This window comes from Iodidimonas sp. MBR-22 (assembly GCF_029946565.1).
Lineage (GTDB): Bacteria > Pseudomonadota > Alphaproteobacteria > Sphingomonadales > Rhodothalassiaceae > Iodidimonas > Iodidimonas nitroreducens.
This window is the reverse complement of the sequence record NZ_JARKVQ010000010.1, coordinates 57,672-115,342: the sequence shown is the minus strand read 5'-3', so window position 1 is coordinate 115,342 and position 57,671 is coordinate 57,672. Positions and strand designations below refer to the sequence as shown.

The window sequence follows — 57,671 nt, the reverse complement described above, 5'->3', positions numbered from 1 at the left end:
CGGCGGTGGTGTGGTGGCTTTGCGGACCAAGGGCCTGCCGGATGAAAATTTCATCAGTTTTGGCGGTTCTTTAGGCTTCGATCTGGCCAGCAGCTTTGATAAGGGCCTTTCGGTTGAAGGTAGCGGATTTGATATTTCAGGCGTTGATACGGGCGGACGCAAGCTTCCCACTATCCTGCGCGATCTGCCCATTGGGGCGCTTAATTCCCTTGGTGGTGCCCAATTGGAAGCGGCGAGTGAATCCCTGCCGCAAAATCGCTATTCCATCGATAGCGAGCCGAATGCCCCCAATGTGGCGGTTAATTTCTCCTTGGGGCGGCGTTATGAAATTGGCGATGAGGCGGAATTGGGCATCATCGCGGCGGCAAATTATGATAGTGAATTTCAAAATAAATTTGGCATTCGGCGCAGTGTAACGGTGCAGGGCGCTGATGGCAGCCTTGGCTTCAATGATAATTTTTCGCCGGAAGTGTGCGAGCGTCAGGAATTTGAAGGCGGCGGCGATGATTGCGGTTTTCGTTCCACGGAATGGGAAATCAAGCTCAATGGTTTGCTCAGCGTTGGGCTGAAGCTCAATGATCAACACAGCTTCAAATATGATAATCTGATTTTGCGGAAAACAACGCGGGAAGCGGCCATCGAAAAAGGCGAGGCGGCGGATGATCCGGGCACCCTTGTGGCCGATAACCGGACCGAGTGGGTCGAAGAGCAGCTTTGGATGAATATGCTGTCTGGCGAGCATTTTTTCGAGCTTTTCGATACGCCCCTTTTGCAGGATACCAAAATCGATTGGCGACTTGCCTATTCCGAAGGTCGCCGGATCGCCCCCCTGCGCCGGACTTTCCGCTTTGAATTTACGGAATTTGATCAAACGTTCCGCCTGCCCACGGGGGCTTCATCGAATGTCACCAGCTTTGGGGCTTTGGATGATGAGGTTTTTGATGTGGGTTTTGATGGTCGGCAAAGCATGACCCTTTGGGGACGTGCGGTGGATCTCAATTTCGGGATGAGCTATTTCGATCAGGAGCGCTCATCCGTGTTTCGCAGGTTCAGCTTCAATCTCGGCGGCTTGGGGCCTTTGCTTGAACTGCGCTCGCTTATCCCCGAATTGATCTTTGCACCGGAAAATATCGGCCCCGGTCAGATACGCTTGATCGAAACCACGCGGCAATCCGATGTTTCAGGGGGCAGCTTTGAAAACTGGCAGGGCTTTGCCGGATTTGACGCGCAAATTCTGGATACGGTGCGCATTGCCGCCGGTGTGCGGGTGGAAAATTCCCTGCAAATCACCCAAACGGTGTTCACGCCCATTCCCGGCAGCCCGGTGAGCCTGCCCAATGGGACCCCTATCGAAACCCGGCTGGATAATGATTCGCTGCTGCCTTCGGCAACGGTGACATGGGAATTTGCCAATAATATGCAGCTTCGTGGGGCCTTCAGCCAAACATTGGGCCGCCCTTCTTTGCGTGAATTGTCGTCTTCAGCCTTTCTTGATCCCGAACGCGATCGTGATGTGATTGGCAATCCTTTTCTGGGGATCACGGAATTCGATAATTATGATCTGCGCTGGGAATGGTATTTTGGTAATGGCGAACAGATCACTTTGGGTGGTTTTTACAAAAACCTTGATAATCCCATCGAACGGACCTTCGTCTTTTTGGGAGATGGCCCGGTCCGCACCTTTATCAATGCCGATAGTGCCGATTTATGGGGCATTGAACTGGAAGTGGAAAAGCTGATCCCGCTGGGGCAATGGCTATCTGGCGATTTTTTCCAGAACAGGGATTTCTTTTTCAAGGGGAATGCCACCTTTATCGATGCGGAAAGCAAGCTTGATCCCAATTTTGCGACCGGGGCGCAAACCAATCTCGAACGCCGCCTGACCGGTCAATCCAAATGGCTGGGCAATGCTCAATTGGGCTGGCAGACAACGGATCTTGATGAACGTTTGGCCATCAATATCAATTATACCGGCAAGCGGATCACCGATATCGGGATTTCCGGTGCCCCTGATTTGTTTGAAGATCCGCCGATCATGGTCAATATGACCTATGCCCGGGATGTTGAACTTTTTGGTGGTTTGTGGACCTTCAGCCTCCAAGCGGATAATCTTTTGGGTGAAGATTTCCGGCTGGTGCAGGGGGGGCTCGATATTGAAGCTTATCGCCTTGGGCGCGAGATTTCCATCGGTGCTTCGGTGCGCTTTTGATGGCAGCGTTTGCCTTCATGGATAAGCCCGGGATCAGGGCCGAAGGGGCCGTGCGGGCAGCCATCATGGCTTTGCAGATCGCGTCTGTGATCATGCTGGCCTGGCTGTTCGTGCGGCTTTTTTGGGCTGTGGTCGCCCCGCTTTCCATCAGCCCTTCGGCCCCCGTTTCGGCGCTTTTGCCCATGCGGGCGCCGCCGCCTTTGGCCCGGCCTTTAAAGCTTGAAATCCTGCACAGCTATGATCCATTTGAACGTCGGCAAAGCCAGCTTCCGCAGGCCGAAAGCCCGGCGGATTTGCCCCAAACCAGCCTTGATCTGAAGCTTTATGGGGTCAGGGTCGCCCTTGATCCCCGTGATGTTGAACAGCGGGCCACGGCGATCATCCGCACCCCCGATCATCGCCAGCAGGTTTATCGTCAGGGTGATAGGCTGATTAATGGGGTGCACCTTGACAAGATTCTTCCTGACCATGTGATCATCGACCGTGGAGGCGCCCGGGAAAGCCTTTATCTGACCGATAGAAAACGCCCTGCGGCAGAAAAGTTTTCTGCGCCAGACATCAGCGATCAGCCGCCCAAAGCTTTGGATCAGACGGCTGAGATGCTTGATTTGGAAGGGCTTTTGCAATCGGTTCAGATCAGCCCCCGGATCGAGAATGGAGCGATCACCGGATTGATCGTGAAAGAACGAGGCACTGCAACAATCCTGCAATCAAATGGTCTTATTTCAGGGGATGTGCTGCTCTTTGTTGATGGCGTGCCGATGACCTCGGTCGCCAATCTGCAAAAGCTGGCGCAATCGACAAGCGGCACACAAACCGTGACCCTTGAAATCGAGCGCGAAGGGGAGCGGCAAACCATCAGCATGCGCTCGGTGAGTAAGCCACGAGAATGACATCAAGACCACAGAGCGGGGAGACAAGGCGCAGGTCCGGGCGCGTTGGCCTGGCTGCCGGAATTTTGGCCTATGCGGTCACTTTATCCGGTTTTGGCACCAGTTTACCGGGCGTGGCTTTTCTTGTTGCGTTCGGCCTTCCTGATTTGGCCATGGCGCAGGATAATCCCCAAGGTCTGGCTGCGGGGCAGGTGCTCAATTTCCGCGATGCCGATATCCGCGCCTTTATCGAAGATGTGTCGATGATGACCGGTCGGGCCTTTATCGTGGGGCCACGGGTCACGGGAAAGGTCACGGTGATTTCTGAAGAACCGGTGAGCCCCGCTGCGGTTTTTGATGTGTTTTTATCCACCTTGCAGGTGCATGGCTTTACCGTGACCCCCACCGCATCCGGGGCCTATAAGATTATCGAAGAAAGCCGCGCCGCCCAGCAGGCCCAGCCGCTTGGGCCTGAAGCTCAAGGGAAAGAAGACCGTTTCGTAACCGAAATTTTCCGCCTTCGCCGGGTGGATGGCCCCATGGCCATGCGTTCGGTGCAGCCGATCATCAGTGCGGATGGCCGGGCGATTGCCCAAGCGGGCAGCGATTTTTTGATCCTGGTGGATTATGCCTCGAATATGGATCGTTTGCGCCAGATCATCGCGCAGATCGATGCCGATCAATCGATCACCCGCACGATGGAATTGAAAAATATCTCTTCCACTGAAATGGCCGGGATTTTGAATGAGCTTTTGGGTAAAAGCCGCAATGCGGAACCCGGCAGCGGCGGGGCGGTGCCCCGGGTGGTGCCGGTGGTGGCCAGCAATACATTGGTTTTGCGCGGTGAACCAAAGGCGCTGGCAGAATTGATGGAAACCATCGAGGATATCGACAGCAAAAGTGCGGCGCGCAGTTCGATCCGGGTTTTTTATCTGAAACATGCCGAAGCCGCCGAGCTTGTGAGCCTGCTGCAAGAGGTTTCGCAATCGCTGGCGACCTCAGGGGGAGAGGCGGCCGCGGGGCCACGGCGTGCCAGCATTGCCATGCATGAAGAAACCAATGCCCTGATCATCAGCGCTGAACCCGATATGCTGCTGGCTTTGGAACAGGTGATCAATCAGCTTGATATTCGCCGGGCACAGGTGCTGGTCGAGGCGATTATTGTTGAAGTGTCGGATAATGCCGCCCGGGATTTGGGCCTGCAATATGTTCTGGGGGGTGGTTCGGGTAGCAATATCCCCTTCACTGCAACCAATTTTTCCAATACCGCGCCCGATATTCTGGCCGCCACCGGGGCGATTGCCGTAGGCGAGCAAACCAGCGGTGATAGTGCGCTCCTCGATGGTCTGCAACAGGCGGCGATCAGCTCTTTGCTGGGGGTTGGCGGCTTTGCCGCAGGCATTGGCGGGCTGACCAATAATGGCACTTTATTCGGGGTTATTCTTACGGCGCTGGCCGAAGATGTGCAATCCAATGTGCTCTCGACCCCGCATATCATGACCATGGATAATGAACTGGCCAATATTTCGGTGGGTCAGGAAGTGCCGATCACCACGGGCGAAGTGGTGGGGGCGGATCTGGTCAATCCCTTTCGCACGGTTGAGCGCAAGGATGTGGGGGTGCAATTGGAAGTGCGCCCGCAGATCACCGAAGGGGATACGGTGCGGCTGGTCATCCGCCAAGAGGTATCAAGTATTTTGGGGCCGGTGAGCGCGGCCTCATCGGAACTGATCTTTAATAAGCGCGAGATTACCACCACGGTGATGGTGGATGATGGCGAGATCATCGTGCTGGGTGGCTTGATCGAGGATGATGAGCGGATATCCCTGCAAAAAGTGCCTTTTTTGGGAGACATCCCCGGCATCGGACGCTTGTTTCGCTCGGAAAGTCGATCACGCGCCAAAACCAATCTGATGGTGTTTATCCGGCCCACCATCGTGCGCGATAAAAAGACCGCCGCCAGCGTAACGGATCGCAAATATGATTATATCCGCGCGGAACAGATGCTGCGGTCGAATGATGGCGAAGCCCGGCTTGATAGCTATCTGAATAAGGTTTTGGGAGCAGGCTCCGATGACCAACCCCAACCCTGAGATCAAAACGCCGGATGCCTTTGATGCGGCGGCGGAGGGCCGGGAGGAACAGGCCCCGCGCCTGAGCTATGGTTTTGCCCGGGCCCATGATGTGGTGCTGCTCGATTATGGCACAAAGGCGGTTTTGGGGGCCCGCCAACCGCTGGACGGCCATGCTTTGCTGGAAGCCCGGCGGGTTTTGCGGCGTCCGTTGCGGGTGGATAGTCTGGACGGGGCGGATTTTGATCGGCTGCTGTCGGAACGCTATTCCCTAGAGGGCATGGCCGGGGATGATCTGGCATCCGGGGAAGGGGATCATGATCTTGATAGCCTGATCGATGATATTCCCCAAAGCGCCGATCTTTTGGATAGCGCCGATGATGCCCCGATCATTCGGCTGATCAATGGGTTGATCGCGCAGGCTGTGCGGCGGCGGGCCTCGGATATTCATATAGCCCCCTTCGAGCCGGCGCTTTTGATCAGCTTTCGGATCGATGGCATTTTGCATGAGGCCCTGCGCCTGCCGCCGCGTTTGGCGCCACGGCTGATTTCGCGGATCAAGGTGATGGCCCGGCTTGATATTACCGAAAAGCGCATTCCTCTCGATGGTCGGGTGTCTTTGAGTTTGGGCGGCAAAAGCATCGATGTGCGGGTGTCGACTTTGCCCTCGCGCCATGGGGAGCGGGTGGTGATGCGCTTGCTTGATAAGGATCAGGCGCATTTCCATCTTGATGCTTTGGGCATGAGCCGCCGAGCCCTTGCCGATTTGCAGCAGGCATTAGCCCAGCCCAATGGCATCATTTTGGTGACCGGGCCCACCGGTTCGGGCAAAACCACCACCCTTTATGCGGGCCTGAGCCAGTTGAATGATGGCAGCCGCAATATCCTCACCATTGAAGATCCGGTGGAATATGCCCTTGATGGGGTGGGGCAAACACAGGTGAACAGCCGCGTGGGGATGAGCTTTGCCGCTGGTCTCAGGGCGATTTTGCGCCAGGACCCCGATGTGGTGATGGTGGGTGAAATCCGCGATGTGGAAACGGCCCAGATTGCGGTTCAGGCCAGCCTTACCGGGCATCTGGTGCTTTCAACCGTGCATACCAATTCGGCGGTGGCGGCCATCACCCGCCTGCGCGATATGGGGGTGGAGCCTTTTTTGCTGGCCTCGACCGTGAAGGCGATCATCGCCCAAAGGCTGGTGCGGCGTTTATGCAGCCATTGCAAAGAGGCTTATGCCCCCGATCCGGCGGAACGGCGGATTTTGGGCCTTGATGCGGCAGCCCCTGCGCCGCTGCTCTATCGCCCCACGGGCTGCGACAGATGCAATCACAGCGGCCATGAGGGGCGGATCGGGCTTTATGAACTGGTCACCATTGAAGATCAGCTTCGGCAGATGATCCATGACAATGCGACCGAAGATGCGCTGGCCGAGGTGGCCTTCATGAAGCGCCAGACATTGCTGCAAAGCGGGCTTGATCATTGTCTCGATGGGGCCTGCAGCCTTACCGAGCTTATGCGGGTGTGTCAGCCAAAAGGAGCAGCGGATGCCAGCCTTTGATTATGAAGCGCTGGATGCCAGGGGCAAAAGCCGAAAGGGCATCATCACCGCCGATAGCCCCCGGCAGGCGCGGCTTGATCTGCGTGCCAGAAAGCTGATGCCGGTGGCCCTTGGTCTGGCCCAGGGGGGAACGGGCAGCGCCGGGCAGGGAACCGAGGCACATGGGCAAGTCGGGCGGAAAGCTGCGACCGGGATTGGCAACAGGCTTGGGCGGAAAACCGGGCAAAAGCGCCCGATCAATCATAAGCAATTAAGCCTTGTGACCCGCCAATTGGCAACCCTGCTTGATGCCGGTGCGCCGGTGGATGAAGCCCTGCAATCCATTGCAATGCAGGCCGATCATCGGGCGGTGCGGCGGATTTTGCTGGCGGTGCGGGCCGATGTGATGGAAGGCCGCCGCTTATCGCAGGCGATGGCCCGGCATCCCGGCAGTTTCAATCCGCTTTATCGGGCTTTGGTCGATGCCGGGGAAACATCGGGGGCTTTGGGCACGGTTTTGCTTAGGCTTTCGGTGCATCTTGAAAAATCCCGGGCGATGCGCACCAAAATCGTCACCGCCCTGATCTATCCCATCATGCTCGCGATCACGGCAGTGGTCGTGATCATCGCCCTGATGACCTTTGTGGTGCCCAAGGTTGTGGATCAATTCGATCATCTGGGCCAAAGCCTGCCGGCCCTGACGCTTTTCATGATCAGCCTGTCGGATGCCATCCGGGATCATGGGCTTATGATTTTGCTTGGTCTTGGCGGGGTTGGGGGGGTGGTGCGCCTATCCTTGCGCCGGGAAGCCGTGGCGCGCCGGGTGAGCAGCTGGCTTTTGGCGATGCCCATCCTGGGGCGGCTGATCCGCGCCGTGGAGGGGGCGCGCTTGGCCCGCACCTTGGCCACTCTGGTGGCTTCGGGGGTGCCGGTGGTGGAATCCCTTGAAAGTGCGCGGCCGGTTCTGCGGTCGATGCCATTGCAAGAGGCTTTGGGGCAGGTGATCACGCAGGTGCGCGAGGGCAGCGCATTGGCGCAGGCATTGCGGCGGCTGGCGGTTTTCCCGCCTTTGATCGTTTATATGTCGGCGGTGGGGGAGCGTTCGGGGCAATTGCCGCAGATGCTGGAAAAGGCGGCGGATTATCTGGAAAGCGAATTTGAACAGGCAACCCAGATCACGCTGGGCCTTTTGGAACCGGCGATCATTATCATCATGGGGGCGATGGTGGCGCTGATCGTGCTGTCGATCCTGCTGCCGATTTTGCAATTGAACAGTTTAAGCCTGTTATAAGGAGATGACCATGACCGCTCATGCTGCACAGTCCCGCCATCCGCGTGCGGATCATCAGGCGGGCTTCACCCTTGTCGAACTGATGGTGGTGATCGTGATCATCGGCCTTTTGGCAACGGTGGTGGTGATCAATGTTTTGCCAAGCCAGGATCGGGCGATGGTGGATAAGGCGCGCACGGATATCGCCACCCTTGAGCAGGCGATTGAAATGTACCGATTGGATAATCTCGCCTACCCCAGCACGGAACAGGGGCTGGAAGCCCTGCTCAGCGCCCCCGGGGGGCTAAATCGCCCGGAACGCTATCGCACCGGCGGCTATATCAAACGCCTGCCCGCCGATCCCTGGGGCAATCCCTATCTGTATCTTTATCCCGGGGAGCGATCCACATTTGATGTGTTTTCCCATGGTGCCGATGGTCGGCCGGGCGGCGAGGGGCAGAATGCGGATCTGGGCAACTGGAATTGAGCCATGGCCGATTGTCGCCCCTTTGGCCCGCAATGCGGCCTCAGCCTGATTGAATTGATGCTGGTCCTTTTCGTGGTGGGATTGTCATCGGTCGTGGTCGTGTTCAGCCTTCCCCCCGCCACCCCCGATGTGGAGAAGAATGCGCGGGCTTTGACCCGCTCCTTGGAGATGGCCGGGCAGATGGCGATTTTAGGCGGGCAAAGCATCGGCATTTTGATCGATCCCGATGGCTATGGTTTTTATCGCCGCCACGAAGGCCGCTGGCAGGCTTTTGAAAGCCGATCTTTGGGCGGCGGAGCGCATCGCCCCTGGCCCCGTAAACAGGCGGAGGATGTCACCCTTTTTATCGAACGCAATGGCCAGCCCCTTGCCCCTGATAGCCGGGAACCGCAGATATTTTTCGATAGCACCGGGCAGGCAAGCCAGGCCCGGATCATGCTGGCGAGCCAAAATATGCAGGCAGAGATCGGGATAAAGGCCAATGGCCATATCGCCCTTGATCTGCAAAGGCGCAATCCATGAACGGGAAAGGCGGCATGGCGGGCTTCACCCTGATCGAGGTGATGGTGGCTTTGGGGGTCTTTGCCCTTGCGGTGCTGGCGCTTTTATCGTCGCAAACCCAAAGCCTCGTTACATCCGGGGGGGTACGGGATCGGGCTTTGGCCCAGATCGTGGCGGAAAATCAGATGGTTTTATGGATGAGCCAGCCGCAATTATCCGGCCCGGGGATTGATCAGGGCCGGATCGAGGAAGCCGGGATGGTCTGGATCTGGACCGGGCGGATCATCGCCACCGCCGATCCTGCCATCAGCCGGATCGAGATCGATGTGCGGCGCTTTGAGGAAAGCGGTGTCGCCCCGGATCAGGGTGGCGGGGATGTTCTGGCCAGCCTCACGGCATTTCGCAGGGCAAGCCCATGATCAAGGCGAGCCCCATAAAAATGCGGGCCGATGACCAAGGGCGGCGGGCAACCGGCGGCTTTACCCTTGTTGAGGTGCTGCTGGCACTGGCGATATTCGCGGTGATTGCCGCCGCAGGGGCCGGGGTGCTGGCGGTGGCTGTGGATGGCCGGGGGCAAATGGCCGATCTGGCGGATGATCTTGATCGCCTCAATAAAGCCCGGGCCTTGATGAAATCGGATTTCGCACAAATCGCCCGTCGCCCGGTGCGCGATGCCATGGGCAATCGCCAGCCTTTTGTTTTTTATGGCAATGATCAAAGCGGCGCAGATCAACCCCTGCTCATCCTGACCCGGCATGGCTGGGATAATCCCGATGCCCTTTTGCCGCGCGGCGGATTGCAATGGGTGGATTATCGGCTGCAGGATGGGGTGCTGATCCGCCGGGCCTGCCTTTATCCGGATCGGGTGCCCGAAACCCCCTGTTTTGATCAGCCCCTGCTTTTGGGTATTGAAAGCCTGTCCTTGCGCTTTCGGGTGGGGGATCAATGGCTTGATCGCTATGAACTGCGCAGCGGGGGCAATGCCACCATCGCCGGCGGCAATCTGGCGATGCTGCCCCGGGCATTGGAGATCATCACCAAAAGCCAAAGCCTTGGGTCTTTGCGGCAGCTTTTCCTGCTTCCCGGGGGGCCGTGAGGATGAGGGTGCGCGATCCCGATCGCCGCCAAAAGGGGGCGGCTTTGCTCAGCGTTCTGGTGCTGGTGGCGTTATTATCGGCCATGGCGGTGGTGATGCTGGCGGATGGGCGCGCGGCCATAGAAAAGCTGGCTTTGCTACGGCAATCCGATCAGGCCTTCTGGTATGCCCTGGGGGCCGAGGAACTGGCCGCAGCGGTGATCACCCAAAGTCATCGGATCAGCCCGGATCGCGATAGCCTTCAAAGCCCCTGGGCGCAGGGCGAACAGATCTTTCCCATCACCGGCGGGCATATCAGGGGGGGGATCATCGATGGCGGGAATTGTTTTAATATCAATGGATTGGTCAGCGATATGGGGGGGCGGCTGGTGATCGACTCCCTAGCTGCCGAAGAATTGGCCCGGCTTTTGGATCACCTTGATGTGGATGAGGCACAGGCCGCCCGGCTGATTGCCCGCTTTGGCGATTGGATCGATAGCGATCAGCGTGTTTCCCCGCGCGGGGCCGAAGATTTTGCCTATGGGGGTAAGGATATCGGCTATAGAACCGCCGATAGCCTGATGGTGGAGGGCATGGAAATGCGGGCTGTGGAGGGGATGGATGCGGGGCTTTATCGGGCCCTGCGCGATTGGCTCTGTGTTTTGCCCATGGCCGGGCCATCGGTGATCAATATCAATACCCTGAGCCTGAGCCAATGGCCGCTGTTGGCGATGATTTTCGGGGATCGCTTCACCGAAAGCCAGCTTCGCGGGCTGATCCTTGATCGCCCCGAAGGCGGCTATCGCGGGCAGGGCAGCTTTTGGGCGCAGCCCCTGTTCGGATCGATGGTTATCCCCACCGAGATGCAGCAGCGCATCGGGGTAAAAACCCGGTTTTTCCTGATCAGATCAACCATTTTACTGGATAGCCGCAGCCTTGCTCTTCAAACGCTTTTTGAAAAGGCAGCCAATGGGCGGCTGATCCGCCATCGTCGGCAGATCGGACAGGATCTATGACCAGCACGCTTTTGATCCGCCTTCCCGCATCGCCGGATGATCCTGTGGATTGGATCGTCATGTCTGATGCGCCCCCGCCTGAGAGTCTGGCATGCGATGATCTGGCAAAAGCGGCGGCCGCGGCAGATCGGATCATCGCGCTGGTGCCGGGCAGTGATGTGGCCTCACGGTTCATGGCTTTGCCCCCGGCCCGGTTTTCGCAGATGCAGGCCGCAGCGGCCATCGCCCTTGATGATGATCTGGCCCATGATCATGAACGGCTGCATGTGGCGCTGGCCCCCGCCGATCAGCCCGCGATGGCGGGCGATGGGCCATCCCGGCGTCTGGTTCTGGCGCTTTCGGATCGGCTGATGGCGGGGTGGATCGCGCGCCTGCATGATTGCGGCGTGACCCCGCATCTGATGCTGCCCGATTATCTGGCGCTGGCATCGGGGCAATCGGAAAAAGAAGTGCAGATTTTTGCCGATGGTCAGATGATGATCGTCGCCTTGGGGCCCGATGATGGCTTTGCGATTGAAGCCGAGCATCTGATCCCGGTGTTAAAAACGCATCCCTGGCGGGCGGCGATGCTGGCCCAAGGGGGCGGCGGCCATCTGCATCTTTATGGGGATGATCGGGCAGGCGAGCAGGCGGGTGCGGGGGCGAAACTGGCCCGGGATCTCGCCGATTTATTGCCAGATGGCTGGGAAATCGATCATGCGCCTACGCCGCTATCTTTCCTTGATCATCTGCGAAAACGCGGTGTTGAGGGGGCGGCGGCCAATTTATTGCAGGGGCCTTATCGGCGGGCTTCGGCCTTTCTGCCTGATATGCGGGCCTTGCGGCTTTTGGCGGGGCTTTTGGCGCTGGTATTTTTCGGCCATGGGCTGTGGCTTTATCTGGATGGCCAGCGCTATGCGGCGGAAGCCGATGCCGCCTTTGTGCGGGCCGAGGCGGTTTTTTCCCATGCCATGCCCGATCAGAAGCGGATCATCAATCCCCGGGCGCAATTGGATCAGGAACGAAGCCGCCTGATGGCGGCGGGGGGTGGGGCCGGTTTCCTGCGTCTTGCGGGTCTTTTGGTGGATGCCCTAGCCCAAAAGCCAGGCCTGCAATTGGTGATGATGCGCTATGATCATGAAAGCGAAAGCCTTCATTGCGATCTGGTTTATCAGGGCTTTGATGATCTGGAAGCCTTGAAGGCCAGCATCGAGGCGGGCGGCGGGGTGCTCGAAGATGGCGGGGTGCGCCAATCGGGGGATCGGATCGAGGGCAGCGTGGTGATAAGGATGGCCTTATGAAAAGCTGGTGGATGGATCTGAGCGGTCGGGAACGCAGGCTCTTGCAGGGCGCGGCTTTGATCCTCCTGATCCTTGGGGGCTGGCAATTTATCCTGCGGCCTTTGCTGGATTATCGGGCCGAGCAGATGGCGGTGCGCCAGAACGCTTTAGCCACTCTTGATGAGATCGAAGGGCTGGCCGCCGATGTGCTGGCCTTGCGCGCCCGTCAAAAATCCATGGCCCCTTTGGCGGGCAAGGGCAATGCGATGGCGGATCCGGTGCGCAGCATCATCAGCCGCACGGCCAGCGAAAAGGGCCTGTCGATGACCCGCCTGATGCCTGAAGAGGATGGCGGGGTTACGATCTGGTTCGATCAGATTTCAGCGCCGCAGCTTTTTAGCTGGATTGCCGATTTGCAAACGGAACATGGGATCAGGGTGATGCGGGCCAGCCTGTCTGATAATCGCGAACAAGCAGGCATCCGGGCGCAGATCCGCTTGCAAAAAGGGGCGTTTTGATGAAAGGACGCCTGATCCTTTTGTTCGTTCTGGCCGCATTGGTTTTATGGATTGCCACGCTGCCCGCATCGCTTGTTTGGCGGAGCTTTGGGGATCGGATGATGGCCACCAATGGGGTGGGGGTGAGGCTGGTTGACGGCACGCTTTGGTCGGGCACATTGGATGGGCTGAGCCTTGATGGCCGCCTTTTGGGGGATTTTGGCTATCGCCTTGATGGCTGGGCTTTATGGCGGGGCAAGGCGGATATGGGCTGGCAGCTTACGGGCGGTGATCTGACGGGCCAGGGGCGCGCGGTGATGGGCCTGTTTGGGTCTGCTTTGGATATTAAGGGGGCGCTGGAGGGCGATCTGGCCGGATTGCCCCTGCGCCTGCCGCTTTTGGGGCGGTTTACCGCTGAAATTGATGATCTGCGGTTCGTCCCCGGGGAAGGCTGCCGTGCGGCTTCCGGCACATTATGGAGTGATGCCCTCAGCCGCAGCCAATCGCTGCTCGGCTGGGTGGGGCCTGAATTGGACGGACGCCTTTTATGTCGCGATAAGATTGTGCATCTGCCCCTCAGCGGGCAGGATGCGCAGATCAGGATCGAGGCTTTGATGCGGATATTCCCCGATCAGCATTGGCAGGTGGATATGGTGGTTGAATGGCGCGACGAAGCGCCCAATGAGGCTTTGGCCGGACTTTTGCCGATGCTCGGTTTTCGCGCCGATGGCCGCCGCTATCTCTTTCAGCAGGCAAGCCCCGGTGCTCCATTGGTGCCGCTTTCCCTTGGCAGAAAGGACGGCTGATGATTATGGGCCATTATATTGTTGGTCTTATGTTGCGGCTGGGGCGGGTGGTGTTTGTGTTGCTGGGGGCGGGGCTTTTATTGGCCGCCTGCACAACGGGTTCGCCATCCGCGCCTTTATCCCCCACAGCATCAAACCCGGCATCGTCTATCTGGGATGATGAGGGCCTGCACAGAATCGGGCGGCTGCCCTCCCAGGACCTGCCGGCGGGCACCTGCGGGCTGTTTCTCTTTTCCAAAACCCCCGAACCGGCGCTGGTTTTTTATGAAAATTCTGCAGCTGCCGCGGCCTTGATGCGGATCGATGGGGCACTGATGACGATCCCCCGGATTGCGGCCGAAGGGGATGTGGAGGCCGGATATTTCACCCGTCAGATTTTTGCTACGGAGGATGGCGCTTTGCGGCTGCAACTGAGCTTTGAAACCCAGATCAGCGAGGGGATTATCGGCGGTGCGCTCGTTCCTAAAGGCACGCTGCGCCTCAGTAGCCCCGATGGCTGGGATCAGATGCGGCCAGTGGGCGGGTTGATCGCTTGCCGACAGGCGGATGTGCCTGCTAAGAATCGGAAACGAGAATGAAGGACGATTGTCTTTCAATGAAAGTGAATAATGTAAGGATTTTTATGATGCGCCTGAAAATGGGATTCGCCCTTCTTTTTTGCCTGTTTGCGATGCCATTGGCGGCGCAGGATCTGGATAAATCTTCGGCTGCGCGGTTCATTGAAAGCCTGCCCGAGGTGATCCTTTTGGGGGAAGACTTGCAGGAAAGCGGCTTGGCTGAAGGGTTTCAAAATGCCCTGAAGCCCAGCGTGGAGCATGGCTTTTCCCCCTATCAGCGGGGCACGGATTGGATGAAGACGGCAGCCCCCGAAAGCTATCAGAAGATGAAGGATGTGGCCGCCGACCATGGCTTTTCCGATGTGGATGAATGGGCACGCGTGGGCGATCAGGTGATGGGCGCTTTCATGGCCATGGAAATGCAAAATATTCCTGATGAAAGCCGGGCCATGGCCGAACAGATGACCCCGGACATGCTGGCGCAGATGCCCCAAGCGGTGCGCGAACAGATCGAAGGCATGAAGATCATGCTGGCCGCGATCAAGGATGTGCCGGAACAAAATATCGAAACGGTGCGGCCCCTGGTGCCGGATTTGAAGGCGGTTCTGGGCGGGCAATAAGCCAAAGCATGATGGCGGGGGGTGAAGCGGAGCATAGCGCGACAATAGACCGCTCTTTTCGATTTCCTTATTCATGCCATATCTGTCCCACAAACTGTTATGGACGATTTTTCGTGTTCGTTAGGAACATTGGGCCGCAATCATGGCCAATCAGTTATGAAGATCAATGAGCTATAAAAGGAGAGTGGATGTGCCAAGGATGCGTTTATTATCGGCGATCTTACCGATTTTAGGCTTTGGGGCTTTGGGCGCGGGCGTGTCTGCCTTGCCTGTGATGGCTCAGGAAGCAGGCAATGCCGATGAGGGGGCGAAGATTTTCCGCCGTTGCCAGGCCTGCCATACGGTTACCGAAGGCCAGCATCGCGTGGGCCCTTCGCTTTATAATGTGGTGGGGCGCGCAGCCGCTACGGTTGAGGGCTTTCCCCGCTATTCCGATGCCATGAAAGCATCCGACATCACCTGGACCGAAGACAATATCTCAAGCTATCTAGAAAATCCCCGGGCTTTCATTCCCGGCAATAGCATGGCTTTTCCCGGCCTTCGGAAGGAACAGGATCGCTTGGATGTTATTGCTTATTTAAAGCGCGCCGCCCAAGCCGACTAAGCGGCCGGACCGAGCAACCGGCTTATGCTTTGGCCGCGCGCCGTCTTCTGACTGTGTGAAGAAAGACGGCAAGTGCCCAGGCTTTTGAGGGCCCAAAGATCACCGCCATTCGGCGCGTCGGTCTTTGGGCCTTTTTCATTTTCGACTGAAAATTGTTTATTTACAATAATTTACAAATACAACCCTTATAAAGCGTAAGATGCTGGAAGGGGCATGAGCTGGCTTGACTAAAGATATTTAATATCATAAGTCATATAAATAAACGGGTGAAGACGATTGCCCGTTCGATCAGGGCTCGGCGGCACCTGTGCACCAAAAAGCACAATAAAAAAAAGCACCCGGGCTCATTTGGATTTTTTGGGAGGGAGATTAAGATGACACAGAAGGCCACGGATGCGCCCCGTTCCCGGCGTTTCTTCACATCCATGACCAGCCGCTTTGCGCTGCTGTCTATGCTGGCTTCAGCCCCCGCTATGGCGCAGGGGTCAGGCACATCAGCCGAAGATGAACCTTTTGAAATCGATGAGATCGTCGTTACCGGGATTCGTGGCAGTTTGAACCGGGCGATGGATATCAAGCGCAATTCTGATCGGATCGTCGATTCCATTTCATCAGAAAATCTTGGTAAATTCCCGGATTCGAATGTCGCCGAATCCCTTCAGCGGATTTCCGGGGTTTCCATTGATCGGTCCGGCGGCGAAGGCCAGTTTGTCACCGTGCGCGGCTTTGGGCCGTCGTTCAATACGGTGCTGGTGAATGGCCGCAGCTTTGCCACCGAAAATCAGGGCCGCGAATTCAGCTTCGATCTTTTGGCTGCCGATCTGATCACCGGCGCCGATGTTTATAAAAGTTCGGTCGCCACCACCCAAACCGGGGCTTTGGGGGCCACCATCAATGTGAAAACGGCCCGGCCCCTTGATATTGGCGGCTTCAAATTTGTGGCCAGTGCCAAAGGCATGTACGAAGACTTATCGGAAAGGGTGCAGCCTCAGGGCTTTGCCTTCATCAGCGATACCTTCATGGATGATCGTCTGGGTCTTTTGCTTTCGATTTCCCATCAATCGCGCGATGCCCAGATCGATTCTGTGGAAACCCGTGGCTTCAACCCCAATAGCAGCCTGCCACAGGCCGGGCTTGAAGGGGTGTTTGTGCCGCAGAATTTCGATCAGATCACCAATTTTGAAAATCGGGATCGCACCGGGGTGACCGGGGTGATTGAATATAAGGCAACGGACCGGCTGCATTTCACGGTGGATGCCTTGTGGAATCGCTTCAAGGTGAAAAGCAATGCGGCCTCTATCGGCCATTGGTTCACCGCCGATCAGATTCTGGATGCCGAGATTGATAGCAATCGCACGGTGACCAATCTCACGCATTCTGAAAATGGCGCCACCGATTTTATCAGCCGCACCTTTAATCGGCCCACCAAGATCAAGGCTCTTGGCTTCAATGCCGATTGGCAGTTGAATGATATGATCAATCTGGTGTTTGATAGTTCATGGTCGCGCGCCACGTCCAATAATGGCGGCAATGACAGCTTTGCGGTGATCGGCTTCAATAATGGTGTCAGCTTCAGCAATGATGGCACAACCGATCTGCCTTCAGTGACCGGTCTGCCCGCCAATCTGCAGGATCCATCCATTGGCCGGGCCCATATCGCCATTCGCGAGGGATGGGATGTGACCGATGAGATTTTTGAAAACCGCCTCGATAGCGCCTGGGAAGTGGATGGCGAGCATCTCAAGCGTTTGAAGATCGGCGCCTATTATGCGGATCGCACCAAAACCAATGAGCTTGTGCGGACTGATCCCAATACCCTGTGCCTGTTTTGCGGCTATTTCGTGGATGTGCCGGATTCGATCCTTCGGCCTTTTGAAAATAGCGGCTTTCTGGCCGGATTTTCTGGCGATATTCCCCGCGCGTTTCAAACCTTCGATCCTGATGATCTTTTTGCCTTCCTCGAATCCCCCGAGGCCGCCACCGCCCGGGATACGCTGTTGAATCTGGCGCCCGGGACCACCGCATCTTTGATCGGACCCAATGGATTTTCCGCACAGGTGCAGCCCGATAGCTTTCGGGTGAATGAAATCGTCGCCGATGCCTATATCGAAGCGGATATCGAGGGCGAAGTGGCGGGCCTGCCATGGTTTGTGAATTTGGGCGCGCGCTATACCCACACCAATCTGACTGCGACCGGTTCGCAGCTCACTTTGAATGATCTGCGCACGGTTTTTGGCGATGAAACAATTTTCCAAGGGGTGTTTGCAGGCGGGGTGGAAACGGTTCGGCAGTCCAATTCCTATGATAAATTCCTGCCCAGTCTGAATGCCAAGATCGAATTCACCGACGAGATCATCGGGCGCTTTGCGGCTTCGAAAACCGTGACCCGGCCGCAATTAACCGATCTGGCCCCCCGGGTGAATTTCGATGTGCTGCGCCCGGGCAATCTGATTGCCAGCGGCGGCAATCCCGATCTGAAGCCCTTTACATCGGATAATTTCGATCTGTCTTTTGAATATTATTATGCGCCGGGCGGCTATTTCACCGTGGCCCTGTATTATAAGCAGATCGATGATTTCATCGTCTCGACTTTGGCGGTGGAAGATTTCCCGGTGGATAATGCCGATAATATCTTCCCCGGTGGCCTGGCTCCGTTCAATGTGCGGCGGCCACGCAATTTTGAAAGCGCGAATGTGCGGGGTGTTGAAATTGCTTTCCAGCATCTGTTCGATTATCTGCCCGGGGTTCTCAGCGGCTTTGGGGTGACGGCGAACGCCACTTTCGTTGCCAGCAATGCCGATGTGGATCAGGGCAGCATCAACCAGACCTTTGCCCTTGAAGGGCTAGGCAATTCGCAGAATTTCATTCTGTTCTATGATAAGGGCGGCTTTGAAAGCCGGATTGCCTATAATCGCCGGGGCGAATTCCTCCAAACCGTTTCCAATCCGGTGGGGGGTGATCCGATTTTCGTCAAAACCTTCGATCAGATCGATGCCCGGGCAAGCTTTGCCATCACGCCCAATGTTTCGGTTTTTGTGGAAGGCATCAATATCACCAATGAAAAAGTCTTTAAAACCGGACGTTTTGACAATCAGCTTTTGCAGGTGGTGAATACCGGTGCGCGCTATGCCTTTGGGGTGCGTACGGAATTCTGATCCTAAGGGATGGGGCTGTTCCCATCCTTGTTTGAACCGGCCGGGGCCCCACCCCGGTCGGTTTTTTTATCAGGGGGCGGCCCAAATGGGCTTCAGATCGCCTGCAGATGCAGGATTAGAAGGCTGTGGGGCATCATCCGGGGCGGCAAAAGGCCCGATTGCATCAAAACCGCGCCCGATGCGGTGATCCCGCCGTCAAATAATTCGGCCCAGAAAGCACTGTTGCCGGGGTCGGGATTTTGCGGCCATAGGGCGCGCATCTGATAAGTGCGATGGGGTTCCAGACCAGAAAAGCGGATTTTGGGCGGCAGGCTTGTAGGGGCGAGGCTGCTGGCAGCGAGATCATGGCCAAGATGGGCGATGCTGACCAGCGCCTGCCCGCCACCATCTTCGATCATGGCAAAGGCATCAAAGGGGGCGGGGCTATCAAAGCGCACCAATTGGCCGGAATGGATCAGCCCGCGCGTGCGTTTATAAAGCGCGATGGCCTGGGCCAGAATGGCTTTATCGGCGGGTGTTTCCTGCCGCAGATCGGCTTCGATCCCCATATGCCCAAACAGCGCCACCGCCGCCCGGGTTTCCATGGGAAAGGCCCGTTTGGTGATATGGCACAGATGCGGCCCCACATGCGCCCCCATCACTTCGGGCGGAAAAAACAGCGAAAATCCGCGCTGGATGGCCAGCCGGTCCATGGCGTCATTGCTGTCGGATGTCCAGATCCGATCGGTGCGGGCCAGAATGCCATAATCGGCGCGGCCTCCCCCCGATGCGCAGCTTTCGATCTCGACCTTGGGATGGGCCGCGCGCAGGCGATCCAAAAGGGCATAAAGGGCATGGATCTGCCGCTCCATCACCGGTTCACCCATTGCCCCGCCGGGATGAAGATTATCGCGGTTCATATCCCATTTCAAATAGGCGATGGGATAGGTTTTCAAAAGATCATCAAGCCGGGAAAACAGCATTGCGCTCACGTCCCCGTGGCTGAGATCAAGGCAAAGCTGATGGCGAAAAGGGATGGGATCGGCCCCTGATGCTGCCAGCACCCAATCGGGATGGGCGCGAAAAAGATCGCTATCAGGATTGACCATTTCCGGCTCGACCCACAGCCCGAAATCCATGCCCTTTTCGTGCACATGATCGATCAGGGGCCCGAGGCCATCGGGATAGATTGCGGGATCGACGAACCAATCCCCCAATCCTGCCCGATCATGGCGCCGGCCTAAAAACCAGCCATCATCAAGCACGAAGCGCTCCGCCCCCACCGCTGCCGCTTCATCGGCCAATTGGCATAAGGTTTTAAGATCATGCTGGAAATAGACCGCTTCCCAGCTATTATAATGAACCTTGCGCGGCATGTTTTTAAGGCCGGGCGATAAAAGGCTGTGGCGCACAAAATGATGGAAATGTGCGCTCAGCCCGTTCAGGCCCTGATCGCTGATGCTGATGAACACATCGGGGCTTTGATAATGCTCGCCCGGTGCAAGGCGAATTTCGCCGGGCAGGAACAAAGACCCTGCCTGTAGATAGCATCGGCCATCGGGCAATTGCCCATGGATAAGGCGGTGATTGCCGCTCCATCCCAGATGGATGGCAAGGGCCGATCCCCGATGATAATCGGTGGTGCTTTCCTTCAAGATCAGCGCCGGGAAGCTGTCATGGGATGTGCGCCCCCGGCGGTTTTCCCGCACGAACTGGCCCATGAAGCCTTTGGTCGTGCGCATTTGAAATTCGCCCGCCCAGCGCCCCTCGAATGACAGGATATGATCGAGAGGATCGGGCACCGGGATGGTGATCGCCGCGCAATGATCGATGACAAAAGGCTCTGGCTCGGCGGATTGATTGCGTATTTCGGTCGACGCTTTCAAAATATCGCCGATCATTGCCAGCCGATGGATGATCATGAGCCCCAATCGCGGATCGGATGCGGTGATCATAAGGGCCTGTCCGCCTGCGATCTCATCGGTTTTGATCCTGTCCCAGCGGGGATTGAAATCCCAGCCACACCCCCCCTGATGCAGGCTGATCGCCGCAGCGCCCAGCCAGCCCGCAGCATGTGTGGGGCTAAGGGAGAGGGGGGCATCGATAGCCGGGCCGCCGGGCACTTCATAGCGTTCATCAAAATGGGCCAGCATGGCGGGGGTGGTTTCGGCGGAGAGATGCCGCCCCAGATAAAGCAGCGCCGGCAGGCTGCCCCGCAGATCGATGATGGCGCTGAGATGATCGCCCTTCAGCACATGAAAAGCGGGGCGATTATTTTCGGGCGTCTTGGCCGACCGTGCATCCAATGGCTGGTCAGATCGCTGTTTGCTGGTCATCATGATCCTCATCTGGGGCAAAGCATAGAGAATGGGGCGGAAAAACTTTACAGCATCGGAAGCCGCCAGCCTTGCATCCTTATAAAATCTTATTAATATGATCAATAGGCAGCGATCTAAAAATAAAGCCTGCCATATAATTAGAACAAAGGATTGGCAGCATAAGCCGATCTTGATGAAAGGGGAGGGGGAATGCTTGGCGTTTGTTATTATCCTGAACATTGGTCGCCCGCTTTATGGCCCGATGATGCCAAACGCATGGCCGATCTGGGCCTAAAGGTAGTGCGAATCGGGGAATTTGCCTGGTCGCGATTGGAGCCAAAGCCGGGAGCATGGCAGATTGATTGGCTGGATCAGGCGATTGATATCCTCGCCGATGCCGGATTGAAGATCGTGATCGGCACCCCCACCGCCACCCCGCCGAAATGGCTCATCGATGCGCATCCCGATATTCTGCCGGTCGATCCCCATACGGGCCGGGTGCGGGGCTTTGGATCGCGGCGTCATTATGATTTTTCAAGCCGCCTTTATCGCGATCTGGCGGCAGGCATCAGTGAAAAACTGGCCCGGCATTATGGCGGGCATAAAGCGGTCATCGGCTGGCAAACCGATAATGAGCTTTGTTGCCATGATACGGCCCTGTCCATCTCGCCCCAGGCGGTGGCGGCTTTTCGCGATTGGTGCAAAGCGCGCTATGGAAGCATTGCCGCCCTCAATGAGGCCTGGGGAAATGTATTCTGGTCGATGGAATACAATGATTTCAGCGAGATCGAAGCCCCCTATGGCGCGGTAACGGAAACCGCCCCGGCGCATCGTCTGGCTTTTCGCCGCTTCACATCCGATCAGGTGGCCCTGTGGCATCGCACGATGATCGCGGCCATCCGCCCCCATGTGGGGGATCAGTTCATCACCCATAATTTCATCCCCATGGCGGAAACCGGGGTGGATAATTTTGCTCTCGCCCGGGGGCTCGATTTTGCATCCTATGATAATTATCCTTTAGGCCGGACCGATCTGGTGCTGCGCGATGCGGGGGCGGATGATTTTCAGCGCTTCATGCGCACGGGCCATCCCGATCTGGGAGCATGGACCTTCGATCAAAGCCGCTGCCTTACCCCGTCTCGCACATTCTGGGTGATGGAACAGCAGCCCGGACCGGTGAACTGGGCCCGGCACAATCCCCGTCCGGCTTCGGGCATGGTCCGGCTATGGACATTGGAAGCCTTTGCCCATGGGGCCATATGCGTCAGCTATTTTCGATGGCGCCAAGCCCCTTTTGCGCAGGAGCAGATGCATGCAGGGCTTTTGCGGCCCGACCATAGCGAGGCGGAAGCCTGGCCCGAAATCAAGGCTGTCGAGGCCGAAATCAGGCATTTGAAATTGGCCGATCTGCCTGCCCCAAAGCCAAAGATTGCCATGATCGTTTCGGCTCCATCACAATGGGTGACCGAGATCGAGCGCCAAGGCGACAGCTATGATCATGAAAGCCTGATGCGGCAATATTACACGGCGCTCAGGTCTTTGGGGTTGGATGTGGATATCCTGAGCGTGGATGATGATCTGACAGGCTATCGGCTCATCTGTGCGCCGGTTTTATCGATCATCAGCGAAGCCGGGGTGGAGGCTTTGCAAAAAAGCGGAGCGACGCTGGTTTTTGGCCCCCGCAGTGGCGGAAAAACGGTGGATTGTGCAATCCCCGAAGGATTGGCACCCGGGGCCTTGCGGGCCTTGCTGCCGATCAGGATTTTGATGGCGGAAACCCTGCGCCCCGGCTGCGGCGGCAGTTTGACATGGCAGGGGAAACGCTATGGGGCCCGGGCGTGGCGCGATCATGTGGATCCCGGCCCGGCTGAATGCCTTGCCCGCTTTGATGATGGCAGCCCGGCGCTGGTGCGGTCGGGGCAGGCCTATTATCTGGCGGGTCTCACCGATGCGCCATTCCTGCGCGATTTTTTCCGCCATTTGTGCGCCTTGCCCGGCCTTGATCTGCCGACGCTCGATTTGCCTGATGATCTGCGGATCAGCCGCCGGGGCGGGCTGGTTTTTGCCTTTAACTATGCTGCCACCGCCCAGCTGGCCCCGGCTCATGCGGGGGCGGATTTCGTGCTGGGTTCGGCGATGATCCCCGCTCATGATGTTGCTATTTGGAAGGATATCTGATGATCCGTCTCGTTTTATTGGCCTGTGCCGCCCTTGTGATCAGCCCTTTTGCGGCGGGGGCCTTTCCACCCTCTGATGCCCCGGAACTGGCGGCGCGGGGCGATTATGCGGTGGGCTATTCCGGCTTGACGCTGGTCAATCCCGATCAGCCCGATCCCCAAAGCGGCGGGCGCGCTGATCGCTCCCTTGATCTCGCCATCTGGTATCCCGCAAAAGCCCGGCCCGATCAGAAGGAGGAGATCATCTATCGCAGCCCCACCCCCTTTACCCCCACCATCGATCCTGCCGATCTGCCTGCGGAAATCACAAGGCAGGGCCGGGCGATCTTGGATGGCGAACCGGTGCGGGGCGAAGCTTTTCCGCTTCTGGTGGTGTCGCATGGCTATCAGAACTGGACCAGCCTTTATAGCTGGCTGGGGGAAGCGATGGCATCGAAAGGCTATGTGGTGGTGGCCATCGCCCATCGCGATATTTTGCCGGTGAACGCCATGGTGCAGCAATTATCCTTCGCCACCACCGTGGCCCATCGCAGCCGGGATCAGCGCTTTGTGATCACGGCCTTACAAGAATTGGCGGCGGATGGCGAAAGCCCGTGGCATGATCTGTATGATCCCCAAAAGATCGCCCTTCTGGGCTATTCCATGGGGGGCTTTGGGGCGATCACCACCGCCGGTGCGGGCTATGATCCGGCCTCATTGGTGATGCAATCCATGCCCAAAGATATCATGCAGGGCATGCTGGACACTGATGCGCCGCCGCCGCCCGAGGGCGTGAAGGCTCTGGTGGCTTTTGCCCCCTGGGGCTATCAGCCGCCTTTTTCATCCTGGCGGCCCGAAGCTTTGGCACAGATCACCCTGCCCAGCCTGTTCATTGATGGGGATCTTGATGATGTATCCGATTATGCCAAGGGCGTGCGCCCTTTATGGCAGGCGATGACCGGCTCGGATCGCTATCTTTTGAGCTTTCAAAATGCCCGGCATAATATCGCGGTCAATGATGCGCCCCCGGAATTAAAGGATTATTTCCAGTTTCGCGAAAGATTGGAAGAGCCGGTTTGGCGCACGGATCGAATCCTCGCCATCAATATTCACATGATCACCGCTTTTCTTGATTGGACCTTGAAGGGCGATGATGCGGCCCGCAGCTATCTCGATGTGCCCACGCCTTTGGCTAATGATGGGGTTTGGCCGATTGGTCAGGGCGAGCAGGTGGGCGCGGCATTGGCTGATGAGGCCGGGGCGAGCGCGGGCTATTGGCGGGGCTTTCATCGGCGCTGGGCGGTGGGATTGCAGCTTGAACATCTGCTCCCTTCAGCGGATGGGGCAGCGAACGTGACAGGGGATTGAGAGCGTGGAGGAGATGGATCTCAAATCGGTTCAGGTCATCGTTTTTTTTGCCGTCACTGCGCTCATCGGCTTTGCCACCTGGCGGAAAGTGCGCGGCGCGGGGCGGAAAAGCAGCGATAGCAACAAGGAATTCTTCCTCGCGGGCGGGGGGCTTTCCTGGGTTTTTGTGGCGGGGTCGATCACGCTTACCAATCTTTCCACCGATCAGTTGGTGGGGATGAATGGCAATCAGATGGCCCTCTTGGCCTGGTGGGAATTATTTGCGGTGCTGGGGCTGATGATCCTGGCCCGGCTTTTCCTGCCGGTTTATTATCATTATCAATGCACCACCACCACGGAATTGCTGGAAAAGCGCTTCAAGGATCATCATGTGCGGGCGGTGATTGCCCTGCTGTTTTTACTGGGCAATGTGTTCATCTATCTGCCGATCATGCTTTATACCGGCTCGTTATTCATGAAATCGATGTTCGGGGTGGAAGCGCCGATCCTGTTGATTGCCACGGCCTTTGCCATCGTGGGGGCGGCCTATGCTGTTTTGGGGGGGCTGCGGGCGGTGGCTGTTTCCGATACCTATAGCGGCATCTTGCTTTTGGGCATGGGGATTTTGGTGGTTTATCTGGCCCTTGATGCCATCGGCTTTGATTTATCAGGCATCCCGCGTGAAAGGCTGACGATGCTGGGCGGCAATGATAGCCCCATCCCCTGGCACACATTGCTCACGGGGATGATTTTCATCCAGATTTTCTATTGGTCCACCAATCAAACCATCACCCAGCGGGCGATGGCCGCGCCCACGGTGAAAGAAGCGCAAAAAGGCGTTTATGCGGCGGCCCTGATCCGGCTGGTGCTGATCCCGCCGATGATCGTTTTGCCCGGCATCGTTTCTTATAAGCTTTATGGCAATATCGGCGATGCGGCCTATGGCCGGATCGTGGGCGATGTTTTGCCCTTGTGGCTTTCGGGGCTGTTTGCGGCCGCCATCGCCGCTGCCGTGCTGACCAGCTTTAATAGTGTGCTCAATTCATCGGCCACCCTTTATGTGTGTGATATTCATGAACGCTATATCAAGGCAAAGCCCAATGTGGTGCGGTTGAATGCGGCGATCACCTTGGGGTTCGTTGTGGCCGCGCTGATGCTGGTGCCGGTTTATGATGGGGCGGCCAGCATCATCAATCTGGTGCAGCAATTGAATGGCCTGTTGTCGATGCCGATTTTGTCTGTTTTCATTCTTGGTCTGTTGTTCCAGAATGTGGATGCCCGGGCGGCGATTATTGCGGTGGTTTTCGGGGTGGGGCTATATGCCATCTTCACCTTTTTATGGACCCCTTTACACTATATCCATCTGATGTTTCTGACCCTGATCAGCTCGCTTTCGGTTTCCTTGCTGGTCAATAGGCTGGTTTTTGGCCGCCATGCCCGATTTGAACTGCCCATGCGCAGCCAGCAGGCTGCGAACATCCGTAATGAGGAGAGCGTGACAATCCCATGAGTATGATGGAGCAAGACCCGGAACAGATCTATGATGTGCTGATCGTGGGGGGCGGGGTGAATGGCGTGGGCATTGCCGCCGATGCCGCCGGGCGGGGCTTATCCGTTTTATTATGCGAAAAAGATGATCTGGCCAGTGCCACCTCTTCATCGAGCAGCAAGCTCATTCATGGTGGCATCCGCTATCTTGAACATTATGAATTCCGGCTGGTGGCGAAGGCTTTGGCCGAGCGTGAAGTGCTCCTTCGGGCCGCTCCGCATATCATCTGGCCCCTGCGCTTTCGCCTGCCCCATCTGCCATCTTTGCGCCCGGCCTGGATGATCCGCATCGGCCTTTTTCTTTATGATCATCTGGCCCGCCGCGCCAGCCTGCCGGGATCGCGATCTGTGCGCTTTGGCCCCGATAGCCCGCTTAAACCCGGCATCGAAAAAGGCTTTGAATATTCGGATTGCTGGGTGGATGATGCCCGGCTCGTGGTGCTCAATGCCATGGCGGCGCGCGATCATGGGGCGCTGATCCTGCCGCGCACCCGCTGTGTTTCGGCGCAATATGAGGGCGGGGTCTGGCAGGTGCTTTTGCATAATGAGATCAGCGGCGAGCCGCACCGGGTCAGGGCCCGGCTTTTGGTGAATGCTGCAGGGCCATGGGTGCAAAGCTTCATCGAAGAGAAGCTGCATCGTCCCTCGCCCCGGCATGTGCGGCTGGTGAAGGGCAGCCATATCGTGGTGCCCCGGCTTTATGAGGGCCCGGAATGCTATATCTTGCAAAATGATGATAAGCGGATTGTTTTTGCCATCCCCTATGAGGGGGAATTTACCCTGATCGGCACCACCGACAAGGAAATCAGCGGTGATCCCGGCAAGGTTGACATCGATGCCGATGAACAGGCCTATCTGTTGTCGATCATCAATCATTATTTCAAGCGCCAGATCACGGATCGCGATATCTGCTGGAGCTATGCCGGGGTGCGCCCCCTGCTTGATGATGAAAGCAGCGATGCCTCCACTGTGACCCGCGATTATCTGCTGACCCTGACCGGAATGGCCGAGGGTGGGGAAGATGGGGCCAAGACAGAGGGCGGCGCGCCCCTGCTATCGGTTTTCGGCGGCAAGATCACCACTTTTCGCCTGCTGGCAAAAGAAGCGGTGGATAAAATGCAGGCGGTGTTCCCCGATCTGGGGCCATCCCGCACCCAGGATCAAACCCTGCCCGGCGGTGATTTTGATAACCCCGCCACCCTTTATGATCGGCTGAAGGCTGAAGCCCCGTGGCTGCCCGATGATGTGGCGCGCCGCTATGTGCGCAGCTATGGCACGGCGGTTTTTGCATTGCTTGATGGATGCACCGCGCTTGCTGCCATGGGCGAGGATTTTGGTGCCGGACTTTATGAGGCGGAAGTGCAGTATCTGCGCCGCCATGAATGGGCGGTGCAGGCCGAAGATATTGTGTGGCGGCGCAGCAAGCGCGGCCTGTTCATGACCAAGGCGCAGCAATCGCGTTTGCAGGAATGGCTCGACAGCCGCAATGATTAAGCCTTGATAACAGCCTTTAGCGCATCACCCGGCCGCCATCCACAAACAGCGTTTGGCCGGTGATCATGGCCGCCATCCGCGAGGCCAGAAACAGCGCCGCATGGGCGCAATCTTCGCCCGATATGGTTTGCTTTAGCGCCTGTTGCGCCAAACAGTCCGCCAAAGCCTCATCGGTGACCCATAAATCCTTTTGCCGTTCGGTCATCACCCAGCCGGGAATCAGGCTATTGACGCGGATACCGTCCGGCCCCAATTCCCGGGCCAAAGCGCGACTCAGCCCCTCAATCGCGGCTTTTGCCGTCACATAGGCAGGATAGCCCGAAAGCCCCAGATGGGCGGAGTTTGACCCCACATTGATGATCGCGCCCCGGCCTTTTTCGCGCATGGCGGGGGCGGCTGTTTGGGCCGTGAAAAAATGCGGGCGCAGATTGGTATCAAGGCTATCGGCCCAGCCTTTTTCATCCAGATCAAGCAGGCTGTGGCGGGTATCGCGGGCGGCATTATTGATCAGAATATCGATGCTGCCATGCTGATCGGCGGCCTTTGCCATCGCCGCGCGCAGGGCACTGAGATCGCGAATATCGCACGGGATGAACAAGGGCCGCTGGCCGGTTTCCTCGGCCACTGCATCACAGAGCGCCAAAGCCGGGGCTTGGGTCAGCGACACAAAGGCAACCCGTGCGCCCTGACTTGCGAAGGCATGGACGAAATACGCCCCGATGCCCGATCCGCCGCCGGTGATGAACACGGACTGCCCATCCAGATCGGTAAGCTTAGGATATGGCTGGCTGGCAATGCCTTCGATTTTTTGGGCCATGATCAATTCTCGTGCCGGATAAAAAGGATGCGATGCGGAAAAGACAGATAAGTTCATGCTTTAGCAGTGGTGGGGCTTTACAACAAGATTATTTATCATATAAATTTAGAATGACAGGGACGAGCCATTCAGGATTTTCCCGATAAGAGCAAAAGACGATAAAGACCAAGAGACTATGTTGCCTTTACAGCCTATGAAAGAACCAAAGAATGGGCAGCATGAAAATGCGCAAGCGGGGACCGCGTGGATGAATAGGAATGCGGATAGGGCGTTTTCGATTGTCGGGGATTGGGGAACCAGTCATCTCAGGCTTTTTCTGGTTCATGATAACCGGATCATCGATCAGTGCGATGGTCCGGGCCTGGCGGCAGCGATTGCCGATCCCGGCGATGCCTTCATGCGGGCCACAGCAGGCTGGCGGGCGGATCATGGTGCTTTGCCGGTGCTTTTGGCGGGCACGGTGGGATCGAATATCGGCTGGCGCGAAGTGCCTTATCGGCCATGCCCCATTGCCTGTGACAAGCTGGTGGATGGGGCGGTTCATTTCCGCCATGAAGGCCATGATCTGGCGATCATTCCCGGGCTGAGCTGCATCAATCCTTTAGGCTATGCCGATTATATGCGGGGCGAGGAAACGCAGATCCTGGGGGCTTTGATGAGCGATCCGGCCCTGAAAATCGGGCGGCAGATCATCTGCCTGCCCGGAACCCACAGCAAATGGGTGATTTTGCAAGATGGGGTGGTGGAGCGGTTTTTTTCCAGTTTGACCGGTGAATTTTATGGGATCATCAAGGATCATAGCGTTTTGCTGCGGGGGTCGGGCACCGATGATGGCTTTCATGAAACCGCCTTTATCGAAGGGGTGAAGCGGATTTGCGCAAACAAAGGGGCGATGTTGCTCAATCGCCTGTTTGAAGTGCGGGCCCGCCAGATTTCCAGGGAATTGACAGTGGGCGAAGCGGCCTCGTTTTTATCCGGGCTTTTGATCGGCGCGGATGTGGATGCCGCCCTGCGTATTCTGGATTGGAGCCATGCGGGCTATGATCGGGTGACCATCATCGCCACCCGGCATTTATCCGATCTTTATGCCTTGGCCCTTGATCGCTATGGGGTGGCGTCCCAGTCTTTGGATGGCAAGCAGCAATCGGGCACGGGATTGCTGGCGATGGCTGCCCGCTTGCGAGATTTGGAAAGGTCTGTCGATGTCCCTTGAAACAGTCTCTCCACCAACCCCTGCTCCACAAGATCAAAAAGGCGAAGCGCTGCGCCACCGGTTGCGAGAGAGGCTTGCAGCGATGCCGATCATCGCCATCCTGCGGGGCATCACCCCCGATGCGGTGGAGGATGTAGGGGCGATCCTTGTGGATGCGGGGATCCGTATGATCGAGGTGCCCTTGAATTCGCCAAATGCGATGGATAGTATCGGCAGGCTGGCAAAAGCCCTGAAGGGCCGCGCAATGGTGGGGGCGGGCACTGTGCTCACGCCCTTGGATGTGGATCGGGTGGCAGAAGCAGGGGGCGAGATCATCGTTTCTCCCGATAGCCATGGCCCGGTCATCCGGCGCGCCATTGCTTTGGGTGTTGAGCCCATTCCCGGTTTCGCCACGGCCAGCGAGGCCTTTTCGGCCCTGAGGGCAGGGGCGCGTTTTTTGAAATTATTTCCCGCCGCCAGCTATGGTCGGGGGCATATTTCGGCGCTGAAGGCGGTTTTGCCTGATGATGCGCGGGTTCTGGCCGTGGGGGGCGTGGGGCCGGAAAATCTGGCGGATTGGGCGGCGGCGGGGGCGGATGGCTTTGGCATCGGTACGGGGATCTATAAGCCGGGTCTGCATCTTGATGCCGTGGCAAAGGCCGCAGCGGCCCATGTGGCGGCATGGCATCGTCATGTTGGCTGAAGCTTATGGGCGGATCGCCTGCGGGTGCACTTTGGGCGAAGGCATCCAATGGCACGAACCCTCGCAGTCTTTATGGTGGACCGATATCGAAAAGGCCCGGCTTTGGCGGGCAAAGCCGGATTTCCAGGCATTGGAACGCAATCCGGGCGCGGTGATCGAGGCGACCGAGATCAGCCTGCCGGAGCGCTTATGTTCTTTTGCCTTCACCAAAGAACCGGATGTGATTGTGGCGGCTTTTGCATCGGGGCTTGCCTTTTATCATCTGGAGCATCGTACGATCGATTGGATTGCCCGCCCGGAATTGGGGGAAACGGGGCGGCGCTTCAATGATGGCCGGGCCGACCGGGCGGGGCGCTTTTGGGTGGGCAGCATGGTCGAGGATGAAAGCCTCGCCGGGGCGGCCAGCGCCAGCCTCTATTGTCTCGATCTTGATGCCCGGCTGCATCTGCGCCAAGGCGGTATCGCCATATCCAATGGGCTGTGTTTCAGCCCCGATGGGAAAAAAGCCTATTTTGCCGATTCCCCGACCCGTCGGATCGTGGCGTCTGATTATGATGGGGACAGCGGCGTTCGCCAATCGCCGCGTCTTTTTGCGCAAACCCCCGATGGGGCTTTTCCCGATGGCGCCGCGGTCGATGCTGAAGGCGGTTTGTGGAGTGCTTTTTGGGGGGCAGGGCTGGTGCGGCATTATGCCCCGGATGGTCGTTTGATGGGCGATATTGCCCTGTCGGCGCCCCAGCCGAGTTGTGTTTGTTTTGCCGGGCCGGATTTGGATTATCTGTGCGTCACCACAGCCCGAGCCGGGCTTTCCGCCGAAGCCCTTGCCACGGCGCCGCATTCGGGCGATGTTTTTATTTATAAAATAAAACAGGCGGGTTTGCCGGAAAATCGGTATGAGGGGCTCATCCCGGGCAAACGTTCCTTCTAATCCAAGGGTGGGTGAATAATGCAGAATCATTCAGGTCGCAACCTGACCTATGTCATCGTGCATGATCTGGGGCGGGCGATTGTGAAAGGCCATTATGACCAACATAATCCTTTCCCGATCGAAGCCGCCCTTTGTACGCAATATGGTGCCAGCCGCAGCGTGCTGCGCGAAGCGGTGAAAATGCTGACGGCCAAAGGGTTGCTCAGGGCACGTCCCCGCCAGGGGACCTGGATCGAGCCGGAAGAAAACTGGAATCTGCTCGATCCCGATGTTCTGCAATGGCTTTTGGAGCGAAAATATTCCCCGCAGTTGCTGGTGGAATTCACGGAAATGCGGCTGGCTTTCGAGCCGGTGGCCGCCGCCCTTGCCGCTCAGCGCTGCCATCCCGAAGATATCCAGAATATTCTGGCGGCCCTGGATCGCATGCGCGAAGCGGAAAAGGGCAATGATGATCCCTTGAGTTCGGATATCGCCTTTCATGTGTCGATCCTCAATGCCTGCGGCAATCGCTTTTATGCCCAGTTGAAAGGCATGATCAACACCGCCTTGCGGATTTCCATCCGCCTGACCAACCAGCGCAAAGGTGTACCTTTGGCCAGCATCCGCGATCATAAAAAGGTGGTGGATGCAATCATTGCCCGTGACCCCGAAGCGGCCAGCGAAGCGATGCGCGCCCTGATCATTGAAGCGATGATGCTCATTCAGCAATCACAGGCTGATGAACTGCAAAAAGCTGCCAGCATCGGTAGCTCAACAAAAAGCGCGCAATGATAGAATTGAACAGATTTTTATAAACTGTTAGTTTGCATTTCTCACCTTCTCTAGAAGGGCTGAACGCTTCTGGACAAGGTCCATGATGGCTTGCCGCTCGGGCTTTACCCCCAGCGCTCGGGCCGGATCCATGAGGAGTGCAAACATGAAAAGACAATCGATTCTGGCGATCCTGACCACTTGGCTGCTTCTGGCTTTCGGGAGTACCGCCATGGCCATGCCCTGCATGATTTTTGTGCATGGAAAACAAACCGATACGGGAAGTTTTACCAATTGGACCAAGGCCCGGGATTATTGGCGTTCGGGCAGTTCGGATTTCATCGGCATTTCGACTAAAAATTTCAATGCCTCGCATTATGTGGTGGGCTATAATGGCACCCGGCCCTTCTGGGATTCCCTGGCGGCGGGCGAGGTTGCGGCTGAAATCATCAATGCAACCAATGGCGGTGCCGATGGCGGCGGCAATCGCTGTGCCACAAGCTGGGCGGCGGGCGGCAATTTCTGGATCATCGCGCACAGCATGGGCGGCACGGTGATGGATTTCATTCTGGGCAATGCCAACAGCAGCACCCCCAATTTCAATCTCAATGGCGCTTATGATGTGGTGGCCCAGCGCACCAGCCTCGTGGTGTCGGTTGGCGGTGCCCATCGTGGTTCCCAAGGGGCGGATGCGGTTTGCGGCGATGCGGCGTCCTTGTGTAATTTCATTGCCGGCTTCATCCAGGATTGTGATGATGCCACCTTCTGGCTGCGTAGTTCCGATGATGTGCAGGTGCGGACATTTTCCAATGCGCCGGCCCGCAATGTGTATCTGATTGGCGGTTTTGAAGCCATTTTCGGGGCCAGTGCCTGTTTATCGGGCGAAGATGATGGGGTGGTGCAATATGCCTCCATGTTTGCCTGTGGTGGCAGTGCTACGGCCAGCTATAATAACAGCAATGTTTGCAATAATGGCTTCAAGCAGGAAGCATCGGGCTTTTTCAATCTCGATTCCGCTCATGAAAATCATAATGATGAGCGGGATGCGACCGATTCCGACCAGCGCCGTCAGGTCCCGGATGGTTTCTGGATCTGTGGTGGCGCAAGCTGTGCGCCCAATACCCGGGTGCAAACAGGCATGACGACGGCCCGTTTCATCAGTACCCTTTATTGATATGTGCAAAGGATCAAGGATCATGAAGAGACTATTGTCTTCGATTACGCCAAAGCTTTTGGGCGCGATCATGGCCGGATCGGTGCTGATGGTCGGGGCTTTTGATGGTGGGTTGATGGGGTCGCCATCGGCACGCGCGCAAGAGTCTGCTGAAACCATCCCCGATCTGGCGGCCCATGCGGCGGCCAGCTATCGCCAGCAGGCCCGCTTCCCGGCCTGGTCGCAGCCGGTGGCGCGGGGCGCGGTGGATCCGGTGCTTGCCGAACGCATCCCGACCCGCCAGATTTTGCCCAGCGAAAGCGGCATGGGCTTAAGTGTTTGGCCTGATGATATGCGCTTTGAATCCGGGGATGAGGCCCGGCTTTATGCGCGCCTCGAAAGCACGGGCAAAAATGATGAGGATCTGCTCAGCATCCCCAATGCTGATGGGGCCGCAGGGCCATGGCAGATCAGCGCCGTTGTCACCGGCCAGCTTTCGGGGCCGCTGGGCACGATCAGCTATCAAGATGATGGCCGCAATGGCGATGAGCAGGCGGGCGATGGCATTTATACCGCCCGCTTCACCTTGCCCGAAGCCTTTGATCCACTGCCGGGCTATGCCGAAAATATTGCCGTGGTCGTCACCGCCAGCAATGGCAAGGGCGAGGAATATAAAGGCATCACCGGCTTTTTATACAGCCATCCCGCAGCCAGGCTCACCGGCCAATATGTTGAAAAGCTGGTGGATGGGGATCTGGTGATCAGTGCCGAGATCGAAGCCACCACAAAGGGCCGCTTTCATCTTTCGGGAACCATGCACAGCCTGCGCGGCGTTCCTTTGGTCACGGCCCAAAGCGCGGAAAATCTCGATGCCGGCACCCATTGGATCGATCTTCGTTTCTACGGATTGGCCTTGAGCGAGGCCGGGGCGAAAGGGCCTTTGACCCTTGGCAGTGTCACCCTTGCCAGCATCAAGGGGCTGCCCAATGCTTTGGGGCCGGTTTTGCATAATGTGTATCGCACCATGCCTTTCGTGCCCGAGCAATTCCACAGCCGTTCCTTTGATCGGCCTGATCTGATGGAACAGGCACGGCGGCTGGATGTGGGCCGGATCGATCTCGATCATCAGCGCGGCGATAAAAAACCGCCACGCAATTAAGCCGTCTTGCTGACTTTATGGGCCGGTGCCGGATCAGGGCATCGGCCCTTATTTATGACATCATAAGATGCGCGGAGACGAGATTGTCGCCCCGGCGGATTGCTAAATGAAGCAGGCGCTGAAGATGGCGCTCCGATTGGAGCATCGCAAAAATCAGCCCCAGATACTGATCGAGATTGAGGCTTTGAAGATGCGCTCCATCGAGATCGGCCAAAGCCTCTTCATCGATGCCATAAAGCCCGGTGATCTGCGACGTCGCGCCCGTTTGATGGGTCAGTTCAATATCCTTGCGCCGGATCAGATGACAAGACAGCAGCCTTGCGATGAAGGGGATCGTTTCCTGATGATCCTTGCGCATGAACAGTAAAAGCCGCAGGGCATCGTCCAAAAGGGGGCTGGGTGCCCCCCTTTCATCATAAAGGCGCAGGGCTTCAAGGTCATCGCGCACCAGCGAGGGTGAGGCGAAATCGGCGCATAAGAGTGGCGCTGCATCGTCATTTTCCCCCAAAACAAAGGGATAGCGCAGGAGATTGAGGGGGATATAAGCGGCCCCCCAGCCGCCATCCCGGCAATAAAGATTGCATGGTTTCGATAGCCCCAAAAGGGCATTGAGCCGGAATGTGCCCGATGGCTCGCTTTTCATCAGAAAAAGGGGGAAACAGCCTGCGGCTTCAAGAATTTCCGAAAGGCCAAGGGGCGTGCTGCGCCAATTGGCAGCATGGGCAAAGCTGCGATCGGGGTGCAGGCCATAATCCCCATGTTGGGCGGGGCTGAGGGCGGTGATCATGTCATCCATCATCAGATTGCCTGAAAACCGTGGCGATGCACATGGTCGATCAAATCCCGATGGCGGGGCAGGGTGCTTTCCATCCGCCCCATAAGGCCATCCAGCATCTGTTGCCAGCGGGCGGGCATGCCCTGGCCCCGATGCGGATTCATTGGGGCGGCAAAGCCCATGCCATAAAGCACATAGCGGTAGCTGAGATAGGAAAAAACCTCATTTTCAGCGCCCAGATGATCGGGCAGGGGAGGTTGATCGCGCCAGAGGGCCAGCAGTTCGGCCAGATCATCGGGCCAGCTTTGGGCCTCGCGGTTTGCCAGCCAGAAAGGCTCGGTGCGGCGGCTTAAGATATAATGGAGCTTCAGGAATTTCAGGATGGCGGGCCAGAAATGCGCAAAGCGCTGATTATAGCGGCGGCTGGCAATGGCCAGATCGCCTTGATCAAGGGGCAAAAGGGTGCACAAAGCCTGGGCTGAAAGCTCGGCCAGCATCAGGGCCGAAGCTTCCAAAGGCTCGAAAAATCCGGCAGAAAGCCCGATGGCCACGCAATTTTTCTGCCACAGGCTTTGGCGATAGCCCGATTTGATCTTTAAAAGGCGGGGCGTGGCCTCGGCTTCTTGCAGCCCGGCATGTTCGAGCAGGATCTTTTGTGCTTCATCATCGGATAGAAAATCGCTGGCATAAACATGGCCCAGCCCCCGCCGTTCCTTAAGCGCGATATCCCAGATCCAACCGGCTTTTTGCGCTGTTGCATGGGTTTGGCAGCTTAAAGGGGCATCTGCTGTGGCATGGGGCTTTTGCACGGCAATAGCGCGATCCGCAAACAGGATGTGGTTGCAATCCCGAAAAGGCACCCCCAGCGCCGTGCCAATCAAACGGGCCGAAAAGCCGGTGCAATCGACAAAAAAATCGCCGTCCACCCGCCCGCTTTGCTGGCAGATCAGATGGCCGATGGCGCCATCTTCATCCAGCCCCACATCCAATACATCATCGCGCAGATGCCGGATGCCCAGATTTGTGGTGCCATGCTGGCATAAAAGGCTGGCGAAAGCCCCGGCATCCAGATGATAGCCATAATTGAGATGCCCCTCATAATCGGCTTGTAAAGGGGTTTTGGGGCCAAAACCGGCTGCGCATAATCGCGCCTGCACATGGTGGAAATCGGCAAAAGCCGGGCGCTGCTCTGCCCCCATCGCACACCAAAGGGCAAAGGGATCAAAGCCATGGGCATCGAGGGGCGGGGAAAAAGGATGATCATATTGATCATCAGCCGATCCATCCGCCCAGCCGATGAAGCGGCTGCCCTGCTTCAGCCCTGCTGTGGTGGCGCGCAGGAAATCGGTTTCCGTAAGGCCGATGCGCTTCAAGCTTTGGCGCATGGTGGGCCATGTGCCTTCGCCAACGCCGATGGTGGGGATGGTGGGGGATTCGATCAGGGTGACCGTGCCACCCCGGCCCTGTTCGGTTTTGCAATGGCTGGCCAGCAAACAGGCGCTGAGCCATCCCGCCGTGCCGCCGCCCACGATGACGATATTCCGGATAGGGCGCTGGGGCATTTTGGGCCTTTCACTGTAGAAGGACAATGGATCGGGATGCGCAAGGCAACAGAATTAATCATATAATTTGAAAGAGCAAGCCGGAAAGCAATGCAAGCATGGGCCTTCAGGGATCGGGAAAGGCTTCGAGATCAGCGCGGCTGGGCACCCCGGCGCGGCCACCGGGGCGGCTGACCTTGATCGCCGCCGCCCGATTGGCAAAGCGCACGGCGTCGGGCTCGTCTTTGCCCTCGCCCAAAGCAAGGGCAAAAGCCCCATGCCAGACATCGCCCGCCCCCAATGTATCGCGCACCGTCACTTTTGGGGCCGGAAAATGGGTGATTGCCCGCTGATCATGAACCAAGGTTCCGGCGGCGCCCAAAGTCACACAACACCATGCGCCGGTTTTTCGGGCGATCATCGCCAGCATCGCTTCGGGATCATCCTTGCCGCAATAATCGGCCAGGCCCGGCTGGGAAAAGGCGATATGGCTGGCCGCCCTGATCAGGCCATCCTGCCCCGCCAGCGGCATATCCGCATCCAATATCGCTGGAATTCCATGCTTTCTGGCCTGATCGAGCAGGGCAGTGGCCCCCTTTGGCCAGCGGCAATCCGCCAAACAGGCGGCAAAGGGGCGGATATCCACCGAGGTCAACCAATCACAGGCATCAGGGATCGCAGGATCAAGGAAATTGACGATCATCCGTTCGCCCGACCGATCCACACAGACCGATGAGAGCGAGGAGCGGCAGCCCGGAAATCGGCGGACATGGCTGAGCTCTACCCCATAAGCGGCCAATTCGGCGGTGATCAGATCGGCAATGGGATCATCCCCCAAGCGGGTGATCAGCGAGGCTTCACCGCCCAGCCGGACAATGGCCACCGCTGCCGTCGCCGCCGGACCGCCCCCCATCTGGCTGCAGGCACTGGCCCGATATTTTTCGCCGCGATCGGGCAGGCTTTCCACAGAAAACAAAAGATCCTGAACGGCATGGCCAAGACAAAGAATTCGTGCCATCTCTTTATGCTCCTTTCATCTCAGCCCTGTTCAGCCACTCGCCGCTGATCTATAAAGCCATGAGCTTAGGCAATAGTTTTTCTATTGATATGCAAAAGCAAATATTGCTAACTCTTTTATAAGATATAAAAGCCAGAGGGCTGGCGGTTTGTCCAGCCCGGAAGCCATGCCATTCCCTGAAAGCGGCCCGCAGATCGAGAGAAAGGCGTTTCATCACAGTGACCCAATATCTGGCGCAGATGCGAAGCCTGGTCCCCGGCCTTGTGCTGTGTTTCACCATCGCGGCGGCGGCGAATTTTCTGTCCGAGCATTATGGCGCGCCGGTGATGCTGTTTGCCCTGCTTTTGGGCATGGCCTTTCATTTTCTGGCCGAAGATGGCAAATGCCTTGCGGGGATCGAGTTCACGGCCAAGCGCCTGTTGCGGATCGGGGTGGCGCTTTTGGGGGCGCGGGTCACGGCCGGGCAGATCACCAGCCTTGGGATCGGGCCGGTGATTGCGATCCCGGCGCTCGTTCTGATCACTATTTTATTTGGCATCCTGTTTTCCCGCCTGCTTGGCAAATCGGTGCGTTTGGGCCTTCTCACCGGCGGTGCGGTGGCAATCTGCGGGGCTTCGGCGGCTTTGGCCATCGTCGCTGTTTTACCCGCGGAAGATGGCGAGAAGGATACCCTGTTCACGGTGATTGCGGTCACCACATTATCCACCATTGCGATGATCGCCTATCCCATTTTTTATGCCACATTGGGGCTGGATGATGCCGGGATCGGCTTTTTGCTGGGGGCCACCATCCATGATGTGGCGCAGGTGGTGGGGGCTGGCTATGCGGTATCGGATGGGGCAGGGGATGTGGCCACCTATGTGAAAATGCTGCGGGTGAGCCTGCTGCCGATTGTGGTGCTGGCCATTGCCTTTATGTATCGCAAGCATAAAAGCGGCGAAAAAAAAGCGGCGATTCCGGGCTTTGCCATTGCTTTTGGGGTGATTTTGCTGGCCAACAGCCTGGGCCTGATCCCGCCCGTTCTGGCCGGGGCGATGACCGAAGCCTCACGCTGGCTTCTGGTGGCGGCGATTGCCGCTTTGGGGGTGAAAACATCCCTGAAGGCGATGACCGATCTGGGGCCGCGCTATCTGGGGCTGGTGCTGGGGCAAACGGTGTTTTTGGCTTTTGCCGCGATTGGCGCGCTCTATCTGATCGCGTGACCCCGGGATGATCCGCTCAGGGCTTCGCAGCGGGCGATTTCCGTGGTCAAAAGATCGAGCCATTCCGTGCCATAGCGATCCTTATACCATGCGCGCAAAGGCTGGGCCGCCTTGACGAAGGCCGCTTTTTCTTCGGCATCAAGGGTGATCACCGTGCCGCCTGCGGCCTTGAAGGCTTCAAGGGCGTGTTGCTCGCCTTCTTTTGGCAATCTGCGGGTGATGGTTTTCAGGGCGGCAAAGCCTTTTTCCACCGCCGCGCGATCCTGATCAGGCAGCATCGCCCATTGCTTTTCAGAATACCACCACATGGCCGCCATATAGGCATGGCCATCAAGAGTGAGATAATCCAACGCTTCATGAAGCTTTGCCCCCACAATATCCTGCACGCTGTTTTTGGTGCCTTCCACCACGCCGGTGGCAAGGGCGGTATAAACCTCGCCCCAGGCGATGGGGGTGGGATTGGCCCCAAAAAGCCGCAAAAGTTCCTGCTGCATGGCCGAAGGGGTGGAGCGGATTTTCAAACCCGCCAGATCCTGGGGTTTGTGGATCGCCTTGTTTGCAGTGGCCAGATGCCGCCAGCCGCCGGTATCTGAGATCACCATCAGGCGCAGGCCCAGATCCCGCTCGAGGGCGGCACGGCGCAACTGATCGAGCATCGGCCCATCCAGCACACAATGTGCCACCGCATCATTGGGTAAAAGATAAGGCAGATCAAGCACCTGAGCCGCCCCAAACAAACGGCCAATGCCGCCGACCGTGGTCATGTGAATATCCAAAAGGCCGCTGCCCAGCCCATCGAGACATTCCCGCTCATTGCCGCAAAATTGCCCGGATGGGAAAATATCCACCCGCACCCGGCCCGCTGTTTCGCGCTCCACCACCGCCTTGAAGGCGGCAGCGCCTTTATAATCCTCATCTTCAGGCGAGCTTAAAAAGCCGATGGTGATGATGCGTTCGGGCTGGTCTTTTGCCGATGTCAAAACGCCGATGATCGCGATCACGAACAGGGCCGCCAGAATGATCATCGCGCGGATTTGCGGGTTCATGGCATGCCCCTCATCCCAGACCCAGCAGCCGGGGCAGGGTCATGGTCAAAGCGGGGATATAGGTGATGAGGAAAATGACAAACACCTGCACCGCCAGAAAGGGCAGCATTTCGCGAATGATGCTTTCCACCTTTTCGCCTGAAACCGAGGCCGCTACGAACAGAACAAGCCCCATGGGCGGGGTGGCAAGCCCCACGGTCACATTCACGCACATCACGATGGCAAAATGCAGGGGATCGACCCCCAGATTGATGAACAAAGGCCCTAAAACCGGCCCCAAAATCATGATCGCCGGGCCGGCATCCAGAAACATGCCCACGATGAACAAAAAGATATTCACCGCAAAAAGCAGGATCAGCACATTATCCGATACGCCCCCAAGCCCGCTGGCGATGGTATCGGCCATGCCGGAAACCGAAATCATCCAGGCAAAGGATAAAGCCGCCCCCACCAGTAAAAGCACCACGCCCGATTGCATCGCCGCTTCACGAAAAACATCGGGCAGATCGCGAAAGCGCAAGGTGCGGGTGACGAACAAGGCCACCACAAGGGCATAGGCGGCGGCAATGGCTGCGGCTTCGGTGGGGGTGAAGATTCCGGCCAAAATCCCTCCGAGCAGGATCACCGGGGTAAGCAGGGCGGGGAAGCTGATCTTGAAGATATCATAGCGTTCGCGCAAACTGGCCTTGCGGCTTGAGATGGGATAATTGCGGCTGCGGGCGAGCCGTGCCGTGAGCACCATCATGCCCCCGGCGATCAGAATACCGGGCACGATACCCGCGGCAAACAACCCGCCCACCGAGACATTCATGATGAAAGCATAGATGATCATGATGCCCGATGGTGGAATGATTGGCCCCACAACCGAACTGGCCGCCGTGATGGCCGCGGCAAAGGGCCGGGAATAGCCGCTTTTATGCATGGCCGGGATCAGCATTTTGCCCAAGGCCGAAGTATCGGCCACCGCCGAGCCGGAAAGCCCCGCAAACAGGATGGATGACAGAATATTCACCTGAGCCAGGCCGCCCCGCACATGGCCGATCAGCGATTGGGAAAAACGCACAAGGGCTTCGGTGATGCCGCCCCGGTTCATGATTTCACCCGCCAGAATGAAAAAGGGCACGGCCATCAGGGGGAAGCTATCCATGCCATTATAAAGCCGCGATAAAAGGGCGGGCAGATAACGCCCCTGCCCATCGATCACAAGGCTTAATCCCGGCCCGATCAGCAGGGCAAAAACCACCGGCGTGCCAATCGCCAGCAAAAAGATGAAAATCCAGAAATAAGCCAGCGACATCGGCTATTCCCCCTCGATCACAGGGCGGGCAGGGGCGAGAGGATAGCCGCCATCGGGATCGATCAGATGCATCACCCCGCGCAAAAGATGTTCGATCGCCACCGACATCAGGGTCAAAAGCCCGATGGGCATGATCGCATAGAAAAAAGCCATGGGGATGGGCAGGCTGGCGGCGCTGATATGCGCCCCGCGCGCGACAAATCCAAAGCTCAGTTCAAACAGAACGAACAAAATCCACAAAACCAGCGCATCGATCAGAATTTTGAGGGCGGCCTGAAGGCGAACCGGCAGCGGGGTGATCAGCATCAGGATGGCCACCGCCGCCCCCCGGCGATAAGCCCAGGGGGCAACCAGAAAGGCCGACCACACCATCAGCGCCTTGGCCAGTTCTTCGGTCCAGATCAGGCTATCATTGAGGGCATAGCGGAAAAGCACCTGCAACAGAACGATCCCCAGCATGGCCATCAAAAAGACCACCGAAAGCGTGCGCCCGGCGCGCGAAAGCCCTTGATTGATGCGCCCCAGACCATGAATGATGGACAGGATCGAAAAACCTGATGGCTTGGGCTGGTTTTCGGGCATTCTTGGATATCCCAACTTATCTATCTTATATATGATAGCTTTTATGATGCAGTAAGGATAGGCTTTTTTACCACGCCTGAAGTCGCACCATCCGGGCGATTTGGGGCATGTAAAATCAATTTTGGGGGCATGAAAACGGATGATGCAGCGGATTATTTTATCAGGCCATGGGCTGATGGCCGATCTCATCCCCATGGGGGCGGTTTTGCAGCGTTTGCAGATCAGCCTGCCCAACAGCGTACCCAACAATTTACCCAATAGCTTACCGAGGGCGGATGCCCCTCGCGATCTGACTTTGGGCTTTCCCGATCCGGCCGCCTATCCTGATTTTTCGCCCCATTTCGGGGCCACCGCAGGCCGCTATGCCAATCGCATCCGGGATGGCAGTTTTGAGCTTGATGGGAAAACCATTCAGCTCAGCTGCAATCAGGATGGTCGCCATCATCTGCATGGGGGCCAGCGCGGCTTTGGCAAAAGGGAATGGACGCTTTTGGATCATGGGGCGGATTGGGCGGACTGGGGCTATGAGGCAGCGGATGGCGAAGAAGGCTATCCCGGTGCCTGTGAGGTGCGCTGCAGCTATCGCCTTTTGCCCGGGCCCATTTTGCGGGTGGAGCTGATGGCCCGCAGCACCAAGCCCACCATCATCAATCTGGTGCATCACAGCTATTTCAATCTTGATGGCGGGGGTACGATCCATGAGGCCCGGCTCGAGATTGCCGCCGATCATTATGTGCCCGTGGATGAGGCCGCGCTGCCTTATGATGGGGTGCAGCCGGTGACCGATACCCCCTTTGATTTTCGCACCGCCCGGCCGATCCACGCCAAAGCCGGGGCAAAGGATCAGGCCTTCCCCTATGATCATTGTTTCATTCTATCGTCGCCCATCGGTGCCGATGGCCTGCGCCGGGCTGCCCGGCTATCGGGGGCGCGGCAGGATCTGGCGATGGAACTGTGGACCAATCAGCCCGCCGTGCAATTTTATGCCGGGCACAAGATCAAAACCACCATCCCCGGGCATCAGGGCCATAACTATAATGCCTTTTCCGGCCTGTGCCTTGAGCCGCAAATCCCCCCCGATAGCCCGAACGGGCCTTTTAGGGAGCATGCCATCCTCCGCCCCGGTGAAGATTATCACCAGATCAGCGAATTTCGCTTTTACCCGCTATGAAGGGATGAACCCGCTGCCCGCTTCCCAGATCAGGCTGATGGGCGGGCGGCCCTCCACAAGGCTGAGGGCATCTGTGCGGCTGATCGCCGGGCCAAGGGGGATCTGTGCGCCCTTTCTGGCGAAAACGGCGATCTCATCCAATGCCAGATGCAGGCGATGGCAGAGCCCGCCCATGAAAGCTTCGCCCGCTGCGGGTGCTGTGGCCTCACCCCTGATCAGGGCCGGGATCGGCAGGCGAGCCCAATCCCCGTGGGGCAGATACACATCCACATGGCCATGGGGATCAAGGCAGGGGGCCACCAAAAGATCGGGGCCACATAAAAATTGGGTGTCAAAGCCCCAGGCGGCGCGATCATCGGGAAAGCCTAAAACCATGGCGCGCTGCACCGGCAGGCCGCTTTCATGGGCCGTTTCCATTGCCTGCCAAAGATAAGGCAGCAGGCGATAGCGCAAGCGCAGGGCATCCATCACCGCCCCTTCGGCCGCCTCGCCATAGCTCCAGGGTTCGCGTGGGCCAATGCCATGAAGGCGCATATGGGCCGCAAAAACCGCCGCCTGCGCCCAACGGGTATAGAGCACCCGATCGCGTTGATCGCCATAAAATCCGCCCACATCCGTGGCATAAAAAGGCCCGCCCGATAGGCCCCAGCTTTGCCCGCCGCGCAGGCTCGCCGCCAGCCCTTCAAAATCGGCCTGAGGGTCGCCCCCCCAATGGGCGGGATAGCGCTGGGAACCCGCCCAAGCAGATCGGCTGAATAAAAAGGCCCCCGAAGGGCAAAAAGCGGTCGCCGCCTCATAGCAGCAGCGATTATATAAAAGGCTGTAAACATTGTGCAATTCGGCACCCGTTGCGCCATTATGGGCGATCATGTCCTCGGTGACCTGCTCGCCGAAATCGGGCTTGAGCATATCGATGCCCAGATCAAACAGGGCCTGATGGGATTCGCGCCAGAAGGCATAGGCATCGGGATGGGTGAAATCGATGAGGCCTGAGGCCGGCAAAGGCGTGAGCACCGCGCCGAACGGCTCCAGATCCCATTCATAGCGATAGGCTTCACCGCTTTTGGCATCCTTTAAAAGCCAGCCTTTGGCGGCCAGATTGTCAAATAAGGGGCCATCGACCGAGACCATGGGATATTCCCAGACACAGATGCGAAAGCCCATGGATTTCAAGCTGCTGATCACCTGCTTGGGATCGGGATAGCGTTTGGGATCGAAGCCGAATTGAAAGCGGCGATCGGTATCCTGCCAGGCCCGGCCATCAAAGGTAATGACATCGCACGGCATATCATGATCCCGCACGGCTTTGGCGGCGTCCAGAATCTCGTCGGCGGTGCGGTAATAGGCTTTCGATAAAATAACCCCAAGGCTCCAAAGCGGGGGCAAAGGGGGGCGGCCGGTCAGCGCCGTATACTGGCCGATGATCGCTGCCCCATCATCGCCGCTGAACAGAAAAAGATCGAGATGATCATCTTCCAGATCAAGCACATAGCTGCGATGCGACCAGGGCGCATAGCCAATGGCATGGGTTACATCATAAGGGGTGTGTAAAAACAGGCCCCAGCCTTTGGGGCTGAAGGCAAAGGGGGTGTTTTTATAAGAATGTTCGCCATTCACCCCCAGCGCATCTTCATTATGGCTGCAAATGATCTGGCCGCGCCGATCAAGCCGCCCCCATTTTTCGCCCAAACCATAGATCGGCTCATCATGATCGAGGGCAAGGGAGATGAGCCAGCCCCGGGAAGTGCCCCCGCTTTTGGGTCGGCGCGCGAAAGGCGGCAGACGGTGGCGGCGCACGAAATGGCCATCATCGGCGCTTTTGATCAGGCATTGGCCGTTTTTTAAAAGCGCAAAGGAAAAAGGATCGAACTGGATGACAAGGCTGAGATCACCAGCACTGATGGTGGCGGCCTCGCCATTCTCCGCCAAAGCAAGCGTGGGCGCGCGGGCATCCGGTTCGTGGCTGATGATGCCATAATCATGAAGGATGGCCCCCTCATCAAGGCTGCGCAGGCGCAAACCCTGATCATAAAAGCTGATGGCAAGGGGCCCCTGGTTGCTGATCAGAAGGACGGATCGATCCTCCATGATTTCGGGTGGCGCGATGATGCGTAAAGGTGCAATCCGGCCCCATGATGGGGTGGGGATCGTGGCTTCAGCCATGGGTCAAAACCCCTTGTGGGCCCTCTTGCGGGATGGGCATCAGCAAAGCTCCAGAACCGGCAAAGAAAGCCTTTGGGCCACCATGCGCAGTGCTGCCCGATGATCGCCATAGGCAATGGCGAAATGATGCTCCAACCCTTCATCCATGATGGTGTCACACACCTGCCGGGTGGGCAGATCAAACCGGATGGTGCCCGATGTGCCGGTAAAGGCCATGGGTGCGGGGATCACCTCGGCCCCGCCAATGACCATCTTGTTTTCGCCCCTAGCCTGAGATATGCGGGCGATGGTGATGCGCCCGGGCTTGATTTTATATTGATGGAGCAGGGGCATCTTGCGATTGGTGTGGATCGTGGCTTCGGCCTTGGATGCCGGATCGCGCATCGATAAAGGGGCCGATCCGCAATGCCATAAAACCGCCGTATCGTCGGCGAAATCCAGATCCACCAGATCGGTCATCCAGGCCGGTTCGCCCGCCAGTTCCTGTAAGAGCAGCTGGCTCATCGCCCCATGCACATCGGCTTCGCAGGCGGTGGGAATTCTGGCCTCATTGAGCATCGCCACCGGCCCGCAGGCCGCACAGCCATAATCCGTGAAAAATTCCGGCCAGCAGCGCACCGCAAGGCTTTTGGCCCCGGTTTCCGCCTGCACATCTTCAAGGGCGCAAAAGCTGCGTAAAGAGCGATCAAGCTGATCGGCATCCACCTCATCAAGATTGCCAAGGGCATCGGATTCGGCCTGATGATGGCGGGCCACCCGCGCCGCATCGATGCCCCGCGCCCGGCTGAACAGATCATCCATGCTGATCCGGTTGACCGAAAGCCCGCCCAGCCCCTTCAGCACGCCTTCATCAAAAGCACAGGTATCAAAGCCATCGGGATGATGGCCGATCACGGTGATTTTGGCATCCTTTATGGCATCAAGCGCGCGGATCACGGCTTCATCCGTGCTCTCATCATGGGCCATATCATCGGCTTTGGGCGAAGGCGCTTTTGCCGAAGATTTTGCTTTGGGGCTTGCCAAAGCCCGTAGATCGGGCCCCAAATCCGGGGCTTTGGGGTCGCTATAAAGCCAGCCCAGATCATGGCCCGATTTTTTAAGGGCATGGGCCGCCAGATTAAGCCCGCATAAGGCATTGAGCCGCAGCCGACCCCCTAATCGCGGTTCGGGCACCGCCCAGATCGCCATCGGGGCTTTGAGGACATCGGCCAAAGTGCGGGTCATGGTGGCATCGGTAAAGGTGATCTGCATGATCAGCACAAGATCGAATGTTTGCCCCTTCAGGCTTTCCATCGCCTGATTGACAGCATCGGCATCGAATAAAAGATCGCGCGGGCCGATGGTTTTGATCCCCGCCTGATCAAGGGCGGCAAAGGCCTGATCCTTCATTTCGGTGGCAAAGGGCACGTCGAAGGTGGGGCGTGCCAGCGGAAAGACGGCATAGCTGAGACTCATAATCAGCCTCCAAAACCTTTATATACATGACGAAAGCGGGCATCGGCCGGAACCAGCCCCGGCCCATCGGGGGCATAGCAATCATGCGCCGTGAAGGGCAGGGCCTTTTCATCGGTGAGTTGGTTCAGATCCTTCATATAAGGGATGGCGTCTTCTCTTAAAGCCTCCCGGATTGCCGCCATATCGGGAAAGGCTTGAAAGGCATCGAGCCAGATCGCCCGGCCCGCCAGATAGCCCGAAGCCCCCGCCGCATAAGCATGGGTGAGAATATTGCGAAAAGCCGCCATCCCCGCCCCCGCCGAGAGCATCACCCAAGGCCGGCCTGCGGCCTGGTTCATGGCATCAAACCAGCTTTGTGCCTGTTCCCAATCCTTGCCCCCCACGCCGGGCACATCATCGGCGGCCAGCGGGCTTTCCAGCTTGAACAGATCGATCCCATAATCGGCATGGGAAAAAACCCGCACGCTTTCCAGCACCAGATCGGGCTTTTTGCTTTTCATTTCCACATAATCGCCGGTGCGTTCGGCATCATGAGCCAAGGGATAGACCAGCAATTCAAAAACAAAAGGCAGATCGAAACGGGCGCAGGCCTCGCCAATGCGCTTGGTGAAATCCTGCTGCGCGCGGCAGATCGCGGCATCGGCATCGGGGCGATACCAGGCCAGAACCTTGACCGCATCACCGCCCACGCGCTTGATTTTTTCCACCGACCAATCATCGATTTCCGATGACAGGCGGCCCTTGTCGGTTTCCTTGAAGATGGAATCTTCAAGGGTGAGGATCAGGCCCAAAGCCGGATCATAAAGCGACAGGCCCGCCGGATAAGCATAATGGGGATCGAGCAGCATGGCGGTGGATTGGCTTTGCAATTCTTCGATCAACAGCGCCTTGAACGCCGCCACATCCTCCCACGGGGCTTCATCCAGCCCCCTGATTTTGGCGATAGGGTTTTTGATCGGGGGGCGTTGATCCACCGCTGTCATCTTGAAACGGCCCTGACGATCAGCCATGCGCCGCATACCCCATAATTTTCCCGCGCTCAGGCTCATCATCGTTCTCCATCACAGATTGGAACAGGGGCGGGCGGCCGTGTGGGATCGGGCCTTAAGGCACGGCTGCGCGCCCGCATTATTGCAGTTATCTATAAGAGTTATATGACATAAGAAAAGATAATGGCAAGCCTTGTGAAAGGGCTGCACCCGTATTCTAAGATATTCCGTGTGTTGTCAGGAAATTTCAGCGAATGCTGACGGCATAAACCAGCCGCGCGGTATCGCAGCGGGATGTGCGCAATTCCACCGGCCGCCCGGCAATATCAATGGCGATCCGGTCGATCTGTAAAATCGGCGATCCCAAGGGCAGATCAAGACGGCTGGCATCTTCCTTGCGGGCGATATCGGCATGCAATTCTTCTTCGGCCTGCACGATATTGATGTCGAATTCCGCCTGATAAAGCGTGTAAAGGGCATTGGGCAGAGGATCATAGCGATCAATATCGGGAAACAGGGCCAAAGGCAGCACGATCATCTCGAATATCGCCGGGCGCCCTTCTACCCAGCGGGTGCGGCGCAATTCCACCACCATATCATCGGGCTTGATGGCCAGCTTGCGGGCTTCGGTGGCATTGGCCGGGCGGCGGCTGATGGATTTTTCGCCGCAATCGGGGATCACCTTTTCGCCCCCCGGATGGGCCATGCGGAAAAATCGAAACAGGGCGCTTTGCTCGTTATATTGGCTGACATAGGTGCCCTTGCCCTGCCGCCTTTCGATCAGATTTTCCGATGCCATGGCATCCAGCGCCTTGCGCACCGTGCCCTGGGAAACCCCAAGGCTGGAGGCGAGGGCATGTTCACTGGGCAGGGCTTCGGCGGCTTTCCACACGCCGGTGCTGATCTGCTTGACCAGATGATCATAGACTTGTCGATATAAGGGCCGGAAACCGGGCGCTCCATCCATGGATCAGGGCCTTGAAAGCGGGAGGGTGAGGGTGAGCTAAAGACTGATGCACATTCAGAATATCGCGCATTGGCCCCTTTTGTCTATCATTTGTTGTATTGTATCTTATATAAGATAGCTTATAAAAGGAACGAGTCTGAGGGATGGCTGTTCGACCGGCCCATGATAAGTGGCTTGGGGCTTATCCGGGGCCGTGATCAGGATGCTATCGAGGCATTGGGCGACAAAAGACACGTCAAAAGCTCATTCTAAAAAAGTAAAGGAAATCGCCGTGAGTATTCCACATCTTCTGGTTCATGATAAACGCGATAATGTTGGCGTTGTGGTGGTTGAGGGTTTGACCGCAGGCACCGAGATGCTGTGCGTGGTCACTCAGGATAATTCAGATTTTAAATTGGTGGCGCGTCAGGATGTGCCCATCGGCCATAAAATCGCCCTGACCGATCTGAAGCTCGAAGAGAATGTCGTCAAATATGGCGAAAATATCGGCCGGGTGGTGGCCGCTGTGTCGCAGGGTGAGCATGTGCACACCCACAATCTGAAAACCAGACGCTGGTAAGGAGCCAAAGAATGAGCAATTCCCAGAAAATCATGGCCTATCGGCGCGAAAACGGGCGGGTTGGTGTGCGCAATCATGTGGTGATCCTGCCCCTTGATGATATTTCCAATGCCGCTTGCGAAGCCGTGGCGAACAATATCAAGGGCACTTTGGCGCTGCCCCATGCCTATGGCCGCCTGCAATTTGGCGCCGATCTTGATCTCCATTTCCGTACCATGATCGGCACGGGGGCCAATCCCAATGTGGCGGCCTGTGTGGTGATCGGTATCGAGCCGGGATGGACCCAGAAAGTGGTGGATGGCATTGCCGCCACGGGCAAACCGGTGACCGGCTTTTCCATCGAGCAGAATGGCGATATCGCCACCATCGCCAAGGCATCGCGGCAGGCGAAAGATTATGTGCATTGGGCGACGGCGCTTTTGCGCGAGCCTTGTGATCTGTCGGAGCTTTGGATTGCTGCCAAATGCGGGGAAAGCGATACCACCACCGGCCTCGCATCCTGCCCCACGGTTGGCAATATGTATGACAAGCTGATCCCAAAAGGCATTTATGGCTGTTTTGGGGAAACATCCGAACTGACCGGGGCCGAGCATCTGTGTCAGGCGCGGGCCGCAACGCCTGAGGTCGGTGAAAAATTCATGCGCACCTTCATGGCCTATCAGAACGAGGTGATCGAGCCGCATAAAACATCCGATCTTTCGGATTCGCAGCCCACCAAGGGCAATATCGAAGGCGGGCTGACTACGATTGAGGAAAAGGCCCTGGGCAATCTTGAAAAGATCGGCAAGAAAGTCAGCTATATCGATGTTTTAGAGCCTGCGGAAAGCCCGGCACAGGGCCCCGGGCTTTATTTCATGGATACCTCATCGGCGGCGGCGGAATGCTGCACTTTGCAGGCGGCAGCGGGCTATGTGGTGCATATCTTCCCCACCGGTCAGGGCAATATCATCGGCAATCCGATCATGCCGGTGATCAAGCTGACGGGGAATCCGCGCACCGTGCGCACCATGTCGGAACATGTGGATCTTGATGTTTCAGCCATCGTGCGCCGGGAATGGACCATCGATGAGGCGGGCGATGCCCTGATCGAGATGATAAAAGCCACGGCCAATGGCCGCTTTACTGCGGCCGAGGCTTTGGGCCATCGGGAATTTGTGATGACCAAACTCTATCGCAGCGCCTGACCGGATGATCATCATGGGCTTTTTTACATGACGGAACCCGTTCGCCTGAGCCTTGATGCGGCGCAGGATCTGGTGGCCCGTGCTTTGCTGGCCGCCGGATGCGCGCCCGAGCAAGCCGCCATCACCGCCCGGGCTTTGGTGACCGCCGAAGCGGATGGGCAGGCGGGCCATGGCCTGTCGCGGGTGCCATCCTATGCCGCCCAGGCAAAAAGCGGCAAGGTGAATGGCCATGCGGTGCCCCATGCGCAATCGGTGTCCCCAGCGGCGTTGCGCATTGATGCAGGCTTTGGCTTTGCCTATCCGGCGCTGGACCTGGCGGTTGCAAAGCTGGTGCAGTTGGCCCCCACGATGGGCATTGCCAGTGCCACGCTTTATCGCTCGCATCATTTCGGGCAGGCGGGGGCCCATGCTGAAAAGCTTGCCCATGCGGGCCTGATCGGGCTGGTTTTTGGTAATTCACCCAAGGCCATTGCTTTTTGGGGTGGGCAGGCCCCGATGCTGGGCACCAATCCCGTGGCCTTTGCCGCCCCCTTGCCCGAAGGACCGCCGCTGGTGATCGATTTTGCAGTTTCGGTGGTGGCTCGGGGTAAGATCAATGCCGCCAAACAGGCCGGTGAAACCATTCCCGAAGGCTGGGCGCTGGATCGCGATGGGCAGCCCACCACCGATCCCGATGCGGCTTTGGCGGGTTCGATGCTGCCCATTGGCGGGGCCAAGGGGGCGGCGTTGGCGATGATGATCGAAATATTGGCAGCGGCTTTGAGCGGATCGCATTTCGGCTTTGAAGCCAGTTCCCTTTTTGATGGCGAGGGGCCACCCCCCGATCTGGGGCAAACTTTGCTGGCCATCGATCCCATGCGGCTGTCTGCCGGGGCCTATCAGGATCGGATGGCGGTGTTTCTGGCGGCTTTGGGGGCCGATGCGGAGGTCCGCCTGCCCGGCAGTCGTCGTTTGATCAATCGCCAGCGGGCTGCGGAAAACGGCCTTTTGGTGCCCGCCACACTTTTTCAAAGCCTGCAGGAACTGGCAGCATCAGCAGCATGAAGGGAATTGGCCATGGCTGATATCGTGATCAGTGAATTCATGGATGAAGCCGCGATTACGCAGAAATTGCAGGGCTTTGATGTGCTTTATGATCCTGATCTGGTGAACGAACCGGCGGCGCTTTTGGCGGCTTTGGCGGATGCCCGGGCTTTGATCATACGCAATAAAACCCAGGTGCGCGGGGATTTGCTGAAGGCAGCGCCCCACCTGCGGGTGATCGGGCGATTGGGGGTGGGGCTTGATAATATCGATCTTGATGCCTGCGCGGCGCGGGGGATCAAGGTGTGCCCGGCGCGGGGGGCGAATGATCTGTCGGTGGCGGAATATGTGCTGAATGCCAGCATGAATCTGTTGCGTGATGTCTGGTCGGGGCGCGATCGGATGCTGGCCGGGCATTGGCCGCGGCTCGAGATGATGGGGGCCGAGCTTTCAGGCCGGATGATGGGGCTGGTGGGCTTTGGCTCCATCGCCCGCGAGGTGGCGCGGCGGGCCCGCATCATGGGGATGCGGCTGGCCATTTATGATCCCTATCTCGATGCAGGCGATCCGGCGCTCGCCGCCGATCTCGATGGGGTTGCGCGCATGGCTTTGGCGGATCTGCTGGCCGAAGCCGATGTGCTGAGCCTGCATGTGCCCCTGACCGAGGAAACCCGCCATCTGATCGATGCTCCGGCCTTGGCGCGGATGCAGCCGGGTGCGATCCTGATCAATGCCGCGCGGGGTGGGGTGGTGGATGAAATGGCTTTGGCCGATGCCTTGCGGGCGGGCCGCTTGGCGGGGGCTGCGCTCGATGTGTTTGAAACCGAGCCGATGACCGCCGAAAGCGGGGCGCATCTGCGCGATGTCCCTAATCTTTTGCTGACCCCGCATATTGCCGGGATCACCGGGGAAGCCAATCTGCGCGTAAGCCTGATGACCGCACAATCTGTGGCGGCAGTGCTGGCCAGCGCCTGATCATCGGGCCGTGCGGCCGATCAGATCATCTTTTACATCACGAAAACATGAAATCGTCTTTCGGGCGCTTTGATTCTGGCGTTGCAGTCTGGCTTTTCTATCTGATATGTCTTATATAAGACATATCACAGCATGGCAGTTCCATGCTGATGGAACGGCCTCAAGATCAAAGGCGGCCTGCTAAGAGCCGTGGATGGTGACAGGATAACTTTGGGATTAGGTGAGGACAGAGCCGAGCGGATCGCTGGTATCAGTCCGGGTCTTATATAAGGGAGGATAAAATCCATGACACGCAGATTTCTGGCAACAACAGCCCTTGGCACGATGTCTGTGCTTTTGGGTTTGCCTTTATCGGGGGCTTCATCAGAAGCCGTGGCGCAAACGGTTCTCGATGAAATCGTGGTGACCGCGCAAAAACGCCAGCAAAGCCTCACCCGGGTGCCGGTGGCGGTGACCAGCATTAGCGGCGCAAAGCTGGAAGCGGCGCAGGTCAATACCGTTGAAGATATACAAAAACTGGTGCCCAGCCTGTCATTCGGGAAGGGCGGCACCAATCGAAATTCCAATCTCTCCTTGCGCGGTGTGGGGACCATTTCCTTCAGTGTGGGGGCCGAGCCCAGCGTTTCTACCCTTGTGGATGGCGTGGTTCTGGCCCGGGCTGGTCAGGCCTTTACCGAGCTTTATGATCTGCAGAGGGTGGAGGTGCTGAAAGGCCCCCAAGGCACGCTTTATGGTAAAAATGCATCGTCAGGTGTGGTTCATTTCATCAGCAAAGGCCCCACCGAAACATTGGAGGCATCAGCCAGCGCATTGTTTGCCGAAGATGGGGAATATCGTGTGCGGGGTATGGTTTCAGGCCCCCTGACCGATAAGATCGCTTTGCGGGTCAATGGTTTTTATGGCGAATTGGATGGCATTGTGCGAAATGTGACCCAGGATCGCGATGTGGATGGTTATGAACGCTATGGCGCCCGCGCGATGCTGGATTTTAAGGTCACCGATCGTTTGTTCACAAGGCTGACCGCCGATTATTCCGAAACCAATGATAATTGCTGTGCCGAATTCGTGCGCCGGGATGATGGCTCGATCCGGGCGCAGGCGGTGCTTATGGGGGGCGCGACATTGCCCACCGGCGAAGAGGCCATCAAATTCGCCGCCATCAATGCTTTGCAGCGATCAGATAATGAAAATATCGGATTTGCCCTTGATTCCACCTATGATTTCGATGGCTTTTCGCTGACGTCGATCAGTTCTTATCGGGAATGGGATAATACCGAGCGCCAGGATATCGATGATGGCCCCTTTGGCGCCACCGAACGCGATGGCGATGATCCGGCCAATATCACCCTTGATAGCGTGGATGGTGTTTTGGTGGGGCAGCCCACGGCGCGCGATTTCGGACCGCAGACATGGGAGCAATGGACTCAGGAATTCCGCATTTCATCCGATGACGATGCCCGCTTCACGTGGCAGGCCGGGGCGTATCTCGGTTTTTCCAATGTGGATCGGCAATTCTCGCGCTTTGATGCTTTATGCGTGAATGATCCCGGCGGGCTGATCGGGGGTGTTGATATCGGCGGCCTGGGGGCCACAGATTTTTGCCCCACGTCCAATATTGTGCTCCCCAGCGCCACGGCGGATATGACCATCGATAATGACAGCTATGCCCTGTTTGGCCATGGGAATTATAATATCGATGAAAAATGGAGCGTCACCGGCGGCATCCGCTTTACCTATGACGAGATTTCCTTCACCCATCAAAGAGAGCGGGTGGGGGATGAATTCATCGATATTCTGGGTAATCAGGATGGCAATCCCAATAATGATGGTGGGGTTTTTGCCCTGCAAACCGATCAATCCCTGCAATCGGGCAGCACCGATAATGCCAATCTTTCGGGCACCTTCTCGGTTAATTATCAGGCAAGCGAAAATCTGTTCGTTTATGCCAAATATGCCCGGGGCTATAAGGGGCCAGCCTTCAATAATTTCTTCAATGCCCTTTCGGCGGAAAGCCTTGGGCTTGAGCAAACGGCTGATTTCAATGGCAGTTTCACCCCGATTGAAGGCGAAACATCCAATGCCTATGAGCTTGGGTTCAAATGGCAATTGGATCGTGCGGTTTTCAGTGTGGTGGGTTTTCGGCAGGATTATTCAAATTTTCAGGCGAATAATTTTGTCATCACCGCCGGCGCTGTGACCACCAATCTCACCAATGCCGGGGATGTGCGAACCCAAGGCATTGAATTTGAAGGGTCGGCCGATTTATCGGAACATTTCAGTATTTATGGTGGGATCACCTTTGCCGATGCGGAAATCAATGATTTCTGTGCGGGGCTGGATCTTACCCGGCTTGGCGGTAATTGCGACCCCCGCAAAGGCGAGGATCTGCCCTTTGCACCCAAGATAAAGGGTTCGGTCACCCTTGATTATGATCGCCCCGTGGGCAATGGCATGGCGCTTTTGGTCAGTAATAATCTGGTTTTCCAAAGCGAATCCTTTGGAGCTCTGAATGAAAATCCCAATGAAAGAATCGATGGCTATTATCTTTATAATGCCAGCATCGGGGTGTCTTTTGACGAAGGGCGCTATGAAGTGCGGGTCTTTGGCAAAAATCTGTTCGATCAATCCTTTATCGTGGCAACCAATGAAGGCGGGGCGGTGGCCCGCCTGCCGCGCGATCAATCCCGTTATTTCGGTGTTCAACTGAAAGCGGGTTTCTGATCGATCTGCTTCCATGGCTTTATCAGGCCGGGATGAGAGGGGGGCATCGTGCTTGCCCTTTTCTTGTCCCGGCTTTTGGTCTTATCCCGGCTTTTGGGTATGAAATATCTTGAAATTCTGTTTTGTTAATGGTGAAAGATGTGATCTTATATTTCAACAAACGCAATGAATTGATAGATTTATAGCCCCTATGCCCCATCTCATCGCCTGCACGGATGGTTCTTATTATGCCAGCGGAGTTTATGAAGCCGCTGCGTGGATTGCCAACAGAACCCATATTTCCATCAAGCTTTTGCATGTTCTGGATCAAAAGCAGGAACAGCCCGATGATGTGGATTTGAGCGGTGCCCTGCATATCGAGGCAAGCCGGGAATTATTTGCTGAATTGGCCGCTCTTGATGCGGCGCGGGCGCGCTTGTTGGAGGTGAAAGCCCGCGCTTTGCTGGAAACTGCCGTGAAATATCTCAGGGGAAAAGATGCGCGATCGGTGGCCACCGTCTTAAAGCTGGGCACCCTTGTGGATGCCTTGGCCGAATTGGAGCGTGAGCCAAAAGCGCAGATGGTGGTGATCGGCAAGCGGGGCGATTATGCAGCTTATGATCGCCAGCATCTGGGGGCAAAGCTCGAACGGGTGATCCGGGCCAGCCGCCTGCCTATTCTGGTGGCAAGCCGCACATTTCGCCCCATCAAGCGGGTTCTGATCGCCTGCGATGGCGCGGCAAGCTCGGAAAAAGCCATCGGTTATGCGCTGGATCAGCCTTTGTTGAAAGGGCTGGATCTGCATATTTTATCGGTGGGAACGCCGGGTTCGCCTGTTGATCAGGCGCGGGCAAAGGCCGCAGATCGTTTGCAGGATCAAGGCTATGACGTGACAACGGCCTTGCGCCAAGGAGACATCGAACAGGTGATCGCCGATTATGTGCGGGATGAACAGATCGATCTGCTGATCATGGGGGCTTATGGCCATGCGCGCCAGCGCCATCTGATTGTGGGTAAAACCACCACCAGCCTTGTGCGTTTGTGCGATATCCCGCTTTTAATCTTTAAATAGAAGCCAAGAAAAAAACCCGGAGCAGTGATGCTTCGGGTTTTTCGGTTTCGATAGAATGGTCGGGGAGAGAGGATTCGAACCTCCGGCCCCTGCGTCCCGAACACAGTGCTCTACCAGGCTGAGCTACTCCCCGAAAAGGCTGACGCAGGATCGGCTGTATAGCTGTGCTGGCCCCGGGATGCAAGCCTTGTTTCAATAGGCCCTTTCCACACAAAAGCGGACGATATCATTCAGTGTTTTGCGGGTATTGCAGGGCTTGAACAGGGCGAGAGCATCGCGGGCAATGGCCCCATAATGGCGGGCGCGTTCGATGGTATCGCTCAGGGCATCATGCTTTTCCATCAAATGGATGGCATGGCTCAGATCGCCTTCTTTCTGATCCATCTCTTCGATGGTTCGCCGCCAGAAAGCGCGTTCGGTTTCATCGCCCCGGCGAAAAGCCAGAATCACCGGCAAGGTGATCTTGCCTTCCCGGAAATCATCGCCCACGGTTTTGCCAAGGGTGGCCTCACGTGCCGAATAATCAAGGGCATCATCAACCAATTGGAAGGCGATCCCGAAATGGCGGCCAAAGCTGGCGAGGGCCAATTCCTCGTTTTCCGGGCGTTCGGCCACCACCGCAGCGATCTGGGTTGCGGCCTCGAACAGGGCGGCGGTCTTGGCTTCGATCACCTGCAAATAAGATTCTTCGGGGGTATCGAGATCATTGGAAATTGAAAGCTGCAAAACCTCGCCTTCGGCAATCACCGAGGATGCATGGCTCAAAAGCCGTAAAACCTTGAGCGAGCCATCTTCGATCATCAATTCAAAGGCGCGGGAAAACAGGAAATCGCCTACCAGAACGCTGGGCTTGTTGCCCCACAGCACATTGGCAGAATCCTTGCCCCGGCGCAGATCGCTTTCATCCACCACATCATCATGCAAAAGCGTGGCGGTGTGGATGAATTCCACACAGGCCGCGAGCTTGGTGTGGCGATCCCCTTTATAATCAACAAGCTGGGCACCGGCCAGGGTCAGCATGGGGCGCAGCCTTTTCCCGCCCGAGGCAATCAGATGCCCGGCAAGCTGGGGGATCAGGGCCACAGGACTGTGCATCCGCGCCAGAATCGTTTCATTGACGCGAGCCATATCGGCGGAGACCTGCGTTTGCAGACATTCAAGCGCTTCATCAACGGAATTGACGGCCCGACCTTTTTTATGCTGGTCGATTGACGCGATATTTGCCACGGTTTCTCCTGGGTTCTGTTCCATTGGGGATCATCAGTGGCAAAATAGGGTGCCCGATGCTTTGAAAACAAGTGATTTCGCTGTCACGGTTGATCACAGCTTTGATGGGTAGGGAAAACACGTTTATGCTGATGATTCCTTAATAGCTGATGGAGGCCTTGTGCGGACCCTGATCGCAACGTCTAATCCCGTCCTTTTATCATACGCGCAATCTCTTTTGGCGGATGCCAGAATGAGATCGGAAATTTTCGATCAGCATGTCAGCTTCATCGAAGGGGGGATCGGGGCCTTTCCCCGTCGCCTGATGGTGGCCGATGATGATTATGAGGCGGCCCGCAGGCTTTTGATCGATGCCGATCTGGAAGCCGATCTTTTGAAAAACGAGGGCTGAGATGCCAAAATTGTTCGTTACGCCCATTCCGGCGGGGGGGCGGGGATTTTATGTCGGCGCATAAGGTGAATGCCGAAGGGCTGACCGAAGATCGCCTGTTGGGCGGGCGCTTGCGGCTTTTGCAGCCGGATCGGGGGGCCCGGGTCAGCACCGATACCCTGTTGCTGGCGGCTTGTGTGCAGCCTTTGCCCGGTGAGCGGGTGATCGAAGCCGGATCGGGGAGCGGCGGGGCGGCCCTGTGCCTTGCGGCGCG

50 protein-coding genes and 1 tRNA gene (2 of these 51 cut by a window edge) are annotated in these 57,671 nt (G+C 57.3%); 37 read left to right on the top strand and 14 right to left on the bottom strand.

The window, feature by feature from the left end:
• The 17 genes from QK300_RS09335 to QK300_RS09255 all read left to right on the top strand — a co-directional run.
• Positions 1–2,209 carry the 3' portion of a TonB-dependent receptor gene (locus tag QK300_RS09335; protein WP_281301327.1) on the top strand. It extends 443 nt beyond the left edge of the window, so only the last 2,209 of its 2,652 coding nucleotides appear in the window; its start codon lies beyond the left edge, outside the window; its stop codon occupies positions 2,207–2,209.
• Positions 2,209–3,102, top strand: a complete 894-nt coding sequence (locus QK300_RS09330) for a type II secretion system protein N (RefSeq protein ID WP_281301328.1) — start codon at positions 2,209–2,211, stop codon at positions 3,100–3,102. The genes QK300_RS09335 and QK300_RS09330 overlap by 1 nt, the downstream gene beginning before the upstream one ends.
• Complete coding sequence (gene gspD / locus QK300_RS09325; RefSeq protein ID WP_281301329.1) at positions 3,099–5,174, top strand: type II secretion system secretin GspD; 2,076 nt, start codon at positions 3,099–3,101, stop codon at positions 5,172–5,174. Before QK300_RS09330 ends, gspD begins: the two co-directional genes overlap by 4 nt.
• On the top strand, positions 5,155–6,711 hold the full coding sequence (gspE, locus tag QK300_RS09320; RefSeq protein ID WP_281301330.1) for a type II secretion system ATPase GspE: 1,557 nt from the start codon (positions 5,155–5,157) through the stop codon (positions 6,709–6,711). Before gspD ends, gspE begins: the two co-directional genes overlap by 20 nt.
• On the top strand, positions 6,698–7,981 hold the full coding sequence (gene gspF, locus QK300_RS09315) for a type II secretion system inner membrane protein GspF (RefSeq protein ID WP_281301331.1): 1,284 nt from the start codon (positions 6,698–6,700) through the stop codon (positions 7,979–7,981). The genes gspE and gspF overlap by 14 nt, the downstream gene beginning before the upstream one ends.
• A 10-nt stretch (positions 7,982–7,991) precedes the next feature.
• On the top strand, positions 7,992–8,447 hold the full coding sequence (gspG, locus tag QK300_RS09310; protein WP_281301332.1) for a type II secretion system major pseudopilin GspG: 456 nt from the start codon (positions 7,992–7,994) through the stop codon (positions 8,445–8,447).
• A gap of 3 nt (positions 8,448–8,450) precedes the next feature.
• On the top strand, positions 8,451–8,969 hold the full coding sequence (locus tag QK300_RS09305) for a GspH/FimT family pseudopilin (protein ID WP_281301333.1): 519 nt from the start codon (positions 8,451–8,453) through the stop codon (positions 8,967–8,969).
• The gene (gene gspI, locus QK300_RS09300; RefSeq protein ID WP_281301334.1) at positions 8,966–9,367 is read left to right on the top strand and encodes a type II secretion system minor pseudopilin GspI; all 402 of its coding nucleotides are present in this window, start codon (positions 8,966–8,968) and stop codon (positions 9,365–9,367) included. Before QK300_RS09305 ends, gspI begins: the two co-directional genes overlap by 4 nt.
• Complete coding sequence (gspJ, locus tag QK300_RS09295) at positions 9,364–10,044, top strand: type II secretion system minor pseudopilin GspJ (protein WP_281301335.1); 681 nt, start codon at positions 9,364–9,366, stop codon at positions 10,042–10,044. Before gspI ends, gspJ begins: the two co-directional genes overlap by 4 nt.
• Positions 10,045–10,052: 8 nt before the next feature.
• The gene (gene gspK / locus QK300_RS09290) at positions 10,053–11,039 is read left to right on the top strand and encodes a type II secretion system minor pseudopilin GspK (RefSeq protein WP_281301336.1); all 987 of its coding nucleotides are present in this window, start codon (positions 10,053–10,055) and stop codon (positions 11,037–11,039) included.
• Complete coding sequence (gene gspL, locus QK300_RS09285; RefSeq protein ID WP_281301337.1) at positions 11,036–12,319, top strand: type II secretion system protein GspL; 1,284 nt, start codon at positions 11,036–11,038, stop codon at positions 12,317–12,319. The genes gspK and gspL overlap by 4 nt, the downstream gene beginning before the upstream one ends.
• Positions 12,316–12,816, top strand: coding sequence for a type II secretion system protein M (locus tag QK300_RS09280; RefSeq protein ID WP_281301338.1), 501 nt, complete (start codon positions 12,316–12,318; stop codon positions 12,814–12,816). Before gspL ends, QK300_RS09280 begins: the two co-directional genes overlap by 4 nt.
• Positions 12,816–13,601, top strand: coding sequence for a type II secretion system protein N (gene gspN, locus QK300_RS09275; protein WP_281301339.1), 786 nt, complete (start codon positions 12,816–12,818; stop codon positions 13,599–13,601). Before QK300_RS09280 ends, gspN begins: the two co-directional genes overlap by 1 nt.
• The gene (locus QK300_RS09270) at positions 13,601–14,179 is read left to right on the top strand and encodes a hypothetical protein (protein ID WP_281301340.1); all 579 of its coding nucleotides are present in this window, start codon (positions 13,601–13,603) and stop codon (positions 14,177–14,179) included. The genes gspN and QK300_RS09270 overlap by 1 nt, the downstream gene beginning before the upstream one ends.
• A 44-nt stretch (positions 14,180–14,223) precedes the next feature.
• The gene (locus tag QK300_RS09265; RefSeq protein ID WP_281301341.1) at positions 14,224–14,778 is read left to right on the top strand and encodes a hypothetical protein; all 555 of its coding nucleotides are present in this window, start codon (positions 14,224–14,226) and stop codon (positions 14,776–14,778) included.
• Between the two features lie 199 nt (positions 14,779–14,977).
• Positions 14,978–15,382 (top strand): cytochrome c family protein, encoded by a 405-nt coding sequence (locus tag QK300_RS09260; protein ID WP_281301342.1) that lies wholly within the window; start codon positions 14,978–14,980, stop codon positions 15,380–15,382.
• Between the two features lie 374 nt (positions 15,383–15,756).
• Positions 15,757–18,537, top strand: a complete 2,781-nt coding sequence (locus QK300_RS09255; RefSeq protein ID WP_281301343.1) for a TonB-dependent receptor — start codon at positions 15,757–15,759, stop codon at positions 18,535–18,537.
• A 92-nt stretch (positions 18,538–18,629) separates the two neighbouring features.
• On the opposite strand, the gene QK300_RS09250 is transcribed toward QK300_RS09255, so the two are convergent.
• Positions 18,630–20,852, bottom strand: coding sequence for an alpha-galactosidase (locus QK300_RS09250; protein ID WP_281320838.1), 2,223 nt, complete (start codon positions 20,850–20,852; stop codon positions 18,630–18,632).
• 192 nt (positions 20,853–21,044) lie between these two features.
• Between QK300_RS09250 and QK300_RS09245 the strand changes: the two genes are divergently transcribed.
• Genes QK300_RS09245 through glpD form a run of 4 tightly spaced genes read left to right on the top strand, consistent with a single transcriptional unit; the run spans position 21,045 to position 27,379 of the window.
• Entirely contained in the window at positions 21,045–23,012 is a 1,968-nt protein-coding gene (locus QK300_RS09245) for a beta-galactosidase (protein ID WP_281301345.1), read from the top strand.
• Entirely contained in the window at positions 23,012–24,358 is a 1,347-nt protein-coding gene (locus QK300_RS09240) for a hypothetical protein (protein WP_281301346.1), read from the top strand. The genes QK300_RS09245 and QK300_RS09240 overlap by 1 nt, the downstream gene beginning before the upstream one ends.
• A 13-nt stretch (positions 24,359–24,371) precedes the next feature.
• Positions 24,372–25,847, top strand: coding sequence for an SLC5 family protein (locus QK300_RS09235; protein WP_281301423.1), 1,476 nt, complete (start codon positions 24,372–24,374; stop codon positions 25,845–25,847).
• Complete coding sequence (gene glpD / locus QK300_RS09230) at positions 25,844–27,379, top strand: glycerol-3-phosphate dehydrogenase (RefSeq protein ID WP_281301347.1); 1,536 nt, start codon at positions 25,844–25,846, stop codon at positions 27,377–27,379. The genes QK300_RS09235 and glpD overlap by 4 nt, the downstream gene beginning before the upstream one ends.
• Positions 27,380–27,395: 16 nt before the next feature.
• On the opposite strand, the gene QK300_RS09225 is transcribed toward glpD, so the two are convergent.
• Positions 27,396–28,253: an SDR family oxidoreductase gene (locus QK300_RS09225; protein WP_281302290.1), complete on the bottom strand. Its 858-nt coding sequence runs from the start codon at positions 28,251–28,253 to the stop codon at positions 27,396–27,398.
• 190 nt (positions 28,254–28,443) lie between these two features.
• Here QK300_RS09225 and QK300_RS09220 point away from each other — a divergent pair, with 190 nt between their 5' ends.
• The 6 genes from QK300_RS09220 to QK300_RS09195 all read left to right on the top strand — a co-directional run bounded on the left by QK300_RS09220 (position 28,444) and on the right by QK300_RS09195 (position 34,081).
• A complete protein-coding gene (locus QK300_RS09220; protein WP_281301349.1) occupies positions 28,444–29,409 on the top strand; it encodes a 2-dehydro-3-deoxygalactonokinase in 966 nt (321 codons plus the stop codon).
• Positions 29,399–30,091: a 2-dehydro-3-deoxy-6-phosphogalactonate aldolase gene (locus QK300_RS09215; RefSeq protein WP_281301350.1), complete on the top strand. Its 693-nt coding sequence runs from the start codon at positions 29,399–29,401 to the stop codon at positions 30,089–30,091. Before QK300_RS09220 ends, QK300_RS09215 begins: the two co-directional genes overlap by 11 nt.
• Positions 30,081–31,019, top strand: coding sequence for an SMP-30/gluconolactonase/LRE family protein (locus QK300_RS09210; protein WP_281301351.1), 939 nt, complete (start codon positions 30,081–30,083; stop codon positions 31,017–31,019). Before QK300_RS09215 ends, QK300_RS09210 begins: the two co-directional genes overlap by 11 nt.
• Positions 31,020–31,037: 18 nt before the next feature.
• The gene (locus QK300_RS09205) at positions 31,038–31,790 is read left to right on the top strand and encodes a FadR/GntR family transcriptional regulator (protein ID WP_281301352.1); all 753 of its coding nucleotides are present in this window, start codon (positions 31,038–31,040) and stop codon (positions 31,788–31,790) included.
• A 145-nt stretch (positions 31,791–31,935) separates the two neighbouring features.
• Complete coding sequence (locus QK300_RS09200; RefSeq protein ID WP_281301353.1) at positions 31,936–32,943, top strand: hypothetical protein; 1,008 nt, start codon at positions 31,936–31,938, stop codon at positions 32,941–32,943.
• Between the two features lie 22 nt (positions 32,944–32,965).
• Complete coding sequence (locus QK300_RS09195; protein WP_281301354.1) at positions 32,966–34,081, top strand: choice-of-anchor X domain-containing protein; 1,116 nt, start codon at positions 32,966–32,968, stop codon at positions 34,079–34,081.
• A 52-nt stretch (positions 34,082–34,133) separates the two neighbouring features.
• Here QK300_RS09195 and QK300_RS09190 read toward each other — a convergent pair whose 3' ends face one another.
• From QK300_RS09190 to QK300_RS09180, 3 genes are all read right to left on the bottom strand, one after another.
• Complete coding sequence (locus QK300_RS09190; protein ID WP_281301355.1) at positions 34,134–34,880, bottom strand: SapC family protein; 747 nt, start codon at positions 34,878–34,880, stop codon at positions 34,134–34,136.
• A complete protein-coding gene (locus tag QK300_RS09185) occupies positions 34,880–36,418 on the bottom strand; it encodes a tryptophan halogenase family protein (RefSeq protein ID WP_281301356.1) in 1,539 nt (512 codons plus the stop codon). The genes QK300_RS09190 and QK300_RS09185 overlap by 1 nt, the downstream gene beginning before the upstream one ends.
• A gap of 106 nt (positions 36,419–36,524) precedes the next feature.
• The gene (locus QK300_RS09180) at positions 36,525–37,415 is read right to left on the bottom strand and encodes a PfkB family carbohydrate kinase (RefSeq protein WP_281301357.1); all 891 of its coding nucleotides are present in this window, start codon (positions 37,413–37,415) and stop codon (positions 36,525–36,527) included.
• A gap of 218 nt (positions 37,416–37,633) precedes the next feature.
• On the opposite strand from QK300_RS09180, the gene QK300_RS09175 reads away from it, so the two are divergent.
• Positions 37,634–38,617: a putative sulfate exporter family transporter gene (locus tag QK300_RS09175; protein ID WP_281301358.1), complete on the top strand. Its 984-nt coding sequence runs from the start codon at positions 37,634–37,636 to the stop codon at positions 38,615–38,617.
• On the opposite strand, the gene dctP is transcribed toward QK300_RS09175, so the two are convergent.
• The 3 genes from dctP to QK300_RS09160 are packed head-to-tail and all read right to left on the bottom strand — an operon-like array spanning position 38,602 to position 41,542.
• Entirely contained in the window at positions 38,602–39,663 is a 1,062-nt protein-coding gene (dctP, locus tag QK300_RS09170; RefSeq protein ID WP_281301359.1) for a TRAP transporter substrate-binding protein DctP, read from the bottom strand. The two genes, QK300_RS09175 and dctP, sit on opposite strands and share 16 nt — an antisense overlap.
• A gap of 10 nt (positions 39,664–39,673) precedes the next feature.
• Positions 39,674–40,960, bottom strand: coding sequence for a TRAP transporter large permease (locus tag QK300_RS09165; protein ID WP_281301360.1), 1,287 nt, complete (start codon positions 40,958–40,960; stop codon positions 39,674–39,676).
• 3 nt (positions 40,961–40,963) lie between these two features.
• Positions 40,964–41,542 (bottom strand): TRAP transporter small permease, encoded by a 579-nt coding sequence (locus QK300_RS09160; RefSeq protein ID WP_281301361.1) that lies wholly within the window; start codon positions 41,540–41,542, stop codon positions 40,964–40,966.
• Between the two features lie 139 nt (positions 41,543–41,681).
• On the opposite strand from QK300_RS09160, the gene QK300_RS09155 reads away from it, so the two are divergent.
• Positions 41,682–42,713, top strand: coding sequence for an aldose epimerase family protein (locus tag QK300_RS09155; RefSeq protein ID WP_281301362.1), 1,032 nt, complete (start codon positions 41,682–41,684; stop codon positions 42,711–42,713).
• On the opposite strand, the gene QK300_RS09150 is transcribed toward QK300_RS09155, so the two are convergent.
• The 4 genes from QK300_RS09150 to QK300_RS09135 all read right to left on the bottom strand — a co-directional run bounded on the left by QK300_RS09150 (position 42,708) and on the right by QK300_RS09135 (position 48,287).
• Positions 42,708–44,876: a TIM-barrel domain-containing protein gene (locus QK300_RS09150; protein WP_281301363.1), complete on the bottom strand. Its 2,169-nt coding sequence runs from the start codon at positions 44,874–44,876 to the stop codon at positions 42,708–42,710. The genes QK300_RS09155 and QK300_RS09150 overlap by 6 nt on opposite strands.
• Positions 44,877–44,915: 39 nt before the next feature.
• Positions 44,916–46,331 carry a hypothetical protein gene (locus QK300_RS09145; RefSeq protein ID WP_281301364.1) on the bottom strand — a complete coding sequence of 472 codons (1,416 nt, stop codon included), beginning with the start codon at positions 46,329–46,331 and terminating at the stop codon, positions 44,916–44,918.
• 2 nt (positions 46,332–46,333) lie between these two features.
• Positions 46,334–47,383, bottom strand: a complete 1,050-nt coding sequence (locus tag QK300_RS09140) for a tagatose 1,6-diphosphate aldolase (protein ID WP_281301365.1) — start codon at positions 47,381–47,383, stop codon at positions 46,334–46,336.
• Between the two features lie 184 nt (positions 47,384–47,567).
• Entirely contained in the window at positions 47,568–48,287 is a 720-nt protein-coding gene (locus QK300_RS09135) for a GntR family transcriptional regulator (RefSeq protein ID WP_042084950.1), read from the bottom strand.
• 271 nt (positions 48,288–48,558) lie between these two features.
• Here QK300_RS09135 and QK300_RS09130 point away from each other — a divergent pair, with 271 nt between their 5' ends.
• The 6 genes from QK300_RS09130 to QK300_RS09105 all read left to right on the top strand — a co-directional run bounded on the left by QK300_RS09130 (position 48,559) and on the right by QK300_RS09105 (position 55,800).
• The gene (locus QK300_RS09130; protein ID WP_281301366.1) at positions 48,559–48,846 is read left to right on the top strand and encodes a UxaA family hydrolase; all 288 of its coding nucleotides are present in this window, start codon (positions 48,559–48,561) and stop codon (positions 48,844–48,846) included.
• A gap of 11 nt (positions 48,847–48,857) precedes the next feature.
• The gene (locus QK300_RS09125; RefSeq protein ID WP_281301367.1) at positions 48,858–50,030 is read left to right on the top strand and encodes a UxaA family hydrolase; all 1,173 of its coding nucleotides are present in this window, start codon (positions 48,858–48,860) and stop codon (positions 50,028–50,030) included.
• Positions 50,031–50,057: 27 nt separating this feature from the next.
• Positions 50,058–51,074: an Ldh family oxidoreductase gene (locus QK300_RS09120; RefSeq protein ID WP_281301368.1), complete on the top strand. Its 1,017-nt coding sequence runs from the start codon at positions 50,058–50,060 to the stop codon at positions 51,072–51,074.
• Positions 51,075–51,086: 12 nt separating this feature from the next.
• Positions 51,087–52,028, top strand: a complete 942-nt coding sequence (locus QK300_RS09115) for a hydroxyacid dehydrogenase (RefSeq protein WP_281301369.1) — start codon at positions 51,087–51,089, stop codon at positions 52,026–52,028.
• Positions 52,029–52,313: 285 nt separating this feature from the next.
• Positions 52,314–54,749 (top strand): TonB-dependent receptor, encoded by a 2,436-nt coding sequence (locus QK300_RS09110; protein ID WP_281301370.1) that lies wholly within the window; start codon positions 52,314–52,316, stop codon positions 54,747–54,749.
• A 190-nt stretch (positions 54,750–54,939) separates the two neighbouring features.
• A complete protein-coding gene (locus tag QK300_RS09105) occupies positions 54,940–55,800 on the top strand; it encodes a universal stress protein (RefSeq protein ID WP_281301371.1) in 861 nt (286 codons plus the stop codon).
• 56 nt (positions 55,801–55,856) lie between these two features.
• On the opposite strand, the gene QK300_RS09100 is transcribed toward QK300_RS09105, so the two are convergent.
• Positions 55,857–55,933 (bottom strand) — tRNA-Pro (locus tag QK300_RS09100).
• A gap of 59 nt (positions 55,934–55,992) precedes the next feature.
• On the bottom strand, positions 55,993–57,027 hold the full coding sequence (locus tag QK300_RS09095; protein WP_281301372.1) for a polyprenyl synthetase family protein: 1,035 nt from the start codon (positions 57,025–57,027) through the stop codon (positions 55,993–55,995).
• A 160-nt stretch (positions 57,028–57,187) separates the two neighbouring features.
• Here QK300_RS09095 and QK300_RS09090 point away from each other — a divergent pair, with 160 nt between their 5' ends.
• Positions 57,188–57,418: a DUF2007 domain-containing protein gene (locus QK300_RS09090; RefSeq protein WP_281301373.1), complete on the top strand. Its 231-nt coding sequence runs from the start codon at positions 57,188–57,190 to the stop codon at positions 57,416–57,418.
• Between the two features lie 50 nt (positions 57,419–57,468).
• Positions 57,469–57,671, top strand: partial view of a methyltransferase domain-containing protein gene (locus tag QK300_RS09085; protein ID WP_281301374.1) — the 5' portion only. The gene runs 607 nt beyond the window's last position; the window shows 203 of its 810 coding nt (coding positions 1–203); it begins with the start codon at positions 57,469–57,471; the stop codon falls past the right edge of the window.

What these genes read in the sequence shown, in the direction of transcription:
- QK300_RS09180 (WP_281301357.1), bottom strand. Translation starts at nt 37,415, where the DNA reads ATGGCACGAATTCTTTGTCTTGGCCATGCCGTTCAGGATCTTTTGTTT.
- QK300_RS09265 (WP_281301341.1), top strand. Translation starts at nt 14,224, where the DNA reads ATGATGCGCCTGAAAATGGGATTCGCCCTTCTTTTTTGCCTGTTTGCG.
- QK300_RS09270 (WP_281301340.1), top strand. Translation starts at nt 13,601, where the DNA reads ATGATTATGGGCCATTATATTGTTGGTCTTATGTTGCGGCTGGGGCGG.
- QK300_RS09255 (WP_281301343.1), top strand. Translation starts at nt 15,757, where the DNA reads ATGACACAGAAGGCCACGGATGCGCCCCGTTCCCGGCGTTTCTTCACA.
- QK300_RS09215 (WP_281301350.1), top strand. Translation starts at nt 29,399, where the DNA reads ATGTCCCTTGAAACAGTCTCTCCACCAACCCCTGCTCCACAAGATCAA.
- QK300_RS09160 (WP_281301361.1), bottom strand. Translation starts at nt 41,542, where the DNA reads ATGCCCGAAAACCAGCCCAAGCCATCAGGTTTTTCGATCCTGTCCATC.
- QK300_RS09280 (WP_281301338.1), top strand. Translation starts at nt 12,316, where the DNA reads ATGAAAAGCTGGTGGATGGATCTGAGCGGTCGGGAACGCAGGCTCTTG.
- QK300_RS09150 (WP_281301363.1), bottom strand. Translation starts at nt 44,876, where the DNA reads ATGGCTGAAGCCACGATCCCCACCCCATCATGGGGCCGGATTGCACCT.
- QK300_RS09165 (WP_281301360.1), bottom strand. Translation starts at nt 40,960, where the DNA reads ATGTCGCTGGCTTATTTCTGGATTTTCATCTTTTTGCTGGCGATTGGC.
- QK300_RS09225 (WP_281302290.1), bottom strand. Translation starts at nt 28,253, where the DNA reads ATGAACTTATCTGTCTTTTCCGCATCGCATCCTTTTTATCCGGCACGA.
- gspF (WP_281301331.1), top strand. Translation starts at nt 6,698, where the DNA reads ATGCCAGCCTTTGATTATGAAGCGCTGGATGCCAGGGGCAAAAGCCGA.
- QK300_RS09210 (WP_281301351.1), top strand. Translation starts at nt 30,081, where the DNA reads ATGTTGGCTGAAGCTTATGGGCGGATCGCCTGCGGGTGCACTTTGGGC.
- QK300_RS09190 (WP_281301355.1), bottom strand. Translation starts at nt 34,880, where the DNA reads ATGATGGATGACATGATCACCGCCCTCAGCCCCGCCCAACATGGGGAT.
- QK300_RS09115 (WP_281301369.1), top strand. Translation starts at nt 51,087, where the DNA reads ATGGCTGATATCGTGATCAGTGAATTCATGGATGAAGCCGCGATTACG.
- gspD (WP_281301329.1), top strand. Translation starts at nt 3,099, where the DNA reads ATGACATCAAGACCACAGAGCGGGGAGACAAGGCGCAGGTCCGGGCGC.
- QK300_RS09235 (WP_281301423.1), top strand. Translation starts at nt 24,372, where the DNA reads ATGGATCTCAAATCGGTTCAGGTCATCGTTTTTTTTGCCGTCACTGCG.
- QK300_RS09145 (WP_281301364.1), bottom strand. Translation starts at nt 46,331, where the DNA reads ATGAGTCTCAGCTATGCCGTCTTTCCGCTGGCACGCCCCACCTTCGAC.
- gspI (WP_281301334.1), top strand. Translation starts at nt 8,966, where the DNA reads ATGAACGGGAAAGGCGGCATGGCGGGCTTCACCCTGATCGAGGTGATG.
- gspG (WP_281301332.1), top strand. Translation starts at nt 7,992, where the DNA reads ATGACCGCTCATGCTGCACAGTCCCGCCATCCGCGTGCGGATCATCAG.
- QK300_RS09250 (WP_281320838.1), bottom strand. Translation starts at nt 20,852, where the DNA reads ATGACCAGCAAACAGCGATCTGACCAGCCATTGGATGCACGGTCGGCC.
- QK300_RS09125 (WP_281301367.1), top strand. Translation starts at nt 48,858, where the DNA reads ATGAGCAATTCCCAGAAAATCATGGCCTATCGGCGCGAAAACGGGCGG.
- QK300_RS09185 (WP_281301356.1), bottom strand. Translation starts at nt 36,418, where the DNA reads ATGCCCCAGCGCCCTATCCGGAATATCGTCATCGTGGGCGGCGGCACG.
- glpD (WP_281301347.1), top strand. Translation starts at nt 25,844, where the DNA reads ATGAGTATGATGGAGCAAGACCCGGAACAGATCTATGATGTGCTGATC.
- gspJ (WP_281301335.1), top strand. Translation starts at nt 9,364, where the DNA reads ATGATCAAGGCGAGCCCCATAAAAATGCGGGCCGATGACCAAGGGCGG.
- QK300_RS09155 (WP_281301362.1), top strand. Translation starts at nt 41,682, where the DNA reads ATGATGCAGCGGATTATTTTATCAGGCCATGGGCTGATGGCCGATCTC.
- QK300_RS09245 (WP_281301345.1), top strand. Translation starts at nt 21,045, where the DNA reads ATGCTTGGCGTTTGTTATTATCCTGAACATTGGTCGCCCGCTTTATGG.
- QK300_RS09135 (WP_042084950.1), bottom strand. Translation starts at nt 48,287, where the DNA reads ATGGATGGAGCGCCCGGTTTCCGGCCCTTATATCGACAAGTCTATGAT.
- QK300_RS09120 (WP_281301368.1), top strand. Translation starts at nt 50,058, where the DNA reads ATGACGGAACCCGTTCGCCTGAGCCTTGATGCGGCGCAGGATCTGGTG.
- gspN (WP_281301339.1), top strand. Translation starts at nt 12,816, where the DNA reads ATGAAAGGACGCCTGATCCTTTTGTTCGTTCTGGCCGCATTGGTTTTA.
- QK300_RS09220 (WP_281301349.1), top strand. Translation starts at nt 28,444, where the DNA reads ATGAATAGGAATGCGGATAGGGCGTTTTCGATTGTCGGGGATTGGGGA.
- QK300_RS09330 (WP_281301328.1), top strand. Translation starts at nt 2,209, where the DNA reads ATGGCAGCGTTTGCCTTCATGGATAAGCCCGGGATCAGGGCCGAAGGG.
- QK300_RS09240 (WP_281301346.1), top strand. Translation starts at nt 23,012, where the DNA reads ATGATCCGTCTCGTTTTATTGGCCTGTGCCGCCCTTGTGATCAGCCCT.
- QK300_RS09200 (WP_281301353.1), top strand. Translation starts at nt 31,936, where the DNA reads ATGAAAAGACAATCGATTCTGGCGATCCTGACCACTTGGCTGCTTCTG.
- dctP (WP_281301359.1), bottom strand. Translation starts at nt 39,663, where the DNA reads ATGAACCCGCAAATCCGCGCGATGATCATTCTGGCGGCCCTGTTCGTG.
- QK300_RS09260 (WP_281301342.1), top strand. Translation starts at nt 14,978, where the DNA reads ATGCGTTTATTATCGGCGATCTTACCGATTTTAGGCTTTGGGGCTTTG.
- gspL (WP_281301337.1), top strand. Translation starts at nt 11,036, where the DNA reads ATGACCAGCACGCTTTTGATCCGCCTTCCCGCATCGCCGGATGATCCT.
- QK300_RS09205 (WP_281301352.1), top strand. Translation starts at nt 31,038, where the DNA reads ATGCAGAATCATTCAGGTCGCAACCTGACCTATGTCATCGTGCATGAT.
- QK300_RS09140 (WP_281301365.1), bottom strand. Translation starts at nt 47,383, where the DNA reads ATGATGAGCCTGAGCGCGGGAAAATTATGGGGTATGCGGCGCATGGCT.
- QK300_RS09105 (WP_281301371.1), top strand. Translation starts at nt 54,940, where the DNA reads ATGCCCCATCTCATCGCCTGCACGGATGGTTCTTATTATGCCAGCGGA.
- QK300_RS09305 (WP_281301333.1), top strand. Translation starts at nt 8,451, where the DNA reads ATGGCCGATTGTCGCCCCTTTGGCCCGCAATGCGGCCTCAGCCTGATT.
- gspE (WP_281301330.1), top strand. Translation starts at nt 5,155, where the DNA reads ATGACCAACCCCAACCCTGAGATCAAAACGCCGGATGCCTTTGATGCG.
- QK300_RS09110 (WP_281301370.1), top strand. Translation starts at nt 52,314, where the DNA reads ATGACACGCAGATTTCTGGCAACAACAGCCCTTGGCACGATGTCTGTG.
- QK300_RS09195 (WP_281301354.1), top strand. Translation starts at nt 32,966, where the DNA reads ATGAAGAGACTATTGTCTTCGATTACGCCAAAGCTTTTGGGCGCGATC.